The sequence below is a fragment of the Pseudoalteromonas sp. MIP2626 genome, from assembly GCF_013414205.1.
GTDB lineage: Bacteria > Pseudomonadota > Gammaproteobacteria > Enterobacterales > Alteromonadaceae > Pseudoalteromonas > Pseudoalteromonas nigrifaciens.
Genome location: NZ_JAATTW010000009.1, coordinates 1 through 57671 on the forward strand (window position 1 = coordinate 1; position 57671 = coordinate 57671).

At 40.0% G+C, this 57671-nt stretch carries 50 protein-coding genes (1 of these 50 running past the window's edge); 26 read left to right on the top strand and 24 right to left on the bottom strand.

Annotation, left to right across the window (positions count from 1 at the left end; translation table 11 throughout):
* Window positions 1-566: 566 nt before the first annotated feature.
* Together gppA and rhlB are read right to left on the bottom strand one after the other, a co-directional pair.
* Window positions 567-2060 carry a guanosine-5'-triphosphate,3'-diphosphate diphosphatase gene (gene gppA, locus HC000_RS06425; RefSeq protein ID WP_011326842.1) on the bottom strand — a complete coding sequence of 498 codons (1494 nt, stop codon included), beginning with the start codon at window positions 2058-2060 and terminating at the stop codon, window positions 567-569.
* Between the two features lie 45 nt (window positions 2061-2105).
* Window positions 2106-3383, bottom strand: coding sequence for an ATP-dependent RNA helicase RhlB (gene rhlB, locus HC000_RS06430; RefSeq protein WP_041454311.1), 1278 nt, complete (start codon window positions 3381-3383; stop codon window positions 2106-2108).
* Window positions 3384-3474: 91 nt separating this feature from the next.
* Here rhlB and trxA point away from each other — a divergent pair, with 91 nt between their 5' ends.
* Window positions 3475-3801 carry a thioredoxin TrxA gene (gene trxA, locus HC000_RS06435; protein ID WP_011326840.1) on the top strand — a complete coding sequence of 109 codons (327 nt, stop codon included), beginning with the start codon at window positions 3475-3477 and terminating at the stop codon, window positions 3799-3801.
* A 186-nt stretch (window positions 3802-3987) separates the two neighbouring features.
* The gene (gene rho, locus HC000_RS06440) at window positions 3988-5247 is read left to right on the top strand and encodes a transcription termination factor Rho (RefSeq protein WP_011326839.1); all 1260 of its coding nucleotides are present in this window, start codon (window positions 3988-3990) and stop codon (window positions 5245-5247) included.
* Between the two features lie 99 nt (window positions 5248-5346).
* Here rho and HC000_RS06445 read toward each other — a convergent pair whose 3' ends face one another.
* Window positions 5347-8172 carry a tetratricopeptide repeat protein gene (locus HC000_RS06445; protein ID WP_179807247.1) on the bottom strand — a complete coding sequence of 942 codons (2826 nt, stop codon included), beginning with the start codon at window positions 8170-8172 and terminating at the stop codon, window positions 5347-5349.
* A gap of 77 nt (window positions 8173-8249) precedes the next feature.
* Here HC000_RS06445 and HC000_RS06450 point away from each other — a divergent pair, with 77 nt between their 5' ends.
* On the top strand, window positions 8250-8834 hold the full coding sequence (locus HC000_RS06450) for a DNA-J related domain-containing protein (protein WP_089367556.1): 585 nt from the start codon (window positions 8250-8252) through the stop codon (window positions 8832-8834).
* A gap of 30 nt (window positions 8835-8864) precedes the next feature.
* Here HC000_RS06450 and dbpA read toward each other — a convergent pair whose 3' ends face one another.
* A complete protein-coding gene (dbpA, locus tag HC000_RS06455) occupies window positions 8865-10253 on the bottom strand; it encodes an ATP-dependent RNA helicase DbpA (protein ID WP_011326836.1) in 1389 nt (462 codons plus the stop codon).
* 183 nt (window positions 10254-10436) lie between these two features.
* Here dbpA and HC000_RS06460 point away from each other — a divergent pair, with 183 nt between their 5' ends.
* Window positions 10437-12512: a TonB-dependent receptor gene (locus HC000_RS06460; protein ID WP_179807248.1), complete on the top strand. Its 2076-nt coding sequence runs from the start codon at window positions 10437-10439 to the stop codon at window positions 12510-12512.
* 88 nt (window positions 12513-12600) lie between these two features.
* Here the strand turns inward: HC000_RS06460 and HC000_RS06465 are convergent, their stop codons facing one another.
* Window positions 12601-13506, bottom strand: coding sequence for a DUF808 domain-containing protein (locus tag HC000_RS06465; RefSeq protein ID WP_011326834.1), 906 nt, complete (start codon window positions 13504-13506; stop codon window positions 12601-12603).
* 140 nt (window positions 13507-13646) lie between these two features.
* Here HC000_RS06465 and HC000_RS06470 point away from each other — a divergent pair, with 140 nt between their 5' ends.
* The 4 genes from HC000_RS06470 to HC000_RS06485 all read left to right on the top strand — a co-directional run bounded on the left by HC000_RS06470 (window position 13647) and on the right by HC000_RS06485 (window position 16955).
* Window positions 13647-13928, top strand: coding sequence for an MliC family protein (locus tag HC000_RS06470; protein ID WP_179807249.1), 282 nt, complete (start codon window positions 13647-13649; stop codon window positions 13926-13928).
* A 160-nt stretch (window positions 13929-14088) separates the two neighbouring features.
* On the top strand, window positions 14089-15555 hold the full coding sequence (ubiD, locus tag HC000_RS06475) for a 4-hydroxy-3-polyprenylbenzoate decarboxylase (RefSeq protein ID WP_011326832.1): 1467 nt from the start codon (window positions 14089-14091) through the stop codon (window positions 15553-15555).
* A 100-nt stretch (window positions 15556-15655) separates the two neighbouring features.
* Window positions 15656-16369 carry an NAD(P)H-flavin reductase gene (gene fre / locus HC000_RS06480; protein ID WP_179807250.1) on the top strand — a complete coding sequence of 238 codons (714 nt, stop codon included), beginning with the start codon at window positions 15656-15658 and terminating at the stop codon, window positions 16367-16369.
* Between the two features lie 175 nt (window positions 16370-16544).
* Window positions 16545-16955, top strand: coding sequence for a CBS domain-containing protein (locus HC000_RS06485; protein WP_011326830.1), 411 nt, complete (start codon window positions 16545-16547; stop codon window positions 16953-16955).
* A 96-nt stretch (window positions 16956-17051) separates the two neighbouring features.
* Here HC000_RS06485 and add read toward each other — a convergent pair whose 3' ends face one another.
* The 8 genes from add to cyaY form a co-directional block, all read right to left on the bottom strand.
* A complete protein-coding gene (gene add, locus HC000_RS06490; protein WP_011326829.1) occupies window positions 17052-18053 on the bottom strand; it encodes an adenosine deaminase in 1002 nt (333 codons plus the stop codon).
* A 127-nt stretch (window positions 18054-18180) separates the two neighbouring features.
* Window positions 18181-20871, bottom strand: coding sequence for a CHASE domain-containing protein (locus HC000_RS06495; protein WP_179807251.1), 2691 nt, complete (start codon window positions 20869-20871; stop codon window positions 18181-18183).
* A 49-nt stretch (window positions 20872-20920) separates the two neighbouring features.
* A complete protein-coding gene (locus tag HC000_RS06500) occupies window positions 20921-22027 on the bottom strand; it encodes a heme biosynthesis HemY N-terminal domain-containing protein (RefSeq protein ID WP_011326827.1) in 1107 nt (368 codons plus the stop codon).
* Window positions 22024-23874, bottom strand: coding sequence for a uroporphyrinogen-III C-methyltransferase (locus HC000_RS06505; protein ID WP_179807252.1), 1851 nt, complete (start codon window positions 23872-23874; stop codon window positions 22024-22026). Before HC000_RS06505 ends, HC000_RS06500 begins: the two co-directional genes overlap by 4 nt.
* Window positions 23874-24812, bottom strand: a complete 939-nt coding sequence (gene hemC / locus HC000_RS06510; protein WP_011326825.1) for a hydroxymethylbilane synthase — start codon at window positions 24810-24812, stop codon at window positions 23874-23876. Before hemC ends, HC000_RS06505 begins: the two co-directional genes overlap by 1 nt.
* A 36-nt stretch (window positions 24813-24848) precedes the next feature.
* Window positions 24849-25754, bottom strand: a complete 906-nt coding sequence (locus HC000_RS06515) for a DUF2914 domain-containing protein (protein ID WP_011326824.1) — start codon at window positions 25752-25754, stop codon at window positions 24849-24851.
* Between the two features lie 22 nt (window positions 25755-25776).
* Window positions 25777-26433, bottom strand: coding sequence for an alpha/beta fold hydrolase (locus HC000_RS06520; protein WP_041454309.1), 657 nt, complete (start codon window positions 26431-26433; stop codon window positions 25777-25779).
* Complete coding sequence (cyaY, locus tag HC000_RS06525) at window positions 26430-26753, bottom strand: iron donor protein CyaY (RefSeq protein WP_011326822.1); 324 nt, start codon at window positions 26751-26753, stop codon at window positions 26430-26432. Before cyaY ends, HC000_RS06520 begins: the two co-directional genes overlap by 4 nt.
* 147 nt (window positions 26754-26900) lie before the next feature.
* Here cyaY and HC000_RS06530 point away from each other — a divergent pair, with 147 nt between their 5' ends.
* The 7 genes from HC000_RS06530 (at window position 26901) to HC000_RS06560 (ending at window position 31947) form a co-directional block, all read left to right on the top strand.
* Entirely contained in the window at window positions 26901-27095 is a 195-nt protein-coding gene (locus HC000_RS06530; protein ID WP_011326821.1) for a lipoprotein, read from the top strand.
* Complete coding sequence (gene lysA / locus HC000_RS06535; protein ID WP_179807253.1) at window positions 27096-28349, top strand: diaminopimelate decarboxylase; 1254 nt, start codon at window positions 27096-27098, stop codon at window positions 28347-28349.
* A gap of 63 nt (window positions 28350-28412) precedes the next feature.
* Window positions 28413-29243 carry a diaminopimelate epimerase gene (gene dapF, locus HC000_RS06540; RefSeq protein WP_011326819.1) on the top strand — a complete coding sequence of 277 codons (831 nt, stop codon included), beginning with the start codon at window positions 28413-28415 and terminating at the stop codon, window positions 29241-29243.
* On the top strand, window positions 29240-29851 hold the full coding sequence (locus tag HC000_RS06545) for a DUF484 family protein (protein WP_179807254.1): 612 nt from the start codon (window positions 29240-29242) through the stop codon (window positions 29849-29851). Before dapF ends, HC000_RS06545 begins: the two co-directional genes overlap by 4 nt.
* Complete coding sequence (locus HC000_RS06550; RefSeq protein WP_086997027.1) at window positions 29848-30795, top strand: tyrosine recombinase XerC; 948 nt, start codon at window positions 29848-29850, stop codon at window positions 30793-30795. The genes HC000_RS06545 and HC000_RS06550 overlap by 4 nt, the downstream gene beginning before the upstream one ends.
* A gap of 11 nt (window positions 30796-30806) precedes the next feature.
* Window positions 30807-31511 carry an HAD-IA family hydrolase gene (locus HC000_RS06555; protein ID WP_011326816.1) on the top strand — a complete coding sequence of 235 codons (705 nt, stop codon included), beginning with the start codon at window positions 30807-30809 and terminating at the stop codon, window positions 31509-31511.
* A 79-nt stretch (window positions 31512-31590) separates the two neighbouring features.
* Window positions 31591-31947 (top strand): HopJ type III effector protein, encoded by a 357-nt coding sequence (locus HC000_RS06560; RefSeq protein ID WP_179807255.1) that lies wholly within the window; start codon window positions 31591-31593, stop codon window positions 31945-31947.
* Window positions 31948-31961: 14 nt separating this feature from the next.
* Here the strand turns inward: HC000_RS06560 and HC000_RS06565 are convergent, their stop codons facing one another.
* Window positions 31962-32372, bottom strand: a complete 411-nt coding sequence (locus HC000_RS06565; protein WP_179807256.1) for a GNAT family N-acetyltransferase — start codon at window positions 32370-32372, stop codon at window positions 31962-31964.
* 179 nt (window positions 32373-32551) lie between these two features.
* Here HC000_RS06565 and HC000_RS06570 point away from each other — a divergent pair, with 179 nt between their 5' ends.
* Window positions 32552-33241 carry a pseudouridine synthase gene (locus HC000_RS06570; protein ID WP_011326812.1) on the top strand — a complete coding sequence of 230 codons (690 nt, stop codon included), beginning with the start codon at window positions 32552-32554 and terminating at the stop codon, window positions 33239-33241.
* Between the two features lie 36 nt (window positions 33242-33277).
* On the opposite strand, the gene HC000_RS06575 is transcribed toward HC000_RS06570, so the two are convergent.
* Window positions 33278-33661: an MAPEG family protein gene (locus HC000_RS06575; RefSeq protein WP_086997040.1), complete on the bottom strand. Its 384-nt coding sequence runs from the start codon at window positions 33659-33661 to the stop codon at window positions 33278-33280.
* 222 nt (window positions 33662-33883) lie between these two features.
* On the opposite strand from HC000_RS06575, the gene HC000_RS06580 reads away from it, so the two are divergent.
* Window positions 33884-34762 carry a DMT family transporter gene (locus HC000_RS06580; RefSeq protein WP_179807257.1) on the top strand — a complete coding sequence of 293 codons (879 nt, stop codon included), beginning with the start codon at window positions 33884-33886 and terminating at the stop codon, window positions 34760-34762.
* A 70-nt stretch (window positions 34763-34832) separates the two neighbouring features.
* On the opposite strand, the gene HC000_RS06585 is transcribed toward HC000_RS06580, so the two are convergent.
* The 4 genes from HC000_RS06585 to HC000_RS06600 form a co-directional block, all read right to left on the bottom strand.
* On the bottom strand, window positions 34833-35150 hold the full coding sequence (locus HC000_RS06585; RefSeq protein WP_041454308.1) for a multidrug efflux SMR transporter: 318 nt from the start codon (window positions 35148-35150) through the stop codon (window positions 34833-34835).
* Between the two features lie 126 nt (window positions 35151-35276).
* Window positions 35277-36848, bottom strand: coding sequence for a carbon-nitrogen hydrolase family protein (locus HC000_RS06590; protein ID WP_179807258.1), 1572 nt, complete (start codon window positions 36846-36848; stop codon window positions 35277-35279).
* An 88-nt stretch (window positions 36849-36936) separates the two neighbouring features.
* Complete coding sequence (locus tag HC000_RS06595; RefSeq protein WP_179807259.1) at window positions 36937-37788, bottom strand: MBL fold metallo-hydrolase; 852 nt, start codon at window positions 37786-37788, stop codon at window positions 36937-36939.
* A 149-nt stretch (window positions 37789-37937) separates the two neighbouring features.
* Complete coding sequence (locus HC000_RS06600; RefSeq protein ID WP_179807260.1) at window positions 37938-40271, bottom strand: penicillin acylase family protein; 2334 nt, start codon at window positions 40269-40271, stop codon at window positions 37938-37940.
* A gap of 156 nt (window positions 40272-40427) precedes the next feature.
* Between HC000_RS06600 and ycaO the strand changes: the two genes are divergently transcribed.
* The 7 genes from ycaO to folX all read left to right on the top strand — a co-directional run bounded on the left by ycaO (window position 40428) and on the right by folX (window position 49033).
* On the top strand, window positions 40428-42188 hold the full coding sequence (ycaO, locus tag HC000_RS06605) for a 30S ribosomal protein S12 methylthiotransferase accessory factor YcaO (protein ID WP_179807261.1): 1761 nt from the start codon (window positions 40428-40430) through the stop codon (window positions 42186-42188).
* 117 nt (window positions 42189-42305) lie between these two features.
* Window positions 42306-45668, top strand: a complete 3363-nt coding sequence (locus HC000_RS06610; protein ID WP_179807262.1) for an ATP-binding protein — start codon at window positions 42306-42308, stop codon at window positions 45666-45668.
* A gap of 41 nt (window positions 45669-45709) precedes the next feature.
* A complete protein-coding gene (locus HC000_RS06615; RefSeq protein WP_179807263.1) occupies window positions 45710-46339 on the top strand; it encodes a YceH family protein in 630 nt (209 codons plus the stop codon).
* 73 nt (window positions 46340-46412) lie between these two features.
* A complete protein-coding gene (gene nadE / locus HC000_RS06620) occupies window positions 46413-47249 on the top strand; it encodes an ammonia-dependent NAD(+) synthetase (protein ID WP_179807264.1) in 837 nt (278 codons plus the stop codon).
* A 123-nt stretch (window positions 47250-47372) separates the two neighbouring features.
* Window positions 47373-48092 carry a dihydromonapterin reductase gene (gene folM, locus HC000_RS06625; RefSeq protein WP_179807265.1) on the top strand — a complete coding sequence of 240 codons (720 nt, stop codon included), beginning with the start codon at window positions 47373-47375 and terminating at the stop codon, window positions 48090-48092.
* 26 nt (window positions 48093-48118) lie between these two features.
* Window positions 48119-48673: a GTP cyclohydrolase I FolE gene (gene folE / locus HC000_RS06630; RefSeq protein ID WP_179807266.1), complete on the top strand. Its 555-nt coding sequence runs from the start codon at window positions 48119-48121 to the stop codon at window positions 48671-48673.
* A 3-nt stretch (window positions 48674-48676) separates the two neighbouring features.
* A complete protein-coding gene (folX, locus tag HC000_RS06635; protein ID WP_011326799.1) occupies window positions 48677-49033 on the top strand; it encodes a dihydroneopterin triphosphate 2'-epimerase in 357 nt (118 codons plus the stop codon).
* A gap of 38 nt (window positions 49034-49071) precedes the next feature.
* Here folX and HC000_RS06640 read toward each other — a convergent pair whose 3' ends face one another.
* From HC000_RS06640 to HC000_RS06655, 4 genes are all read right to left on the bottom strand, one after another.
* Window positions 49072-49506, bottom strand: coding sequence for a YqaA family protein (locus tag HC000_RS06640; protein ID WP_086997061.1), 435 nt, complete (start codon window positions 49504-49506; stop codon window positions 49072-49074).
* Between the two features lie 83 nt (window positions 49507-49589).
* Window positions 49590-49955: a DUF4870 domain-containing protein gene (locus tag HC000_RS06645; RefSeq protein WP_011326797.1), complete on the bottom strand. Its 366-nt coding sequence runs from the start codon at window positions 49953-49955 to the stop codon at window positions 49590-49592.
* 155 nt (window positions 49956-50110) lie between these two features.
* The gene (locus HC000_RS06650) at window positions 50111-52285 is read right to left on the bottom strand and encodes a S9 family peptidase (protein WP_179807267.1); all 2175 of its coding nucleotides are present in this window, start codon (window positions 52283-52285) and stop codon (window positions 50111-50113) included.
* Window positions 52286-52363: 78 nt separating this feature from the next.
* Window positions 52364-55828, bottom strand: coding sequence for a S8 family serine peptidase (locus HC000_RS06655; protein ID WP_179807268.1), 3465 nt, complete (start codon window positions 55826-55828; stop codon window positions 52364-52366).
* A 232-nt stretch (window positions 55829-56060) separates the two neighbouring features.
* Between HC000_RS06655 and HC000_RS06660 the strand changes: the two genes are divergently transcribed.
* Window positions 56061-56531 carry a DUF2721 domain-containing protein gene (locus HC000_RS06660; RefSeq protein WP_011326794.1) on the top strand — a complete coding sequence of 157 codons (471 nt, stop codon included), beginning with the start codon at window positions 56061-56063 and terminating at the stop codon, window positions 56529-56531.
* Between the two features lie 94 nt (window positions 56532-56625).
* Entirely contained in the window at window positions 56626-57078 is a 453-nt protein-coding gene (locus HC000_RS06665; RefSeq protein WP_011326793.1) for a cytochrome c, read from the top strand.
* A 64-nt stretch (window positions 57079-57142) separates the two neighbouring features.
* Here the strand turns inward: HC000_RS06665 and HC000_RS06670 are convergent, their stop codons facing one another.
* A protein-coding gene (locus tag HC000_RS06670; protein WP_086997074.1) for a cytochrome b/b6 domain-containing protein crosses the window boundary here: on the bottom strand, window positions 57143-57671 show its 3' portion. The gene runs 131 nt beyond the window's last position; only the last 529 of its 660 coding nucleotides appear in the window; its start codon lies beyond the right edge, outside the window — the gene reads right to left on this strand; its stop codon occupies window positions 57143-57145.

A 57671-nucleotide genomic window follows, 5' to 3' on the forward strand; every position in this document is an offset into this window, starting at 1 on the left:
CGTTCAATCTGAGCCATGATCAAACTCTTCAATTAAAAAGTTTTATGTCTTTCGACAGCTCAATGAATTCTGAATTTTTTTTAATATCTTTCGATATTGAATTGACTGTGCCGAAGCAACTTATAAATAAGTTACTTCTGTTGGTCACTCAGTTTTCAATTGAGACTCTAATTTGTTTGCCTTACTTAGCGAACTAAGCTTGGCTGTTAGAACTCAATCTGTACGAGTGCCCACACAGATGATTGCTTTATATTGTTAAAGAACGTTGCGGCAATAAAGTAAAACTTTATTTCGCTAGGGCTGCGCATATTACGCTTTCCTATTTTTTTGTCAACACTTAAATGTAAACTTTATAAAAATCTAAATTTAAGTTTTACTCGACTCACTGATTGACTCTTGCCTCGCTAAGCGTTGCTGTCTGCCGTCTCAGTGGGGTCGCATTATAGGGCGCAGCCAGTTTTACGCAAGCGTTTTTTAAAGAAAACTTAAAATAAAACGCTGTTCGCTTGATATTTAAACCAAGTGGTTATTTTAAACACTAAAAAGGCCCTTATGGGCCTGTTTAGTTAATTTACTATGAGCTTCCAGCCAAGTTTCGCTTGCTGCTTAGATTCTTGTTGCAGCTCGCTTGCCATTAATGGATGGTTTTTCAACCAGTCATTTTCAAACTGCAGATTTAAGACATCGTCTTTAACAGTTATCGCAAACTCAGGGAGTACATCATCTTGGCGACGCATACATAAAATGACAGCTATACGTATTAGTCTTACTAAATACTGCGCAAGTACACTATTTGCACCAAGAGAATCAAAATAGCCTTTTTGAAGATCAGAGCGATGCCCTTTAGCTACCGCAACAATGACTTTATGCTCTGACTGCGAAAAACCTGGCATTTCAGTATTTTTTAAAATATAAGCACTGTGTTTGTGATACTGCTTATACTCTATCAATAAACCAATTTCATGAAGCTGTGCAACTGCCGTTAATAAAGGCAACCCATTAAGTGCTTTTATTGGCCAGCTTTCATTTACTTCTGATGCTAAGTTTAATACGAGACTGGCGACGCGGCTAGCTTGCTTTTGATCAACATGGTAACGATCGATAAAGCCATCGATTGTACGTTTACGAATATCGCTATTATGCAGCTCTGGTAGCATGCTGTATAAAACACCCTCACGCAGTGCTCCACCTGCTAATCCCATTTTTTCGATCTCGAGCGATTCAAATAATGCAATTAAAATGGCAAGCCCTGATACAAAGACTAAACGGCGATCTTCACTTAGCCCTGGTAGGTCTAATGCGGCAATCGTTTTATAAGCGATTGATTGCTTTTTGATAGTGTAGAGTTTTTCAAGGGTTAATAGCTCATCTAGGTTTTGCGCTATCATGATTTCTTGAATTGCTTGTACTGTACCCGAAGCACCTGAGGCTATTTGCCAGCCTTTAACTTTATACTCTGATGCAATTTCATCAATGACAGTACGTGCGGCTTTTATTGCGGTGTTAAAGTTTGCATTGCTTAATTTGCAATCTTTAAAATAGCGCTCTAGGTAGGTAACACACCCGATGTTCAGGCTTTTGTAAAGTAATGCATCAAAGTTCTTACCAATAATCACTTCAGTGCTAGCACCACCAATATCGATAACAAGCTGACTACCGGTACAAGATGAGGTATGAGCAACGCCTTTATATATAGTGCGCGCTTCTAGTTCGCCGCTAATGACATTAACTTTATGACCGAGGATTTTTTCTGCTTGCGCTTTAAATACATCAGCATTACTAGCTAAACGTAATGTGGCGGTGGCAACTATAGTGATATTTTGTTTAGGGATGTCTTGTAAGCGCTCAGCAAATAACGCTAGGCACTCCCATCCTCTATGCATTGCTTCTGAGCTTAATACATTGTCTATATCAAGCCCTGCAGCTAACCTTACTTTGCGTTTAACACGACCTATGGTTTGCAGGCCGCCAGCTATTGATTTAGCAATAAGCATATGAAAGCTATTTGAACCTAAATCAATAACTGCATATACATTTTTTTGCGGTTTAAGTTGCCCCACCGTTCAAAAACCTCTAATTACTATTACAGTTAAACTAACGGTCGTTTATGACCGTCCTTTTTGATAACTATTATTTGGGCGACGTCCGCTGTTGTTACTGCGATTACGTGGGCCTGTAGAAAAGTTACGCTTTCTATGAATAGTAGGTTTAGTTAAATCATCCAGTAATGCTGTTTTATCGTAATGTGATAAAGGAATACTGTGATCTATATACTCTTCAATTTCATGCAAGTTATAAGCATATTGTTCGCATGCAAAACTAATAGCGTGACCAGACGCGCCAGCGCGGGCTGTACGGCCAATACGGTGTACGTAATCTTCGCAATCATCTGGTAAATCAAAATTAAATACATGGCTTACTTCAGGAATATGTAGACCACGTGCTGCAACATCTGTTGCCACTAAAAAGTCTAAGTCGCCTTTACTAAACTCAGCTAAAATTGATTGACGTTTTTTCTGATTTACGTCACCGGTAAGCATGCCAACCCGATGTCCATCGGCTTTTAACCAGGCATATACGGTTTCACAACTATGCTTAGTGTTAGCAAAGATAATGGCTTTTTCAGGCCACTCTTCTTCAATTAACGTCAGCAGCAGCTTAATTTTATCTTCTTGTGAAGGATGAAATAGCTCTTCTTGAATGCGTTTACCGGTTTTTACGTCTGGTTCAATTTGTACGTGCTCAGGATTGGTCATATGTTCAAACGCAAGTTCTTGTACACGATACGATAGCGTTGCAGAGAATAATAAATTTAAACGCTTTGATGTATCTGGCATACGGTGGAACATATAACGAATATCTTTGATAAAGCCCAAATCAAACATACGATCTGCTTCGTCAAGCACGACTACCTCAATTTCATTAAGGGTGTAACAGCCTTGCTTATACAGATCAATTAAACGACCTGTAGTACCAATTAAAATATCAACGCCTTTTTCTAGTTGTGCACGTTGTTTTTCGTAATCTTCGCCACCATATACTAAACCTAAGTTAAGATTACAGTGCGGCGCTAAAATTTTTGCATCTTTGTGTATCTGAATCGCCAGCTCCCTTGTAGGGGCCATGATCAGGGCTCTTGGATGTTTACTAGGGGCTTTGCTAGATTGTAATAACCGATGGCACGTGGCAGTTAAAAACGCCAACGTTTTGCCTGTACCTGTTTGTGCTTGGCCTGCGATATCGCGACCCTCACAAATAAAAGGTAGGCATTTAGCTTGAATGGGTGTGCAATATTCAAACCCACTTTCGGTTAAACCGGCAACCACTTCCGGTGCAATAGCAAAGTCTGAAAACTTTTTATCGGTCAAATGTGTCTTAGTCATAGCGTTTAAGCATAACGTTTAAACTTGCAATAAGAAACAAGAGTGTTTAAATACGCACTAAATATTTCGCCTAACTAAACCGGAGAGCGCAATGAGCGAGAAAATAATCCAAATTACTGACGATAGCTTTGAAGCTGACGTATTACAATCAGACAAGCCTGTACTAGTAGACTTTTGGGCTGAGTGGTGCGGACCTTGTAAAATGATCGCCCCTATCCTTAGTGAAGTTGCTGAGGAATTTGATGGTCGCGTTACCATAGCTAAACTTAATATCGATCAAAATGCGGGTACACCGCCTAAATTTGGTATTCGTGGTATCCCTACATTACTTCTTTTTAAAGATGGCCAAGTTGCTGCAACTAAAGTTGGCGCACTTTCAAAAACTCAATTAATCGAGTTTTTAGAAAACAATCTTTAAATTTAAACAATAAAAAAAGGGCTTAATGCCCTTTTTTTATTATTTTTTTGTATAAACACTGGACGCTGTGTCAATGAGCTGCTAGTTTATAAAGCCAACTAATCCTTAGTTATATTCAACAAACCTCACTCAACGATCAAACAAAGCGATTTTGAGTATGACAACTGTAATAAAGAACCCACCAATATGCATTTACGCGAACTAAAAGACAAATCTATAAAAGAGCTTGTAGACTTAGCTGAGTCCATGGGGCTCGAAAACGTAGCCCGCTTAAGAAAGCAAGATATCATTTTTGCTATTTTAAAATCACACGCCAAAGGCGGAGAGAATATCTTCGGTGGCGGTGTATTAGAAATTTTGCAAGATGGTTTTGGCTTTTTAAGATCATCAGAAGCCTCTTACTTAGCTGGCCCAGATGACATTTATGTTTCACCTAGCCAGATTCGCCGTTTTAGTATGCGTACTGGCGATTCAATCTCAGGCCTTATTCGTCCACCTAAAGACGGTGAGCGTTACTTTGCTTTACTTAAAGTAAATGAAGTTAACTTTGATAAACCTGAAAACTCTCGCACTAAAATTCTTTTTGAAAACCTAACACCACTGCATGCAAACGAACGTTTTCGTATGGAACGCGGTAACGGTAGTAAAGAAGATATTACAGCCCGAGTACTTGATTTAGCCTCTCCTATTGGTCGTGGTCAACGTGGTTTATTAGTAGCACCGCCAAAAGCGGGTAAAACCATGCTACTACAAAATATTGCGCAATCGATTACTCACAATCACCCAGATGCAACATTAATGGTATTACTAATTGATGAGCGTCCGGAAGAAGTAACCGAAATGCAGCGTCTTGTAAAAGGCGAAGTAATTGCATCAACATTTGATGAACCTGCTTCTCGCCACGTACAAGTAGCCGAAATGGTTATCGAAAAAGCAAAACGTTTAGTAGAGCATAAAAAAGATGTTGTTATCTTACTTGACTCAATCACACGTTTAGCCCGTGCTTACAACACCGTTATTCCATCATCTGGTAAAGTACTTACCGGTGGTGTTGATGCAAACGCACTCCATAAACCGAAACGTTTTTTTGGTGCTGCACGTAATGTTGAAGAAGGCGGCAGCTTAACAATTATTGCTACTGCGCTTATTGATACCGGCTCTAAAATGGATGAAGTTATCTACGAAGAGTTTAAAGGTACTGGTAACATGGAACTACATCTTAACCGTAAAATTGCGGAACGACGTGTATTCCCAGCTATCGACTTTAACCGTTCAGGCACTCGTCGTGAAGAGTTACTCACAAAACCAGATGAGCTACAAAAGCTGTGGATTTTGCGTAAAATTGTTCATGACATGTCAGAAATTGACGCAATGGAATTTTTAATTGATAAATTATCGATGAGCAAAACCAACGATGAGTTTTTTGATTCGATGAAACGCCAGTAATTCCATATAAGTTTTAAAGCTTATAAAAAAACGCCTAACAATTGAATATCAATTATTAGGCGTTTTTATTTGCCTGCAAAAAAGTAGCGCTGTACCGCTTTAACCATGCTCTTTGTAGTGCAAAAATAAGGCTTGTAGTTTATCAACTAACACTGCAATATTTTGTACTTCTTCTGGGCTTTTACACGCATCATCTAACGCTTTTGCAGCGTCTGCAATATCGCACAACTTAAACATTTGTGCTGCCCCTAAAATACGATGGCTATCTTTTTGTAACGCAACAAAGTCGCCACTATTAAAGTGTTGGCTAATTAACTCACTTTCTATTGATAAGCTTTGTTTGAAACTAGTCACTAAGTCACTCATATCTATATTTACGCTTGTGCTGTTTTGCTCATTTTTTATTGATGCGAGATGCTCAGCTATAGTGCTATAAAACTTCTCTTTATCAATTGGTTTAGCTAAGTAATCAGTAAAACCAAGTGCTAAATACTGCTCGATCTCATGGCTCATTGCATTGGCCGTTAAGGCAAATATTGGCTGCTCATAACCGCACTGCCTGAGCAACTCAAAAGCAGTAATGCCATCCATAATAGGCATTTGAATGTCCAACAGCACAAAATCAGGATACTCTTTTAAACATTGCTCTACAGCTTGCTCGCCATTTTCAACTGCAATAACGTCAAGCCCCATGGCGCGTAAATAACGGCTTATTAATCTGCGATTATCGTCATGATCCTCAGCAAGTAACACTTTAGCGCTTAGCGCTTTATAGTCACCATTTATATTGTCTTTAGCTGTAACTGCACATTCGCTTTTATCTACTGGTACGCACGGTACAAAGAATGAGAATTGACTGCCTTTTTTAAATTCGCTTTGCACACTAATATATCCTCCCATCATGGCAGCTAGTTGTTGTGACAAACTAAGTCCCAAACCAGTACCACCAAAACGACGGCTAATACTATTATCTGCTTGGCTAAAACATTCAAAAATAAGCTTTAGCTGCGCTGTATTCATACCTATTCCGGTATCTTTTACCGTGAGCACTAGCCCTTGATCGGTATTATTGGCCACAATCGTAACTTGGCCACTGTGAGTAAATTTAATTGCATTAGCACACAGGTTTATTAATATTTGCTTTACTCGAGTTAAATCAAGCCTGGTATACAGTTCATCACCGAGTTGGTTGTCAAATACCAAAGATAAGTTTTTAGCTTTTGCTTGTACGCTAAACATCCCATGTATGTCATTCAGCACTTGTACAATATCAAAACAAGAAATAGACAGCTCCAATCGATTTGCTTCTATTTTACTTAAATCGAGCACATCATTAATTAAACTTTTTAAATGATCGCTTTGACGCTGAATAACTTTGAGCTCATCTTGTAACTGCTCAGGATCATACAAACCATTAATTAAGTCGTCGGTTTGGCTTAAAATAGCGGTGAGTGGGGTGCGAATTTCATGACTTATATTTGCTAAAAACTGACTTTTAACATCGTTTGCTTCGCGCAACTCTTGCGCCACTGTTTGTAATTCTAACGTGCGTTGCTCTACTTGCTCTGTTAATTGTAATTTTGCATTACTTTCTATTCTGCGACGATAAATTGCAATAACTGTAATTAAAATAAGAATTGCCACAATGCTAAGCAAAATAGTTAACTGTGAACGTTTTGCAATTTTTAATTCTTGTAAGCTACGTTCTTGCTTAAGCTGATTAATTTCTTGATTTAACTGATTTGACTGGAACTGAGACTGAAATGCGCTTAGCGCCTTCATAACTTCTTCGCTGGTCATGCTACGTTGATAGTCTTCAAATTGTTGATATAACTGAATCGCTCGCCTGTAATCGCCGGCCCCCGCACTTAATAATGCCTCTAAACCTAAGCCATCTTTCACGCGTAATTGATCTTTATATTGATTGGCCAGTATTATTGATTGTTCTAAGTTTTGTTTAGCGGTATCTATATCACCCATCACTAATTGCACTTTCGCTAAAACTTGTAACGAAGCTAACAGTAATGATTGATTATCAATTTGCTGAGCATATTTTTGAGCGGCCTTAGCATGATACAAAGCTGCATCCAGTTCATCTAATTTTAAGTTTATATTTGCTAAGTTAGTATGCTGAACTGACAATTGATAAGCATCTTTTATACTTTTATAATAGCGTAAAGCTAATTGGTAATAATGTAGTGCTAATTGATTCTGACCAGACTCAGTATAGGCAACTCCCATGTTGCCATGAACACGAGCTATACCTTCTTCATCGCCTAGCTGCTGAAACACATCTAGCACTTCACGGTAGATTTCTCGTGCCGAATCATAACGAGATAAACGAATGTATATTCCGGCAATATTATGAAGTATATCAGCCTTGTCTTTTGCGCTTCCTTCTTTTTCATAAAGGGCTTTTGCTTGTTGATAATAATCTAAAGCAAGGTCTAAGCTATGCATATTAAAATATGCCAAACCAATATTACTTAATAAATTAGCTTGTTTTAATGGGCTCTTTAAGTGGACAGCTAAGTTTAAAGCGCGGTTATAATTAATAATGGCTTGTTGCAATAAACCTTGAAAATATTGTACTACACCTTGCATTTTAACTGCTCTAAAGTGTAACTCTGGCAATTTTTCAAATGTACTTTCTTGCTCTAGTAGCTGATAGTAATGTAATGCTTGAGTATAATTAGTTTGCTCAAATGCAAGCTCAGCTAGACTAGAATAAATAACAACTACTTGTTGGTTTGAAAGTTGTGTAGTAAGTAACTCGGTTGCTAACAGTTGTTTTTCTGACCATTCATTGGTCAGTTTAAATTGTTCAAAAAGTATTGTTTGTTGCTGTGCATTACCTTTTTGAGAAAAAATGCCCAGTACAATAATAAAGCAAATAAATAATAGGCGCTTAAATTGATCCAGCATAATTTTCCTTGGAATTTGGTTAGCAGCAAAAGCTATGATAATTTACCCAAGATACACTAATAACTAGATTGTAAACAATGCTTAACCCACTGATAGATGAGATTTTTGAGTTACTTTTGCAAAAGAAAGTATGGATGGTACATACTTTAGCAGCAGAATTACAACAACGTAAAATGATTAACACGCTTGATGTTGCCCCTGATCGTGATTTATTCAAACGTAACTTTTTAATTATGAACGCGCTTTATCAGCTACAGCAGCAAATTATGCCTAAGCAGCAACTCCTTATTAGTGGTTTACAAATACAACTTATTACCACAGCCAGTAACACCCTCATAAAAAATACCGATCCGCTACGAGACTACTACCTTGATTGGCAAAACTTTGAAACCTCTAGCGCCGAAATCGATACTCTTTTAACCCAGTTTTGGCAGCGTTTTACCAAACACAGTAAATCTGCACAAATAATAGATCTAGACACTCATAAACAGCTATTAATAAAGTGGCAACTATCTCAGCAAAGCACGCTAAAAGAAGTACAAAAGCGTTGGCGGCAACTGGCGTTACAGTGTCACCCTGATAAAGCGGTTGGTAATGCAGAAAAATTTAAACAGTTAAAGTGTGAATATGAGCAGCTTAGGGCAAGCTGCTCAGTAGATTAGTAATTATTGAATTAGTTATTCAATACACTATTAGCACGTAAGGCGACGAGCGCGTATTTTACGGCCTTTAATATTGCCTTCGGTTAATTTACGCAGTGCCGGTTTTGAAGAATTACGCTCTACGGCAACAAACGCAACGTTGTCGAGTACGTTTATTTTACCAACTTGACGCCCCGCAATACCGTCTTTACCGGTAAGTGCACCTAAAATATCACCTGCGCGTACTTTTTGCTTTTTACCAGAATCAAGCATTAAGGTTACCATTTCTGGTTTGTATGGTGGTTTTTCTAATAAGCTAAACGATGGCATTGGCTCTGGGATCACATCGCGCTCATAATGGTCACCAATTTGTGCAATTTTAAATGCTTCTGCCTCACCATAAATAGAGCATGCAATACCCTTTTTACCCGCTCGACCGGTACGACCAATACGATGCACATGTGTTTGTGTGTCGTGAGCTAAGTGATAGTTAATCACCATATCCATATCGTCAATGTCTAAACCACGCGCGGCCACATCGGTTGCCACTAGTATTGATGCACTTTTATTAGAAAAATGAATTAACGTACGCTCACGATCACGCTGCTCTAAATCACCATGTAAAGATACCGCACTAAAGCCTTCATCAACTAAATCATCACACAATTGCTGTGTTTCTACTTTAGTATTACAAAACACGACACAGCTTTGCGGGGTAAATTTAAGCAGCAATAATTTAAGTGTTGGGTAACGTTGTTTATTGTTATCCATTTTATAGAAGTATTGCTTAATAGTGCTTTTAGCTTGCTCTTCTTCTACCTTAACCATTACTGGATTGCTAAGCACACGCTTTGCAACAGCTTCTATTGCACGTGGAAACGTAGCGCTAAATAGTAATGTTTGGCGGTTAGTAGGAATACGCTCAATAATTGCATCTAAGGTATCTTGAAAACCCATATCTAGCATTTGGTCGGCTTCATCTAGTACGAGCGTTTCTACATCATCTAAACGCAAAGTACCTTTACGAATATGATCGTCAACTCGCCCCGGTGTACCAACAATAATATGTGCGCCATGTTCAAGTGAGCCAATTTGTGGACCAATTGATACACCACCACATAAAGTAAGTATTTTAATATTATGGATGCCACGCGCTAATTTGCGCATTTCTACAGCTACTTGCTCTGCCAACTCACGTGTTGGGCACAATACTAAAGATTGAATGCGAAAACGTTTTACGTTTAATTTAGCCAATACGCCTAAGCTAAACGCCGCAGTTTTACCTGACCCCGTTTTTGCTTGAGCAATAATGTCTTTTCCAGCCAGTACTGGCGGTAAACTTTGCGCCTGAACAGGTGTCATGTGGGTGTAGCCGAGTGTTGATAAGTTATCAACTAACCCAGAAGGTAAAGCCAAAGATGAAAAAGCAGTTGTGGTCACAGTAAATCCCAATACAAAAAAATAACATGGGGAAAAGCCCCACTCAATATGCTGCTAATAATAGCAGAATTCCTAATTGGCAACCATTAAGCATTATAAAAAACACACTAAAAGGCATTGCAAATGATACTGGTTTTCATTAAGATTAACTCAGCATTAATACTATCAACCCGGAAACAACTAATGAAACTAAGCCCACTTTTTATCGCACTGCTAGCAAGTACTACTGCGAGTGTTTATGCAAACGCAACAGATATAGAACATATAGAAGTAAAAGGAAGTTATTTTAATGACTATAAAGTAGACAATGCTAATGGCGCAATGAGAACGTCAGCTTCGTTACTTGATACCGCACAGTCGGTTACCGTTATTACCGACACCATAGTAAATGAACAACTCGCAACTACGTTAGGTGAAGTACTTACTAACGATGCCAGCTTAACGCCAGGTTCAAAGCAACGTAACCGTGAAGTATTTAATTTACGTGGGTTTGAACTGAGTTCATCTACAGGTTACTTGCGTGACGGCCATCAGCACTGGTCGCACTACCAACAACCTATCGAAATATTACAACAAGTTGAAGTTATTAAAGGCCCATCAAGTATTTTATATGGCCAATCGGGTCCTGGTGGCTTGGTTAATATGGTCACTAAAAAACCCACGTCACAAACATTATTTAAAGCCAGTGCCGATGTTGATCAACATGGTTCAACTCGCTTTATGCTGGATGCGGGCGGTGCACTTACTGAGTCGGAAGATTTACGTGCTCGCGGTATTTTAGTAAAGCAAGATGTTGATTATTGGCGTGAATACCAAAATGGTGAAAACCGTGAACGCGATCGCTTTTTAGGTGCATTAATTGTTGATTACGATATTAGCGATAACGCCTTAGTACGCGTACATTACGACCGCACAGATGACGAAGCCGGTTTAGATACGGGTGCCTGGATTGATAGTAATGCCAATGTAATTGGCGACGATAAAACAATTCGCGATATGTCTTGGGCGTTTACCGATATAACGGTAGAAAACCTAGGTGTTGACCTAGAAGTGTTTTTAACCGAAAACTGGCAAGTAAAACTTGGTTACAACGAGCAAACATTTGAGCGTCAACGCTTTGAGTCAGCACCTCGTAAACCAAGTAACTTTATCGAAGGTGATAGCTACACCTCAAAACCTTACGATCGCTTCGATGATTGGCAGTTTAAAACCGCCTTTGTTGACTTTATTGGTGAATTTGAAACCTTTGGTATTCAGCACCAATTTTTAATTGGCGCAAATTCGCTTGATTATTATTATGGCCAATTAAAAACTAATGCCGAATCATTTGACTTTAGCGCCGGGCAAAACGAACCATTTCGCCCAGCTATAAGCTATAAAACAGATGACACTGTTAGCTCATCTGCTTATGACTATTACGGTATTTACATGCAAGATCTCATTTCGTTCTCACCAGAATGGCAGTTATCTTTAGGCGGTCGTTACGACAAGCAAAGTAAAGAAAATAGTAATAATGAATCGTTTGTTCCTAAAGTGGGTGTGCTATATCACCCTAATGCCTCGGCCACTATTTACGCTAGTTACTCTGAAGGTTTTGAGCCGCAAAACGAAACGCTAGTAAATACAAACGATGTTAATAATGGCATGAAGCTCGATGCGATTACCTCTGAGCAAAAAGAAATTGGTATTAAATGGCAGCTGTTTGACGATCGATTAATGCTCAGTGGCGCATTATTTGATATTAGCAAAACAGGTACTTTAGTGAGCGAAGATCTTGTAAACCCTGTTGATAATATAACCAGCATCACTACTCAAGCTGGCGAGCAGCGCCATAAAGGCTTTGAATTAGCGGCGCAAGGTGCAGCAACTGATCGCTTATTTGTAATGGCATCAACTATGTACTTAGATGCCAACTACGAGCGCGACGCAACATTGCAAGGTAAGCGCCCTACCGATGCCCCTAAATGGTCTGCATCACTTTGGACGCGTTATGAATTAAACGACGTAATTGCATTAAACGCAGGTGCATTTTACGAAGGCGAACGCTTTGCCGACAATGCCAATACCGTTACTAAAGATGCCTACACCCGCGTAGATGTGGGTGCAACGTATAAAATAAACTTAAACAATACCGACGTTAACTTACGCCTAAATATTGAAAACTTATTTGATACAAACTACCTAGCAGGCGGTGGTTTAAATAATGTAACCATAGGTGAAGGCGCGAGCGTACGCTTAGCAGCACAATTTAGCTTTTAATTAATACAGCCCATACACATTTAACTGTATGGGCTTATTTAACTATACGGTTGTTAAACAGGCAATAATTGTAAGCTGTGAATTAGCGCTATTTTTTGAATATTTTTAAATAAGCTAAATGCCCAAGCACAACAACTAAGCCTGCTATAACACCTAATAAGCCATCAAATATAAGTGGTGCCAGCACTTCACCTGTAGTACCTACAATTGTTTGCCCATAATTGGTTACCGCTATTTGAATATGATGCAAAGCTTTAATGCCATGCACTAAAATGCCGCCGCCCACTAAAAACATTGCAACTGTACCCGCAAATGCTAAAAACTGCATAAGCCGTGGTGCTGCCGCTAACAACCCTTTGCCTAGTATTTCTTTAAATTTATTAGCCGATAGCTTAGATTGATTAAGTAAATATAGACCTGCATCATCAAGCTTCACAATTCCTGCAACTAAGCCATAAACGCCAATAGTCATAATTATGGCAATAACACACAATACCAATGCCTGATTTATTAATGTAGCAGCTGCAACTGTGCCAAGCGTAATTACTATGATCTCAGCAGAAAGTATAAAGTCGGTTCTAATCGCACCTTTAACTTTTTGCTTCTCGTATTCTACTAGGTCTAATTTGTCGCCCTCACTTTCGCTTTTATCATCATGAGGCAAAAACTTGGCAAATACTTTTTCTGCGCCCTCAAAACATAAAAATAATCCACCTAACATTAATAAAGGCGTAATTAACCAAGGTAACCACACACTTATTAATAACGCCGCAGGTACTAATATTGCTTTATTTAAAAACGATCCTTTTGCTACCGCCCACACCACAGGTAGCTCACGCTCTGCAGCTACACCGGTAACTTGTTGAGCATTAAGCGCTAAGTCATCACCTAATACACCCGCTGTTTTTTTTGTAGCAACTTTACTCATAGTTGCAATGTCATCTAGTAGCACAGTAATGTCGTCTAATAAGGTTAAAAGATTAGTACCTGCCATATAAATACCTAGCTTAAAAATAATATTATTAACATAACTTAAAGCCGCATTTTCACCAACGGTTAATTTTGCTTTGCTATGCTGATTAAAATTAATACGCAAATATCGATAATTACTTGCTGTTTGCACTGGAGATATAAATGAAAGCGCTGCTGATAATCGCATTAAGTGTATTAGGCTTATCTGCTTGTAATGAGCCCACAATTAACACTCGTTATCTATGTAATCAAAAAGAAGCCACGCTTAGCGTTATCAATGAGCAAACAGCAGCACTAACACTTAATAATAATACTTATCAACTTAGCCGAGAAAAAAGCGCCTCAGGTAATAAATACATAAATAAAAATGTGTTGTTTTGGAGTAAAGATAGCGAAGCCATGCTTATTATTGAAGGGACAAAATACCACTGCCTACAACAGTAGGTAGTACAATAAAACTAATAAAATTAAACCGTGATAAAGCAAGTTTAGTGATACAAAGTAACTGTATTTTTCCAAGTGCTAATAGCTAAGTAACTGAGCATGCAATTTTACGTTACTTGGGTATAATACTTTTAACTTTATTGCTTAATAGCGGCCCACAATGAAATACAAAGATCTTCGTGATTTTATCGATTTACTTGAAAAAAGAGGTGAGCTTAAACGCATCACTCAAGAAATCGACCCGTATCTTGAAATGACCGAAATAGCCGACCGTACATTACGTGCTAAAGGCCCTGCGTTATTATTTGAAAACCCTAAAGGTTACGATATTCCGGTATTGGCTAACTTATTTGGCACACCCAAGCGTGTTGCCATGGGTATGGGCCAAGAAGATGTAAGCGAATTACGTGAAGTTGGCAAGCTTTTGGCTTTTTTAAAAGAACCAGAGCCACCAAAAGGCATTAAAGAAGCGCTAGGGCAAATACCTGTTTATAAACAAGTGCTTAATATGCCAGCAAAAGAAGTAAAAAAAGCCCCCTGCCAAGAAGTTATTTTACAAGGTGATGAGGTCGATTTAACTAAGCTGCCTATTCAACATTGCTGGCCAGGTGATGCTGCACCGTTAATTACTTGGGGCCTTACCGTTACTAAAGGGCCTTATAAAAAGCGCCAAAATTTAGGAATATACCGCCAACAACTGTTAGGCAAAAATAAAATTATTATGCGCTGGTTGTCTCACCGTGGCGGCGCGCTTGATTTTCAAGAATGGTGTAAAGAAAATCCAGGCCAACCGTACCCGGTATCTGTGGCATTGGGCGCCGATCCGGCGACTATATTAGGTGCAGTAACCCCTGTACCCGACACATTAAGCGAGTACGCTTTTGCAGGCTTACTGCGCGGCAGTAAAACTGAAGTAGTTAAATCAATATCAAACGATTTACAAGTACCCGCAAGCGCCGAAATAGTACTTGAAGGCTACATAATGCCAGGTGAAATGGCACCTGAAGGTCCGTATGGCGATCACACTGGATATTATAACGAAGTTGATGACTTTCCGGTGATGACAGTAACCCATATGACCCACCGTAAAAACCCTATTTACCACAGTACCTTTACCGGCCGCCCGCCTGATGAGCCTGCTATTTTAGGGGTGGCATTAAACGAAGTATTTGTACCTATTTTACAAAAACAATTCCCTGAAATTGTTGATTTTTACTTGCCACCAGAAGGCTGCTCGTACCGCATGGCTATTGTTACCATGAAAAAACAATATCCTGGTCATGCAAAACGCGTAATGATGGGAGTGTGGTCTTACTTACGTCAATTTATGTATACCAAGTTTGTTATTGTGTGCGATGACGATATTAACGCCCGAGATTGGGAAGATGTTATTTGGGCAATTACTACGCGTATGGACCCCGCTCGCGACACCACTTTAATAGAAAACACACCAATTGATTATTTAGATTTTGCGTCACCGGTTTCTGGCCTTGGCTCTAAAATGGGTATGGATGCAACGAACAAATGGCCTGGCGAAACAAACCGTGAATGGGGCGAGCCGATTGAGATGGATAAAGCCACCAAAGATCGCGTAGACGACATTTGGCAGAGCCTCAACATTCTCTAATATCCTAGACCAATAGGCTATAAAACAACCCTGCAGATATGCTAGAATCAACACATTCTATTGCGTATCTGCTATGAAAAGCGCTGCTAAAAGGTAAAAAATGCAAACATTAAAAGCTGAAGTTGTTGCTATCAGCCCACTTACAGAATTTGTTCATAAAGTAATTTTAAAACCACAACAACCGGTTTCGTTTGAAGCAGGCCAATACATGCATCTTGTATTGAGCGAAAATGACAAGCGTGCATTTTCGATTGCCAGCCGCCCTTCACAATGCGATCAAATAGAGTTACATATTGGCGCTTCGGGAACCGATACATATGCAATGCAGTCGCTTGAACATTTACGCAATGCACTTAACGAAAAGCAGCTAATAGAGATAGAAGCAGGCTTAGGTATATCGCAACTTCGTTTACAGTGTGAACGTCCAATTATTTTACTTGCTGGCGGTACTGGGTTTTCATATGCAAAATCAATGGCTGATCACCTAGCTGAAATTAGCTGCGACCGCCCGGTATTATTATACTGGGGCGTAAGAGAAGAATCCGCACTTTATGCACACCGCGAAATGCAAGTGTGGGCCGATAGCCACAAAAACTTTCAGTTTATTCCGGTAGTAGAAAACCCATCGGCTGATTGGCAAGGACATACCGGTTATGTACACAAAGCCGTAATGCAAGATATAGTATCGCTAGCGCCTTACGATATTTACATGGCTGGACGTTTTGACATGATAGGCATAGTTCGTGACGATTTTATTGCTCATGGTGCTATTCGCGAAAACATGTACGCAGATGCGTTTGCATTTATTAAATAATTGCACTTAACGCTCTCATTTCAAATATTAAGGCATCTAAATAGGTGCCTTAATTGTTTTTATAACAATAAATAATTAATAGTTAAAATCTATCAACATCATCAACATAAACAATTTCCTAAAAGTCGATCTATAAACCATACTTTGTATAGAACATTCAGCGGGAGAGACCCATATGCTAAATACAAAAGTAAAAGACTTTATGCAACACAAGTTGCCAAACATTACCCCAGATACCGAAATGACCACTGCCATTGCAGAGCTGCAAAAATTTAAATTACTTGGTGCCCCAGTATTCGATAGCAATAAATTTTTAGTTGGCTTTATCTCTGAGCAAGAGCTGCTTAAACCACTCATGCAAAGCAGTTATTTTTGTGATGGGGTGGTGAAAGTATCGCAACTAATGCAAACAGAAGTCGTGACTGTAAATGGCGACACCAACATTATTGAACTTGCTGAGCAAATGAGACCCGGTAAACCGAAAAATTACCCTGTGGTTGACGGCGAAAAAGTAATAGGAATGATCAGCAGAGCCGATATTCTCAAAGCCCTTTACGATAACTACCTAGCTTGTCAAACACACTAAAAACACTAATTTATAAATACTTCACCTGAACTCTGGTTACTTAGATACAAAAATGCCGCTATTAATAGCGGCATTTTTTATACTAATAATATTAAATTAGCGCGTACTTGCCATTGTTAGCAGTGCTTTTTTATCGCTGTAACTTAAGTAGGCTATTTCAAGCGCATTAGCTTGCGCTTTTTCTATATCGGCTTGTGATAAACCAGCTTGTGGCGCTGCCACTAAGTATTCGTGTTCAATTTCAATACCTTCAACCGCTGGATCATCGGTATTAATACAAGCCAAAATACCATGATCTAAAAACTGTTTTAGCGGATGCTGAGCTAAATCATTTACGGTACTGGTTTGTATATTACTAGTTAAGCACGACTCAATACCAATACGCTTATCGCGCAGATAGTTCATTAATTCAATATCTTCAATTGCTTTAACGCCATGGCCTATACGGCTCGCACCTAGCTCGTTAATTGCTTGCCAAATACTTGGTGCACCTAGTGCTTCACCGGCATGAATTGTTGCTGCTAAGTATGCGTCGTGTACTTGCTTAAAATGCTCTACAAATAACTCACCCGGAAAACCAATTTCATCACCGGCTAAATCTACAGCCACTAAATCGTCTTTAAAAGCGAGTAAGGCATCAAGCTCTTGTTGGCAAACTTTTACGCCATAAGTGCGTGATAAAATACCAATTAAATTAGCTTTTACATTAGCGCCTTTGGTTGCCGACTTAATGCCATCTATTACCGCCTCAACCACACCTTGAGGGTGTAAACCTTGGCTTTGTGCCATGTAGTAGGGGCTAAAGCGCAGCTCAACATAATCAAGCCCTTGGGCTTGTGCATCTTCAATATTTTCAATCGCTATACGTCTACAAGCATCGTAGTCACCTAATACAGTTACACCCCAATCTAATTTTTGTAAAAATGCCATCAGGTTTGGCTCAGGATCAATGACTTGTACATGAGGGATAAGTGCTGCAACGTTATCAGCAGGCAAAGTTATATTAAACTGACGACCAAGTTCTAATATGGTTTGCGCTCGTACATTACCATCTAAATGGCGATGAATATCTAGCAAAGGTAGTTTTCTATTGATCATAGTAGCAACTCAGTTAGGTTAAAATTGCGCGCATAATACGCAGCTATAGTAATAATTCAAGTCTAGTTTATTTAAAATATACTTTTGAGGCCATATGTCTGCTTTTTATGCAAAAAAGCAGATGATTTTATTTTTCTATCGCCGCTAAATAATGCCAAAGAGCTTTAAACAAAATATTCGCATCTATTGGTTTCGTTATATAGCTATTCATTCCACAGGCAAGCGCTTTTTTAACATCGTCATCATGGGCATTAGCCGATAAACCTATAATAGGCAAATCTAATAAGCCTAGCTCATTACGTATTACCTTGGTTGCTTGTAAGCCGTCCATTTTGGGCATTTGAATGTCCATAAGGACAATGTCGTAACTTTTTTCAGTTAACATTTCAATTGCGGCAAAGCCATCATTAGCAATATCAGCAACACACCCTTTGGTTTTTAAAATGGCAGTGGCTACATGTTGGTTTAACGGGTTATCCTCAACTAAAAGTACTGCGCTGTTCGCAAATGATACGTTTTCTATATCCACGTCACTAAAGCTTTGCTCACTTTTCTCTACTTTAGGTAAAGGGGAGTTAAGCGGTAAACTAAAGGTAAATGTTGAACCTTGCCCTGCAGTGCTTTTTAAATCTATAGCGCCACCCATAAGCTCAACTAGCTTTTTACAAATACTGAGGCCCAACCCTGTACCGCCATATTGGCGTGACGTAGAGTTATCTGCTTGAGCAAAAGGCCTAAATAATTTCTTTTGTGCCTCTTTACTAATACCAATACCTGTATCGCTTACACTTAAATAGGTCATGGTTTTCGATTGCCAAATTTTCAGTGTAATACTCCCTTGAGCAGTAAATTTAACCGCATTATTGAGTAAATTTAGTAGCACTTGCTTTAAACGAATAGCATCGGTGTTAATCATCAAGTTTGTATTTTTATCGTAATCTAGCTTTATTTCTAACGACTTAACACTTACTTCAAATTGTATTAAGTTAATTATCTCTTCAGCCAAGCGCCCTATATCAACGGGTTCTTGCATTAAATCAAGTTTACCTGCCTCCATTTTAGAAAAATCGAGTAAGTCATTTAATACTCTAAGTAACACCCCTAACGCACCATCAGCTTGCTCTATGTAAGTACGGGCTTGTTGCCAATCATTTTGTTGTAACGCAAAGTAGTGTAAGCCTTTAATACCATTAATTGGCGTGCGCACTTCGTGGCTCATATTCGCTAAAAACTGGCTTTTTATTTGACTCGCTTCATCAGCTTTTTGCTTTTCTTGGCGTAATGTGCGCGTTTGCCTAGCAACTTGCTCACGTATTTGAACATTTGTGCCTGTAACAGAAATTAAAAATGCTACCAGTAACCAAACAAACAGCATCCCCACTATTTGTGCCAACCAATATATTAACCAGGAGGTTGTAACTAAGGGCTCGTGCAACTCAACCTGCCACATACGGTTACCAATGAGTAGCTGGTAGGACTTTAACAAGTCCATTGACTCGTTGTTGGCAATATAAATAGCGTGGGTATTATTGGTATTGTTAATATCTAAAAAGCTTGCTGTAACTAAGTTTTCATGATCAAAAAGCAACGACTGCGATAGTTTTTTTAAGCTCACTACCGCAACGGCAAAACCTTTAAAGTCATCTTCAGTCTCTATACTTCCAAATACAGGATGCAAAAATAACACCCCTAACTCAGCCTGGTTTTGCACCAACTTAACCGGTTGGCTAATGACCATTTCGTTAAGCGTTTTTGACTTATTTAATGCCTCTTGCATAAAGTCGTTTGATGCTAAATCAAAGCCAATAGCATCTTCATTGCCTTTTAATGGGTATGCGTACCTAATTGGATAATATACATCTCGCTCAGCAACGGCTTGCCATTGGTTGGTTGGTGATTTTTCTTTTACAAAAAAATGTTCAACATCGGCTAGTTGCGTCATTTTTTGATATTCTAACAGCGCACTTTTAGGAACATACGGTACCCATTCAAACGCCAATATTTCTTCGCTGTAGCTTAACTGTTTTGCCGTAAATTGCCGAAACTCTTTAAAGTTCACATCTTCACTGCTCGAAAAAAAAGTAGCCAGTAAAGCCAAGTGTGCAGAGATTTCATCTAATTTATGAGTAATTGAGTCTTGTACAGCTAATGTTTTTATCTCTTGTTTTTGAATGTTTTTTTCTTTTTTAACACTGGCAGCACCATAAAAGCTAACACTAATAAGAATGTAAATAAGTAAAGAAGGCAGGATAACTTGTAGCCGGTATCGCATCACTGAGTAATTAAATGCAGCCAGCATCAATGGCGTAAAAATGAGCACCCCAATACTGTCGCCAATCCACCACGCAATAAAACTATCTAGCGCGGCATGTTGAGCAATTATATTATTAAAAACAAGTAAGCTGGTGCCGACACTAGCACCAATAATACAACATACAGGGCCGGCTATAATTAAGCTTTGTACACTATGTTTTAGTGACGATAAATCGAGGGGGGCTTTAATAACTTTAATTATTATTTGCGCGCCAAGCCATGCTTGAAAAACAACAGCGATAGCAATTGCAGCGGCTTGGAAAAAAACTTGCCAGTTTAATATATCAACAACATTATCAAGGTGAATTAAGCTAGTAAGTAATGCACCAACAAAAATACCTAAAAAAGACTTACGGCCCCATAACAAAAAGCTTGCTACAGCTATGCCCGCAGGGGGCCAAGAAGCCACAGCGAAACCATCTATAGCAAGCAATAAATTACTAAAATAGCCTGTAATAAAGTAAGCGCAAGCTAAGCAAAAAGACAATTTAAACAAACCTTTCATCGCCTTTTGCTCCTTGCAATATTAAATGGTGTTTATTAAATGTAACTCATTATTTATAAAGTACCAATGCTTTATCTAGTTGTGCACTTTTTTCATAACTTAACTTTGCTTGCTGCATATATTGTTTTTTATTTTCATTATTTAGTGCTTTATCAAACACCCTTGCCGCTAGGTCGTAATCACCTTGCGCATTAGCAAGACAAGCCAAAGCGAGCAGTAATGAGTTATTTTGCTCATCTTTTTTAAGTCGATCTTGAATACTCGTTTGTAATTTACGGGCATTTGCCGTTGTTGCTTTACTTAATATGTTAGCTAATTGTGCATGTTGTTCTTCATGCTTAACCATTTTTATTAAGTCATTTTCAATTACGCTTAACTGCCCTGCAGCAGCCATTTGCGTTAAATAAGCGCTGTAGGCGTAGCTATGTAGCTTTTTAGGTAACTGCTTATATTTAGCTGTTACTTCATCAACAGGAAATGAGGCAAAATAGGCATTAAAAACGCGATGCCACTGCTCATTTGTTAGTACTTTTTTGCGTAAAAGACGCGGTAAAAATGCTTCTAAAGCACTAAAATGTTGTTGCTGCACTAGCACTTCGGTGTAAATTTTTAGCTCAAGTGCTGTCGCTTTTTTCGATTCTGCAATAACCCGTAGTTGCGACTCTATAGCGCTACTATTACCACTAGCTAGCCATAGTTTTGCTACTTTTAGTTGCTGCTCTGGGTTTATATCAAATAAGTACTCAAGGGCTTTGTCGGTTTGATTATTAGCTAGTGCCGCCTTAGCAAGCAGTGCTAAACGTATATCTTGATACTGATCGGGTACCTTGCTAGATAGCGCCTGCTCTATTTGTGCATAGTCGTCATTAATTACACTCCATAGCGCCTGCTCAATTGCAGCTTGCTTGCGCCCTTGGCTACGAGCAAAAAAACTATGCTTAGTATTGCGATAAATAGAGAATAAATAACGCACGAGTTTATAGGTTAAATAACTAACGACTAATACTGCGATTGTTAGCACGGCAAACGAAACTATTGTGCCTTCAATTGTGGTGTTGTTAAACGAAATTAGTACATAGCCTTTTTCGTCCAATAAAAAAGGGGCTGCTGCTAACACCACAACAAGTGCAATAATTAAAATGATCAACCCTATCATTTTGCCCACTCCTTAACTTGCTGCGTGCTTTGTAAGTTTACTTTAGGGTTAAAGTTTAGCTGCTCTTTTTCTAGATTAGACAGCGACTTTAAAACCATTTTTGTAACATCATCATCTTGTTTAAAGTATTCAGCCACTAAACGTTTTGCTTCGCTTAGTGCTGCAAAGTAAACACTGGCGTGCTTGCTCAATAATGCATCTTGCGCTTGCGTTATATAAAGCTTAACTCTTTGATTTACCAGGTGTCGCTGTTGTTCACTTAATAATGGCTCTATAGCAACGCCTTCACGATGACGAATAGTAATAAAACCATCTAAAAATTGATCCCAACTATTTTTTAAGTTTTGCTGCCAATCGCTAAGATCTTCACTTAATACCTTGTCATCAATTTTTGCTACTTCTTCAGGCAGGTTCACCGCATTAAATACCAATTCATCAATATTTTTCAGCACACTACTAAGCTGTAAATAAATAGCTTCAACGGCAATTGGTTTTATGGCATCTAAGGTTTGTATGTCTTGTGTAATGGCTTGGCGCACTGTAATTGTACCGGGGTGATCGCTAAGTAAAGCATCTAAACGTTTTAATACAGCGCTAGTTCCTTGATAGTCGTTTTCGGCCCACAACTTAAACTCAGCCATGCGCTGCAAGCTGGTAACTTCTTGTGGATTTAAAGACGAGCCTTGCTGCTGCGCTTGTTGTAAGGCAGCCTTTAGTTCTTGCTGGTTTTTTGTAGTACTTTCGCGCATTGCAGCTGTTACTTTTTGCTCAGACGTTAATAGTGTCTGTTGCAAATTAGCTTGAGCTAACTTAAGTGCTTGTAGCTCTTGTTGTAGTAATTTATTTTGCTCATTTAACTGATTAACAGCTAAGCTTTGCGTCTTGCTCGCGTTGAGCTTTTGATAAAACTCAAAGCCAACTCCAGAGGCAACAATTAATGAAATAATAAGAGCTAAGCTCCCAACTTTACTTACTCGTTGCTTAGTGTTGCCAGCCTTATCAGTTGCTTTAAGCGTATCGCTTTTAGCCGTAGCTTTGCCATTGTTGGCTGTTGCATTAGTCGTTTTTTGCGCTGCTTTATCTACCGTTGACGGTACTGACTGTTCGCTCATTTTGCTACCTTGCTGATTAATGCAGGTAAACATAGCGTTATCGCTAGCTCCTGCTGCAATATGTATATTAGCCGAACTTACCTGATGCTGCTGTAAATAAGCGCCTATACGCTCACTAGCTACATAAAATCGGCACTGTTGTAACCATTGTCTTTGGGGTGCAGCAAGGTTTTTAAAAATAGCATCAACCGCCGCATTACTTGTTATGACTATACCGTGTACATTCTGGCTTTGCCAGTGGTCTATCCAGTTGTTAGGCTCAGGGTCTATGGGAGTACGCTGATACACTACGCAGTTATTTAAAAAGGCACCACGCTGCTTTAGTGTTTTAGCTATATCAGGACGCCCCCCTATTCCTTTAACCAATACAATATTACAGCTATCAACATCGGCAAGCGATTTAAGCGCTAATAACCCCTCTGAGTCGTGCTGTTTAGGAACAGCCGCTCGCACGCCAAACACCTCATAAATAGTGTCGGCTGTTTGTTGGCCAACCCCATAAAATTGCGCTTTTATATTAATATCTGGCTTTAATTCACTCAGCGCCAAAACCGCATCTTGCGACACAAAAATAATTTTATCGGCATTAGTTAATGGGCTGAGCTCAATACTATCGGGGGTTAAATACTCTATTTTTAATACGGGAAATAAAGACGCTTGATAACCCGCTTGCTCAAGTTGTTGTGCAAGGGCTGCGCCTTTTCCTTGGGGACGAGTTATCAAGATATTTAACATTACGCGTCTCTATATACTTCAGCTAATATTCTGTCTGCACCTTGAGCCAATAACATTTTAGCCAGCTCAACCCCTAGTTTTTCTGCGTCATTAACGTGGCCGCTAACTTCATCACGTAAAATTTCGCTACCATCTATTGCGCCTACTAAACCACGTAAGTGCACTTGATCGCCGTTAACTAGCGCATAAGCACCAATTGGCACCTGACACCCACCTTCTAAATGGCGGTTCATTGCGCGCTCGGCATTTACCCGAATACGTGTTTCGCTGTGCTCCAGTGGAGCAAGTAATGCTTTTATTGCTTCGTCATCAGTACGACACTCAATACCTACAGCACCTTGTCCATTGGCAGGCAATGACACTTCTGGCTCAATATAAGCACGAATGCGGTCTTTCATTTCTAAACGGATCAAGCCTGCTGCTGCTAAAATAATTGCGTCGTATTGGCCTGAATCTAATTTTGCTAAGCGTGTATTTACGTTACCGCGAAGGTCATGAATTTTTAGATCTGGACGTGATGCGCGTATTTGACACTGACGACGTAAGCTTGAAGTGCCCACAATTGCACCTTGTGGCAGCTCGTCAATATTGGCAAAGTTATTTGATACAAAAGCATCACGTGGATCTTCGCGCTCACAAATAGTGTGTAGTGTTAACCCTTCTGGAAACTCTACAGGCATATCTTTCATCGAGTGCACGGCCATATCGGCCAACCCTTCTAGCATGGCTTGTTCAAGCTCTTTAACAAATAAACCTTTACCACCAATTTTAGCTAAAGGGGTATCTAAAATAATATCGCCTTGGGTCGACATAGGCACTAATTCTACTAAAATACCTGGGTGATAATGCTCTAATTGCGCCTTTACAAATTCAGCTTGCCAAAGTGCCAATGCACTTTTACGAGTAGCAATACGCACTATATTTGTTGTTTGGGTCATAAAAAATACTCACTTAATAATTGCAATTTAGCTGGCTCAATCAGCTAATATTCTAAATTCTTTTTGAGCAATTAATTGGCCTTGCTCATCAATTACATCAACCCGCCATTGGCCTATTTGCGAGTCCATTATATTCTTGGTCGAATACGTACGATAACGAGAGGATGTTATATCTAACTCAATTTCAGCCACAATATCATCCTCAAAAAACCATACATGCTTTACCTGTTGGCCTTGTAAGTTTTTTAGCTCACTAAAAAACGATAACGTCTCGTCAAATTGACTTAAACGAATATCTGCAGCAAATACATTTACCGGCTCTCGCTTGCTTACTTTACGTGTAAGCACTGCTCGGCTTATTTTATCGGTATCTATTTGCGCGCCAAGTGCCACACTCGCTAGCTGCGCTAAAGGGGCAAAGCCCTGCGTGCTAGAGAGTGCAGTATCACTAATAGCGGCAACATCAGTATCAACTAATAAATCGGTAGTAGGTACTTGCTCAATATTAACCGGCTCTGGTGAGTTGTTTTTAATCTCAGCTTGCGGGATTACGGGTAACTCTGCCGCTGCTACTTTATCAGGCTCTGCTACTTTTTGCTCTGCAACTAAATTAATAGGCGCAACTAACAACTCACTTTCACTGTTTTGTGACGCAACTGTTGCCGAGGTATTTAGCTCTACTTGCGTTGTTTGTAATGAAGTAACAGCACGCTGGCTTATATCGTTACTTTGCGCCAACACTCTATCCTCTGGCTCATTGGGGTGTTCATCCTGCTCGGCACTAACGGCACTGGTTAAGCCATATATAACGGCAGCAGAGGTCATGAGTAGCAGCATAGAAATACTCACAATACGACGCCAATTCCACTCGTAGGTTAGTGTAGTTACACTTTCTTGTGGTTCGCGTTTAACATTTGCTTTAATAACTATTTTTTGACTCATTTTAACCTCAGCGGCTCCATTATTAGCTTAAGCGAGCAATTAACCAATGGCGAATAGCTTGCAGTTCTTCTGCGCAAACCTGGTGAGCCATAGGGTACTCTTGCCAGCTTACATCCATGCTAAGTGCTGTTAATACTTCGAACGCACTTTTACCTGCACTAGGCGGTACTACATTATCTTGACTACCATGCGCCATAAAAATATTTAAATCTGTGTGTAGTGCTTCATCTGCCAGCTTTTCTGGTACACACATATAGGTTGAAAGCGCCATTACACCCGCCAGCTTTTGCTCAAAACGTGGGGCTAAATGCAAGGCTACAACGCCACCTTGGGAAAAACCCGCTAAAATAATTTTATCAGCAGCAATACCATTGGCTATTTCTTGGTTAATAAGTTGCTCTACTTTAGCGGCAGAATCTCTTACACCTTGCTCATCGGCACGTTTATCTAATTCTATTGATTTAATATCATACCAAGAACGCATTTCCATGCCACCATTTATGGTGACCGGTTGCACAGGCGCGTGCGGAAAAATAAATCGCAGCCCTAGTTCATTTGGTAATTGTAACTGTGGTGCTACGGGTGCAAAACCTTCCCCCGAATCACCTAAACCGTGCAACCAAATAACGGTTGCTTTATGCTCACCTTGAGCCGGATATTCTACAAACTCTAAACTCATAACGATGATTGCCATTTAACGTCTTGGCCAGCTTGGCGAGTTGATGCCTCGTTAATAAACTGCCAAAACTCTGCGCCAGAGCGATTATCTATCCACTTATCACCACGTAATTCAAAATGATGTCCGTTAAATTTAGTCGCAACCCATACTTGGTGTAAAGGTGCTTGCTTGTTAATCACAATTTTACTGTTGTCAGGAAAAATTAGTTCTAAAATACCTTGTGCCGACTCATAATCTAAATCTGCTTCACAATCATCAACTTGTTCTTCAATTGTGAACATAAGTGCTTCGGCTAATTGGTGATATTCATGATCAGTCATGGTTAATTTCCTTTGCAGGCGAGCCGCCTAATAGTGGATGCGTTTTTGTACAGCTAGTGTAACAGGAATAAAATCATCCGCGAATAGCTGCATTTTTTAGATATTCTGTTACTCTGCGATTATAAAGCCAGCAACACTATTAATCTAATGAAAGCGATACATACTTCACAATTTAAGCAACTATTAATAAGCACTGTACTGCTAAGCGCATTAGCTGGCTGTGGTCAAAGCGGTCCGCTCTATTTGCCAGAGCAAAAAGCAGAACAAAATAAACCTCAAGACGTAGCTAATCCAGCAACTCAAACTGAGCAAACTAATACACCTAAAAAGCAGGAGCAATAAATGGATTTTTTTAATTATAAAAACAATCAATTATTTGCTGAAGACGTAAGCATTGCAAGTATTGCTCAGCAATATGGTACGCCATGCTACGTTTATTCGCGAGCCACCTTTGAGCGCCATTATTTAGCCTTTGCTAATGCTACTAAAGATCATAAATCCCTGGTGTGCTACGCCGTTAAAGCCAACTCTAATATTGCGGTACTCAATATATTAGCGCGTTTAGGGTCGGGCTTCGACATTGTATCTAAGGGTGAACTGGCGCGAGTAATTAAAGCCGGTGGCGACGCCTCCAAAGTGGTGTTTTCGGGTGTGGCTAAAACAGCAGACGAAATAGCCTATGCATTAAAGCTCGGAATTAAATGCTTTAATGTTGAGTCGATCTCGGAGCTAGAACGTATTTCAGAAGTGGCCTGTGAGCTAAATTTAGCAGCGCCTATTTCTATTCGCGTTAACCCCGATATAGATGCAAAAACGCATCCGTATATTTCTACCGGCTTAAAAGAAAACAAGTTTGGTATAGATATTCAAACAGCTGTGAGCGTGTATCAGCATGCCGCTTCACTGCCTGGATTAAACATTATTGGCGTTGATTGCCACATTGGCTCGCAACTCACCGAAACCAGACCTTTTCTTGAAGCACTTGATAAGCTACTAACGCTAATAGATGAATTAAAAGCGTGTAACATCGAGCTTACCCATTTAGATATAGGCGGTGGTTTAGGGGTAATTTATAATGACGAGCAACCTCCGCACCCTAGCGAATATGCAGCGCAAGTTACTGAGCGCCTAGTTAATTATCGCCACCTTGAGCTTATATTTGAACCCGGTCGCGCCATTGCTGCTAACGCAGGAGTTTTAGTTACTCAAGTTGAATTTATTAAACAAAACCAAGATAAGTACTTTGCTATTGTTGATGCAGGCATGAACGACATGCTGCGCCCAGCGCTTTATCAAGCATGGCAAAAAATCATTCCGGTATCGGTACGCGACGACGAAACCCCTACTCATAACTTTGATATTGTTGGCCCTGTTTGCGAAACTGGTGACTTTTTAGGTAAAGACCGCGAGTTAGCACTTAAACAAGGCGACTTACTGGTACAAAGAAGTGCCGGTGCTTATGGCTTTACTATGAGTTCAAATTATAACTCTCGTCCGCGTGTTGCAGAAATAATGGTAGATGGCAGTCAACACCATCTTATTCGCGAACGCGAAACCATAGAGAGCCTGTATCAAGGTGAGAATATTTTACCTTAAACGTTTTTGTAAGTCCCTGCTCTGTGGCATGATTAGCGCAGAGCAAAACCGAATTAGAGCGCTATGTTAGTTAATTTTTCCAAAATGCACGGCTTAGGCAACGACTTTGTTGTGATTGATAATATTACACAAAACGTTTTTTTGTCGCGAGATCAAATAATAAAACTGGCCGATCGCCATTTTGGCATTGGCTTTGACCAACTGCTAATGGTTGAAGCACCATACTCCCCTGATCTCGATTTTCATTACCGTATTTTTAATGCCGATGGCACCGAAGTAGAGCAATGCGGCAATGGCGCACGTTGCTTTGCCCGCTTTGTACGTATGAAAGGCCTTACCAATAAACACAAAATTACTGTGTCTACTAAGTCGGGTAATTTAACCCTATACATAGAAAAAGACGGCCAAGTAACTGTAAATATGGGCCATCCTAATTTTGAGCCAAGTAAAATCCCACTCAAAGCAACCAAGCGCGAACTGACCTATATTATTCGTACCGAAGAGCATACTGTTTTTAGTGGCGCGGTTTCTATGGGTAACCCACATTGTGTATTAGAAGTTGACGATATTACTACCGCACAAGTTGATATTTTGGGTCCGTTACTTGAAAACCATGAGCGTTTTCCGCAGCGAGCTAATATTGGTTTTATGCAAGTTATTTCCAAAGAGCATATTAAATTACGAGTGTGGGAGCGCGGTGTAAACGAAACATTAGCATGTGGTACAGGCGCTTGTGCAGCAATGGTTATTGGGTTTATTCAAAATAAGTTAATCAGCACAGTACAAGTAGACTTACCCGGTGGCAGTTTACAAATTCGCTGGAACGGTGAAGGCCACCCAGTACGTATGACCGGCCCAGCAGAGCATGTGTTTGATGGACAAGTGGCACTATGAGTGAGCTAAACGCGCAGCAAGTGGTAGATTATTTACAACTCCACCCTGATTTTTTAATTCAGCACCCTGAGCTACTTGCTCAGCTTGAGCTGCAACAACAAGCCCAAGGTGCAACATCTTTGGTGCATATTCAGCAGCGGCAATTGCGCGAGCACAATACGTTGTTAAAAAATCAAATTGCCAGCATGAGCAAATACGCTGCACAAAATGAGCAAGTGTATCGCTTATTTAGCCTATGCCATCAACAGCTTTGCAGTAATAACGACTTCGATGCGCTTGCCAGTAACTTACAAGATATTATTTGTAGCAATCCAGATATTAGCGACTGTCGGTTAGTAAAGTACGACACTAAATATGCTCAACTTGTTGAGCATCGCCTGAGCAATTCAGGGCACTATTTAGGGCGTATTAATCAGCAAGAACGAGATTTGTTATTTAGCGATACGGCGCAATCAACGGCTATTTATTTAATTGGTGATATTAACAAGCCAATTGCTATTTTGGCTTTTGCCAGCAACAACGCCAACCACTTTGAGCCCGCACAAGACACCCTTTTTGTACTAGACTTTGTAGTCGCTCTGCAGTCAAGGTTGCTGGAACTAGCATGAGTGACAACCCTGCGCCAAATATCAGCGACTTAAGCGATAACTGGCGCACGCCTATTACTTTATTTAGCGACTATTTAAAGTTTGAAAGGCAATACTCAGCGCACACTGTTAACCAATATGTCAGCCAACTTGGCTTTGCAGCGCTTTACTTTAGTAAGCTCTGCGACGACTGGTTTAGTGTACAGGGTGAGCATATTCGCCGTTACAGCATGGCACTGCGCTCAAAACAATTAAGTGGCCGCACTATTAGTTTAAAGCTCAGTTGTATTCGCAGTTTATATAAATTCTTAAAAGCTAAAAATATTGCTAAACAAGCGCATTACCATAACCCGGCGGTAGGCATAAAAGGGCCTAAGTTTGCTAAGCCTTTGCCTAAAAATCTCGATGTAGATCAAATGGCACGCTTGCTCGAAATACCCGACGACGAACCTCTGGCCATTAGAGACAAAGCCATGATGGAGCTTATGTACTCATCAGGTTTACGTATTAGCGAGTTAGTTGGTGCCAACCTACAAGATATAAGCGCCGCAAATGGTGAAATATTAGTACGCGGTAAAGGCAATAAAGAACGCTTAATTCCGGTAGGCAGTAAAGCGCTAAACGCGCTAAAAAAATGGCTCATAATACGCCCTCAATTTGCAACCCCTGACGAAGTGGCAGTATTTTTAAGTAGCAAAAAAAATCGCATTTCGGTACGCCAAGTACGTTTAAGAATGCAAGAATGGGGCATCAAGCAAGGCATTAGCTCGCAAGTGCATCCGCACAAATTGCGCCACTCGTTTGCTTCGCATATTTTAGAGTCATCTGGCGATTTACGCGCGGTACAAGAACTGCTCGGGCACAGTAGTTTGTCGGCCACTCAAGTGTATACTCATTTAGATTTTCAGCATTTAGCCAAGGTGTACGACAACACGCACCCAAGGGCAAAAAAGCGAACTGATTAGGAAACCATAATATGATCCGCTTTAATCGTGCCATTGCACCTGTGTCGGTATTAAGCTTCGACCTAGACGATACCCTTTACGACAATCGCCCAATCATAAAAGCCGCCGTACAAGCGCAAACTGATTATTTAAATACCCTGCCGGGTTATCAACATCAGGGCTTGCAGCAATGGCTGCATTGTCGTGATTGTGCACTGCAACAGCAGCCAAAATTAATTGAAGATGTAACGCAGTGGCGTTTGCAAACACTGGGCTTACTTCTTGCTAAGCAAGGCTTTAATGCCGACGACGCAAAACACTTTGCAAGTGCTGCGTACAAGGTATTTGCTCAAGCTCGCAGTAATATAACCGTGACCGATGACGTACTTAACTTACTCGATAAGCTCGCTACTCGCTTTACCCTTATAGCCATAACCAACGGCAATGCCGATGTGAGCCAGTTTAATTTAAATAATAAATTTAACTTGGTACTGCAAGCGGGTTTACACGGTAAAGCTAAACCGCACAATAACTTGTTTGATCAAGCAGCTACACATTTACAGGTGCCACACAAAGCTATTTTACACATTGGTGACAGCCTAGATAGCGACGTGCAAGGCGCTAATAATGCCGGCTGCCAATCTGTATGGTTAAATAACCAAGCTGCCAACTATACTTACAAAGGCCTTGCCGATATTGAAATAACTAACATTAATGCCTTATCACACTTAATTTAAGTGCACGTGTACTAGTTTAATATAAATCAGTAAACAGATAGGTTAGAGTTAAGTATAAAAATAATCCTAAGGACAGAAAGTGACTCTAAGTGACTACCTAGAAAAATTGGCAAATGAGCCAAAAAGCATCGAATTTACCGACACTATGGCAATTATCGATACACATTACCGCTTCACCCCTTGCGCATTTAATAATCATGGTTTACTTAGTGCTGCGAGCGAGAACAATGGTTCTTGCAAAGTTTTCGCTTTTGCAAAACTAAACCAACTTAGTAAACAAAATACGCTCGATTGCTTTGGTCAGTTTTATCATCAAGATGTGCTTAACAACCCCAAAGGTAGCGATCATATGAATATTCGCACCTTTATGCTTGCTCCTGAAGTGACCCCGTTTTTAGGCGTAACCTTTACAGGCGAGCCACTTAAAGCTATTTAATCACCCTGCAAGGGTTAAATAAGCGATTTTTCCATAAAATAGCGAGTACCCGTGCGCGGATAATTATTAAGTTGATACTTAACTTGGTAACCGTGCTTTTCATAAAAAGGCTTGGCTTGAAAATCAAGCGTATCGAGCTGCCCCCTCGTTGCCCCAAGCTCAACTGCAGCCGCTTCAAGTGCGACTAATAACTTAGTCGCCAAGCCATTGCCACGTACTAACTCGCTGCACCAAAGCCAATTTATCTGCAACCAATTGCCAAATACACAGCCACTAATCCCAGCGACCAATTCCTCTTGTGCGTCTAAAAACTGATAACCCATAGGCATACGCTCAGCATCAAAATGCGCGCTATTAAACGCCACTATTTTTTGACGAAGCGCCTGATTTAAGCAATCGTCATTATTTGCATATAATTGATACATTAACGCCTCTAATATTTATAAAATTAAAAATTATTAAACCAACAGCTGCTTATAAAAATGCATATTCTGTAGCGCCTAACACTAAATTTATAGCTATTTACCCACCTTCAGTAATGTTTACTTGGCAGCTTTGCTATAATCTGCTGCACACTTTTGCCAATGACTAACAGCAACCATTTATGAGCACCAAAATTCGACTCGCTAAATACATTGCCCATGCTGGTGTTTGCTCGCGTAAACAAGCCTCACGCTTAATTGACGAAGGTGCAGTGATAGTAAATAACCGCCCGGCTAATCATATTGACCATGTTGATGAGCAAGACCAAATAACAGTTAACGGGCAAATTATTAAAGGCACTGCTGAGTTAATTTATTTTGCTTATCATAAGCCTGTAGGTATTGACTGCAAGCTTGATCAGAATGACCCTGCTAGCCTTTATCACCACCTGCCTACTATTACGCGGGTTTACCCTATTGGCCGTCTTGATAAAGACTCCCGTGGCTTGCTTATATTAACCAACGATGGTGAGTTGTGTAACCAACTAATTCATCCCGACTTCCACCAGCCAAAACGTTACTTAGTTAGCGTTAATAAAAGCATTGATGCCGAGTTTTGTACAAAAATGGCCGCAGGTGTACCGGTAGATAAGCAAATAACCTTGCCCTGTAGCGTTGAAAAAATAGCAGACAAACAATTTAGTATTATTTTAAAGCAAGGGCTTAATAGGCAAATTAGAAAAATGGCACACTATTGTGGTTACAAGGTAATTGACTTGTATCGCGAGCAAATTAGCGAGCTAACCCTGCAAACGCTAAACCTTGCCCAAGGGCAATATATTGCAATTAATAAAAGCGATATTATAAAGTAAGCGCCTTTTAAAACGCTTTGGGGTTTTAAAATAAATTTAAAAGCTCACTGCAATCATTGCAATAGCTGTACTTATACCAACAAACCACATAATTGAGCGCATAATATCTAGGTTAAGGTAGTAAAAAGCACAAAATAAAACACGCGCTACAATGTGGCTCATCGCCAAGGTTTCGGTTACCGCATTAACATTATTAGTGCCTAATACCACCGCAAGTGCAACGGCAAATACTGCTAACGACTCAAAACAGTTTTGGTGTGCAGCTAAAGCGCGCGCTCCTAAACCGGTTAATTGAGTTTGTTGTTGGCGCGGATGCTTGTTGTCGTAGCCGCCCAATTTATTAAGTTCGATTACTGCGGGTATTCTTGCTAAATAAGGCATTACAACGGCCAATAAAGCACAAGCGATTAAAATAGTCATAGTACGGTTCTTTGTTATTGTTAATTATTTAAAATAACACACCCACTATAAAAAAGCCGCCAGATAAGCACCTGACGGCTAAACAGTAACATCAAGCCAACTATAAACTAATTTTACGGCAGTTAAACTGCGGCATATTGTCGCAGCTGAGCCTAAAGCACTATCGCTTTACTTTGTATACCTTGTTAACTTATCGCCCTCTATTATTTTTGTATTGTTATTATGACTTGGGTATTTTTCACTTTTTTAGCCGCTTTTATGCAGGCGTGGCGCAATGCACTACAAAGTAAGTTAAGTAGTAATGTGAGCGTAGCTGGCGTTACTCTATCGCGTTTTATTGTTGCAGGCCCTATTGCTGCTGTGTATTTGTATGGTTTATATCAATACCAAGATACCGCTATGCCTAGTTTTAATAATGCTTTTTGGGGCTTTATTATTGGCGCAAGTATTATGCAAATTCTTGCTACTGGCTTAATGGTTAAATTATTTAAAATGAATAATTACGCTGTGGGCGCTGGGCTTGCAAAAAGTGAGGCTTTGGTTGCCGCTATTTTAGGAGTATTATTTTTTGGCTCGGCGTTAACCTTATTGGGTTGGTTGGGGGTATTTTTAGGGGCTATTGCCGTACTGCTAATGAGCGGTATAACCAGCATTAAACGCTTCGATGCCAAAACAGCTTTATTAGGGCTTGCGTGCGGTACTTGCTTTGCGCTTACTTCATTATGGGTACGTGAGGGCAGTTTAAATTCAGGGCTATTATTTCCTCACTCTGCTGCTTGGGTACTGCTTTTTGTTATTAGCTTACAAACTCTAATATTGCTGGGTTATTTATTATTAAAAGAGCCACACACCCTCAGTAAACTTTGGCAATATAAAGGCACAACTGTTGCGATTAGTATTTTTAGCTGTGTGGGCTCTATTGGCTGGTTTAGCGCCATGAGCTTGCAGCATGTTGCCTATGTAAAAACGCTTGGCCAAATAGAGGTGTTTTTTACCATACTCATTGCCGTACTGTGGCTAAAACAACCGCTTAAAAAACAAGACAGCGCCGGGTTATTACTCATTGCTGTTGCCGCTATTTTAGTCATGTTGCCCAATTAATTACTGGCAAAAAAAAAGCGCAGGATTAAAAGCCTGCGCTTTTTTGATTAAACCGCGTTGAGTTTACTTTTTAATGACTTATTTTAAGTGTGATCACACCGCAAATAATCATTAATACACCGGCAATACGGCCAAAAGTGGCGGCATCACCATAAAACAAAATGCCCACAATAAATGTGCCAGCAGCGCCAATGCCTGTCCATACCGCATAAGATGTACCCATAGGAATATCACGTTGAGCTAGCCACAACATAAAACCACTAACCACCATAAATGCAACCGCAATGCCAATACCTAACCAGCGGCTGTCACTTTGTTGCGAAATTTTTAAGCCTATTGGCCAGCCAATTTCAAGCAAGCCCGCAATTATTAAATACATCCAAGCCACTTAAAGCACTCACTCTATTAAAAATTTGCGGTATTTTAGCGAGCTAATTTATTCATTAACAGCAATAAACAAGATTAATGATAATTAACCAGCTCACACTTTAATAAGCTACCTATTTTGTAGTGATTAAAAGCTACTTTTTTGCTTATCCGCACTAACCTTTTTATCGTCGCTCACTTTTTTTAGCATTATGTCGTATAAATCTTCACGTCGATCTTTTAAGTTACGTACTGTCCCTTCGCTGTGAAGAATTTTTAATTTATCCATATCAAGGTCACTAAATAACAACATTTCGGTATTAGTGGTTGCCTCATTGAGTGTTGCATCATGTGGGAATGAAAAGTCAGACGGTGTAAGTACTGCCGATTGTGCAAACTGTACATCTAGGCTTTCTACTTCTGGTAAGTTACCAACAGAGCCTGCTATAACCACATAACATTCGTTTTCAATAGCGCGTGCTTGAGCACAATGACGTACCCGTAAATAGCTATTTTTAGTATCAGTCCAAAAAGGTACAAATAAAATTTCTAAGCCTTCTTTGGCCATAATTCTAGATAGTTCTGGAAACTCAACATCGTAACAAATTTGAATACCAACACGCCCAGCATCAGTTTCAAATACCGCTATTTTGTCGCCGCCTTGAATAACCCAGTCATTTTGCTCATGCGGGGTAATATGAATTTTACGTTGCTCATCTATTTTACCGCTGCGGTGACATAAATAACTGACGTTATAAATTTTATCCCCGTCGGCTACTGGCATTGAGCCGGTAATAATATTGGCATTGTATTCAATTGCCATACGCGACATAGCATTTTTAAAGGTTTCTGTGTACTCGGCTAAATTGCGGATCGCTTCGGTTTGATTAACTTGCTCAGTTAACCCCATTAGCGGGGCATTAAAAAACTCAGGGAATAAAATAAAGTCACTTTGATAATCAGAAACCGTATCAACAAAATACTCGACCTGCTTGAGCATTTCCTCTACCGACTCCACCTTACGCATTTGCCACTGCACCGCACCTACACGCACAATCGACTTTACTATATTAATAACGGTGTCGGTTGGTTCGTACAATATGTTATTCCACTCCAGTAATGTGGCATAACCTACTGATTCTTGATCTTCGGGTAAATACTTTTTAAGTAAGCGTTTAACTTGAAAATCGTTTGCTAGCTGAAAACTTAAGATAGGATCGTACAGCTCTTTTTGATCTACTTTAGCTATATATTCCATTGGGGTCATTTCATTACTGTGATTGTAATAACGCGGAATACGACCACCCGCTAAAATAGCGCGTAAGTTGTATTGGCGGCACAATTCTTTTCGGGCATCGTACAGCCTACGCCCAAGGCGCATACCTCTGTGCGTTTCGCTAATCGCAACATCTAAGCCATACAGTGCATCGCCAGCGGTATCACTAAATACGCGGTCATGACCATCGGCTATGTCTTCATAGGTATGGGGGTTAGAAAAGCGGGCATAGTCTACTTGCACGCTTAATGCTAAGCCTACCAGCACACCATCACCCACAATGCCTATTTGCCCTTCTGGAAACTGGTCTATTAATCTAAAAATTGTATGGCTAGGCCATGCACCACCTAAATCTGGGTATGCTTGATCCATCAAGGTTTTAATTTGTGGGTATTGCTCTTTAGTTAAATTACAAATTTCGAGATGGGTTTTTTCTACCGTCATACACAACTCCTTGAGGAATGGGGAATAAAAAAGCCGAACATACGCCCAGCTTAATAAAATAGTTGATGTGCTATTACTTAATTCATTTTTATTGTTTTAAACTACGATAAAAAAGTGTAGTTACACGCTCTTTAGGTAACCAGCTAGCGTATTCAAGGCCAAGCTCTGCCAATGGGTCGGCGTTAAGTACTTGCTCTAAGCTTGCCTTGTTTTGCATTGCTTTAAGCATAACATCTTTGGCTTTTTGCACCAGCTTACGATACACCACCAGCCCTGAACGATCGCTTAGCGGACCATGTCCTGGGATCACTTTTGTATTATCGTCAATTTGTTTCACTACGTCATCTACAGCCGCTAAAATACCATCAACACTGCCACCACTGTCTACATCTACAAACGGTAAGCTGCCAAAGTTAAAGAAAATGTCGCCCATGTGTACAATGTTAGCCTTGTTAAAAAATATGACTGCGTCACCGTCACTATGTGCATGCTGATAATGCATTACATGAGCATGTTCGTTGTTAAAGTGCAGCTTTAAATCGTGGCTAAAACTAATCCGTGGTAAAAAATCTGACCCTTCACCATGCTCCGCTACTAAGCGCTTATGCACATTATCGTGAGCAATAACGTGGGCACCTGCTTTAGCAAAATTTTCGTTGCCTCCGGTGTGGTCGCCATGATGATGGGTGTTAATTACAAACTCAGTACTGCCGGGCTGTAAATCGCTAATCGTTTTTTTAATATCGCTTGAAAGCTTGGCAAATTGATCATCAATAATATAAATACCATCGTCGCCGACACTTACAGCAATATTGCCTCCTTGACCAAGTAACATATAAATATGCTCGCTCAGTTTTTGCGTTTTAACTACACTTTCATCGGCATAAGCCGCACTACTTAACAACAAGCCAGTGATTAATACGGGAAGTAATTTTTTCATTTTAGTGCTCACTTATATTTATAATTAATTATCGTCTATTTATGAAGAATAATTACACGACATAGGCCCTGCCTTACCTAAAAACCAAACATACGGCTGTAAATTTAATCTCGAAAGATAAACAAGCTCTAGCTTAGTTCACTAAACAGCTACTTGCCTTTTGGCGATATTATTATTTGATGTACTAGCGCTTGTGGTAATAATGGCGTGTTTTCTGCATTAATATATTGACTAAAACCGGCACGATAAAAGTTTGATAACGGGTGCCCAGACTGCCCGCCAGGTACGGTTAAAATGGCGTTTTCTAAATGTCCGGGCTGTACAATAAAGCGCTGTGAAGCACCAAAGCTACGCCCCTGCACTGCTGGCATGTAACTATCACCAAACCCTGGCGTTTTTGGCATATTTAAAAAGCGGGCAAGTATTGGTATTTGTTTAGCAAACGGATGCTCTATAACCAGCTCGTTTACTTTGCCCCACTGCCAGCCTTGAATGTTATTACCGTATTGCGTACTGAGTTTAGCAATAGTTTGACTAAATGCCCCCTGCAGCTGCTGCTCCCAAGTTGAAAATTGTGGATTGAGCCAACTGCTTGGTTGCGCGTTAATAAGCTGCCAAACTGCCGGTTCTAAGTCACGCCTTACGTAGCTCAACGTGCCATTTTTCTCACTTAAGCTTTGCTGCAACGTACTAAAGGTAATATTAATCACTTCATCACGATAATGCTTTACCAAGGTATAACCTACTGAGCTTGCACACGCGCACTGCTGCCAGTTTTCAACAGCGCTAATATACGCGGCGTTATTACCTTCATCGGCTTTGAGTTGCTTGAGCAATAAAGCGTGCCAAGGAATTAAAAATCGTGCTTGGTTATCAAGCTGTAATTGATAAAAATCATCTTCAACAAATTTTTGTTTTTCAAACAAGCGGTCGCGCACTTGTGTTGCACGCGCGCCAAGTGAATAGCCGCCGTTACCAAAGCGCTCGTTATCCTGAGCACTTACCACCCGTGAGTTTGCAGTCCATATTCGTCCACTTACTGGGTTTTTAACCACGGGGCGCTGCGCTTCATTTTGCAACCAAAGCGGCGAGTAATCAGTACTTTTCACACTAAGCTCGCTGGGTGTTTTACGCCCAGGAATTCCCCCCATTAACTTCCATGCGGCACTGCCTTGGCTATCAACTACAATTAAATTTTGTACCGGAATACCTACATCGCTGGCTATAGCTAGGGCATCATCAACTTCAGTTGCCTGTTCGAGCTGTAATAATTGCATGTTAACCGCATAACTTTGATGCGCCGCCCAGCTCAGTGCATAAGCTTGCCCGTTAATATATTTTACCGTGCCATATTCGCTCAGGGTAAGTGTGTAAGTTTCGGCTTCATTATTAGGTAATGCAATTTGCTCATCTACTTGCCACGTTTTATTGTTACTTGTAAGCGCAACCCAATCCGCGGTATCAATATAACCATTGGTAAACCCCCATGCGATATGATTATTAGTGCCTACTACAATAGCTGGCGCCCCCGGTAACGATACGCCCGTAACTTGGGTTTTTACATTGTTATGTACATAATTTAGTTGCGCTTTGTACCAAATAACAGGCACTGCCATTGCTAAGTGCATGTCATCGGAGAGCATAGCAGATCCGGTTGTAGTTAATGCGCCGGTAACTGCCCAGTTATTACTGCCGCGCTCTTGGCTTGCTGCAAAAGAATTAAATGCATACATTGCTGGTGTTGATGATTGCACAGTGGATGATTGCTGCGTTTGTTGCTTGAGTATTGGTAGTTTAGGTATGCCTGCGCTGTAAGGCGCTAGCTGGCTGCCATCAAGCGCAGCTTGGTATTGACTAGGTTGCGTTAAAAATTTGAGCATATGTTTGCCGTATTGCTGCTCAATTTGAATTAATGCTTGGTCGCGCTCAAAGGTGGCACTTTGTAAATCAAGATACATACTAAAAATTATTAATAGGCTGTCTTCGCTTTGCCATGGCCTTTGCTGTGCACCAGTGAGCAAATATTCAAAGCTTGAGTAACCTATTTGCAATAACCCTTCGTTAACCCCTTGAGCGTAGCTTTTAAGTAATTGCTTATCCGACTCAGGAAGATTTTTTAAAATAACTTGGCTGCGTTTACGCAATTGATGAAAACGCATTTTTTTATCTAGTGCTAGCGCCGCCTTACCAAAAATTTCGCTCAACTCACCAGCGGCATTACGCCTCAGTAAGTCCATTTGAAAAAATCGGTCTTGCCCATGCGCATACCCCAAACCATAAGCGGCATCGTTGTGGCTTTGTGCTTTGATAACAGCTTGACCAAGTACGTCGCGCGAAATAATGACCGACTCATTAATCGCTTCGCTATGACCTTTGCCGTCAAGCGCTGGTAAACTCAAACTAAGTACACCATAAACAACCGCAGTACCGGCCAGCCCTAAAACCACTACTAACAGCAGCAAGCGCTTGATTACTTTAAACATCCAGCTATCCTTTAAGAATTCTAATAAAGTATTATTAACATATATTTACTATCCTTCTATTAAAAAGTCATATTCTGCGGCGCAAAGGATGAAATAAACCTCAAAATCCACGATAATAGCTAATCCACATATTGTGCAGCCCTAGTTGAGATGAGTATGACTGATAAAACATTTATAAAAGGTAAAGACCGCGATTTAGAATCGTCGATCTCTACTATGCAAAATAAGCTAAAAGCCCTTAATATTAATATTGAGGAAGCGTTATGGCTTAACCCTGTAGCTAACTGTTATTCGGTACATATTCGTGACCAAGACTGTGGCGTAATGTTTACCAATGGTAAAGGCGCAAACGACAAAGCATCGTTAGCTTCAGCATTAGGCGAATACTTTGAACGCTTAAGCTGTAACTACTTTTTTGCTGACTTTTATTTAGGTGAAGAATTTGCCCATGCAGAGTTTACCCATTACCCAACCGAAAAATGGTTTACAGTAACAAACGATGAAGTGCCTGAAGGCATTATGGATGAAAGCTTATGGGACTACTTTGACCCAGAGCGCGAACTTAATGCATCGCACCTTTTCGATTTTAACTCTGGTAATGTTAAGCGTGGTATTTGTACTGTGCCATACACCCGCCAAAGCGATAACCAAGATGTGTATATTCCGGTTAACGTTATTGGTAATATTTTTGTATCTAACGGTATGAGCGCCGGCAATACTAAATTTGAAGCACGCGTACAAGGCTTATCCGAAGTATTTGAACGCGCTATAAAAAGCCGCATTATTACTGAGGGCTTGTGTCTGCCTATCGTGCCTGAAGAAGTAGTTAAGCTGTATCCTAAAATTCATGAAGCGTGTGAAGAGTTACGCAGCCATGGTTTTCATTTACGTATTGCCGATGCCTCTCTAGGCGGTAAATACCCAGTAATGAGCGTTACCCTTATTCACCCAGCCGATGGCTCTGTATTTGCTTCTTTTGGTGCTCACCCATCGTTTGAAGTGGCACTTGAGCGTACCGTAACAGAACTATTACAAGGTCGTCGTTTAGATCAACTTGATGTGTTCCAACCTGCTACTTTTGATAATGATGAAGTTGCCTCTCCTGAAAACACTGAACTGCACTTTATTGATTCTAGTGGCTTAATTTCTCATGACTTTTTCCGCGCAAAAGCCGACTTTGACTTTGTGCATTGGGACTTTAGCGGCACAACTGAGCAAGAATATAACTTTTGTACCGACTTAATTCATAGCATGGGGCATGATATTTACATCATGGATTACACCCACTTAAACGTATATGCATGTCGTATTTTAGTCCCTGGTATGTCAGACATTTACCCAGTTGATGAACTGATTTGGCGTAACAACAATGAAGGCGCTAAGTTCCGCGAAACATTTTTATCACTCGATCAGTACGACGTTGAGCAATGGATGGAAATTTATGACTCACTAGAGGAAGCGGGTCATAGCGATATCATTCGCGCCGCCGAGTTTATTGGTTTAGTAACCAACCCTGATACATCTTGGGATACACTGCGTATTGGTGAACTAAAAGCGCACCTTTGCCTAGCCGCAGGTAACGAAGAAGCCATTGATTGGGTTGACTGGATATTACATACCGGGCAAGTAAACGAAGATGCAATGCGTCACTTTCGCTGTTTAAAAGCTATTTTAGAAATAAAATACGATGACGAACGCGAATATGCAGACTATCAAGATGCATTAGGCTTAATGTTTGGTACTGCCAATGTAACGCTAGCAATTGAAATAGCCGAAGGTCGTAAATTATTTAACGGTTTAACCTTCCCAGGCTTATCGCTTACTGGCTTTACAAAGCATGCCGCATTACTTGATGGTTATCGCAAACTCCATGTAGCTAAACAGCAGCATTGGGCACGCGAGGTTAGCGACTCGTAATTTAGTTAAACTATTAATTATAAAAATAAAATGGCGCATAATCTGATGCGCCATTTTTATTTGTACAATAAATTAGCTATAGTGGGTACTGTCTAATATAAAAGCAAAATGTAGCTAATGTCGCCAATGAAAAGTAGTAACAACAGTAAAAACAATAACTTTAAGTTAGCCTTTTGGCTGTCGATTACGCTTATAGTCTTAGTTATCATTATGCTAGATCGTATTAATTATAATCGTGCAAAAGACGCCAATCAATTACATACCTTTTCAGAAGTGAGCACTTACAGGGCCCAACTCGAAGCAACTTTAGTGTCTAATATTCAGTTAATTCGTGGTTTGGGAGTCGCTATTACTACCGAAGCTAATTTAGACCAAGCACGTTTCTCACAAATTGCAGCCCCCTTATTTGAGACCTCAAACGAGCTACGAAATATTGGCGGTGCGCCCGACATGATAATTAAAATGATTTACCCGCTTGCCGGTAATGAACAAGCCTTAGGCCTTAATTTTTTAGATAATGAAACTCAACGTATCGATGCAATTAGAGCCAGAGACACAAATAAAATTGTAATGGCTGGCCCGCTAACTTTAATACAAGGGAGTTCTGCACTTGTTGCTCGCGTTCCTGTTTATAAAACAGATAAATCCTTTTGGGGGCTGCTTTCTGTCGTATTAGATCTTGAAAAGATATATCAAAACGCTGGTATTTACGAGCTTCAAGAGCAGTACAATGTTGCTATTCAAGGACGCCATGGCTTAGGTAAAAAAGGCGATTTTTTTTATGGCGATAAAAGTATAAAGCAACAAGACCCACTAGAGTTTACGCTTAACTTTCAAGGCGGAAGCTGGGAGCTTTATGTTGTACCTAAAAAGGGCTGGGCCCCGCCTAGCGCGACTATTTGGCCACTACGCTTAGCAAGCATAATTATATGCGGACTGATTATTTGGTCATTTTTGTTCTTTTTAAAAATGCTTAATCGGCAACAGCAAAATGAGAAAATGCTGGAAGTTATGAGTGATCTGGCACTCGTAGGCGCTTGGTCGTTTAATTTAGAAAACAAACAAGCATATTGGTCTGATATGACCAAAAAAATATTTAAATACGCCCCTGACGAACAACCACAATGGCCAAAGGATCTTGGCTACTTTAAGCCTGGGAAAAGCCGAGAAACGGCAGCTAAATTAATTGAACGAGCAATTAAATTTGGTGAGAGCTACGAAGCTGAACTTGAAGTTATTGATGCTAAAGGTAATATTATTTGGGTATTGGTGCACGGTGAAGCTGAGCATAAAAATGAACGCTGTATAAGAATATTTGGCTCATTACAAAATATTGATACCCGTAAAAAAATAGAATTAGAAAATAATAAAATATCGCTATTTAACGAAGCCTTAGCGTCTTTAACCGTTAACGATCAAATTTTAAACGGGCAATTAAGCCAATCTAAAGATGTGATTACTCAAGCAATTTGTCAGGCGCTCAACATCGATCAAGCCAGCATTTGGCTATTTAGCGACAATAAAACCCAGCTCAAGCCTATTGCCTTTCATAATATAAACACCACAACAAATAACAACAATGAACCATGGTTACAAAAAGATATTCCTGATTTTTTTGAGGCCATAGAGCGCAAAGCCATATTTAGTGCAGCAGATGCACAGCAATGCCCTATTTTAATGCCAATTAAAGAGCACTACCTAAAGCCACTAAAAATAAATGCCATGTTGTGTGCAGTTATTCCTGCCGGAAGTGGGATCATAGGTATGGTTTGCGCCGAGCAATGCAACAAAACCCGCGCTTGGGCGCACAACGAAGAAAGCTTTTTAATTGCTGTAGCAGCACTTATTGGCAGCCTTTACTCTAGCCAAAAACGTATAGAAACAGAGCAACAACTAGTAACAGCCAAAGAAACGGCAGAGCAAGCTGTAGCTGCTAAAAGTGAGTTTTTAGCGAGCATGAGTCATGAAATTCGCACTCCTATGAATGGGGTGTTAGGGATGCTCAATATCGTAAAAAACACCCAATTAGATCAACAACAAATGCACCACATAGAGCTTGCTCAGTCGTCGGCGCAATCATTACTGAATATTATTAACGATATTTTAGATTTTTCTAAAATAGAGGCTGGTAAATTAGATATTGAAAAGATTCAATTTAATTTACCACGTTTGTTAGGTGAGGTTGTTGAATCATTTGCGCTTAAAGCCGAGCAAAATAATACCATCTTAATTTTAGATGCAACCCTCATCACCGTCAGCGAAATAGTTAGCGACCCTAATAGGTTACGACAAATATTAAGTAACTTAATTAGTAACGCGGTTAAGTTTACATTTGACGGAAAAATAGTAGTCACCGCAAAAATTGATGAAACAACCGATGGTACATCTTTAGTTTGTTCCATTATTGATACCGGTATTGGCATAAAACCAGAAAAACACGCCACATTATTTGACTCATTTACTCAAGCAGATACCTCTACAACACGCCAGTATGGCGGCACAGGCTTAGGCCTCGCTATTGCAAAGCAGTTATGTGAACTGATGGGAGGTGAAGTAAGCGTAACCAGTATGCTACACGAAGGCAGTACTTTTTCGTTTTCAATAAAAGTACAACCTAAATTAAGTAAGCAGCAAGACCTACCTAGCCACTTAATTAAAAACAAACATATTTTAATTATTGATAGCTGCTTATTAAACTCAACTATAGCCAAAAAGCAGCTGATTATATGGCAAGCAAATGCAAATACCTTAACCGACTATACTGCTGTAAGTGCGTATTTTAAAGAGCAGGCAACTAAAACCCTCGATGCTATTTTAATCGACTATTATTTTTTTGAACAAGCGCCGCAATCGCAAATTACTGAGGTTAAAAATTACCTGGCTAAGCACAGTTGTAAGCTGATAATAATGGCACCTATGAGCTATTCCAAAGATGACTCTACGCTAAGTTTAAAAGTAGACTCAATGATTTTTAAGCCATTAACGCCCTCAGACCTATTTGATTCTCTTGCTAATGATAAATACATAGAACAACAGCAACAACAGGCACAACTACAAAATAAACTCACTGAAACGCCATTAGTGAATACAAATGAGCCACAAGTTTTATTAGTAGAAGACAATAAAATTAACCAAGTTGTTGCTGGGGCTTTATTAAAACAAGCCGGTATTTCATTTGATATTGCTGAGAATGGACGTGAGGCGATAAAGCAACTAAATGAGCAACCCGCTAATACTTACCAGTTAATTTTAATGGACTGCCAAATGCCTGAAATGGACGGCTACCAAGCAACTAAAGCGATTAGAAATGGCGACTCGGGTAAGCATTATCAAAACATAACTATTATTGCTTTAACTGCCAATGCAATGCAGGGAGACAAAGAAAAGTGCTTAGCAGCGGGTATGAATGATTACTTAAGTAAGCCACTCGATTTTAGTGCACTGCACCCTAAACTTCAGCAATGGCTTGGCACTCAATAAAAGTGTAAGCTAATCATATAGTTTATTAGTTGAGATGAGTTATGCAATTATCAGCAAATCAACAGCGTATTATTGGCTGTTTACTAGAAAAGCAAAGTACAACTCCCGAACACTACCCTTTGTCGTTAAATGCGCTAACTAATGCGTGTAATCAAAAATCAAATCGTGCACCGGTTTTAAACTTAACCGACAGCGAAGTGCAAATTGCACTCGATGAATTAATAAATGCCCGACTGGTTACCATTGATGAAGGGCTTTCTGGACGAGTAAATAAATACGACCACCGTTTTTGTAACACCGAGTTTAGTAGCTTAAAATTTAGTGCGCAGCAGCGCGCAATTATTTGCTTGTTACTGTTACGGGGTGCACAAACTCCCGGAGAATTAAAAACGCGATGCGCACGATTAGCAAATTTTAATAGTGTAGATGACGTTGAGCTTGTACTTAATAAACTAATTGAAAGTGACATAGTAACCAAACTTGCGCGCGAGCCTGGTAAACGTGACTGTCGTTATATGCATTTGCTTGGCGAGCAGCCAATAAGTGAAATAACACGCCCTGCAGAGCAAGCGACTGATGAATTAAAAAGTGAAGAACTCAATGAGTTACTCGCCGAAGTCGATGAGTTAAAAGCCGAGTTACAAAAAATTAAAGCTCACTTAGGGCTTTAATTTATTAGCCCTAAATCACATAATACAAGCGCTCTGCTGAGCGAAATAATTATTTAACCCTAAGGAGTTGGCCATGCGCGCCGAGATTATGGCTGCAATGAAAGTGCAGCCAGTTATTGATGTAAATGCTGAAATTAGCCGTCGTGTTAACTTTATTAAAGCCCGCTTAATAGCCGCCCATGCAACGTCTTTGGTATTAGGTATTAGTGGCGGAGTCGACTCTTCAGTGTGCGGTCGTTTATGCCAACTTGCTGTTGATGAGCTTAACCAAGAGCAAAGCACTACTGATTATAAATTTGTTGCTGTACGCTTACCTTACGGTGTGCAAGCCGACGAAAATGAAGCGCAACTAGCGGTTGATTTTATTCAACCTAGCAGCCGCATGACCGTCAATATTAAGCCCGCAACTGATGCGCTACACGAACAAACAATGGCGGCTATTGTTGGTAACGGTGAATCACTTCCTGAGCAAGAAAAAATTGATTTTATTAAGGGTAATGTTAAAGCCCGTCAACGCATGATTGCACAATACGAAATTGCTGCATTTTGCCAAGGTTTAGTAGTTGGCACCGATCACAGTGCCGAGAATATTACCGGCTTTTATACCAAGTTTGGTGATGGCGCTTGTGATCTTGCACCGCTTTTTGGCTTATCAAAACGCCAAGTGCGCGCTTTAGGGAGTACATTAGGTGCTTCGTCTGTATTAGTTAATAAAGCACCTACCGCAGATTTAGAAAGTGATCGCCCAGGACTTACCGACGAAGAAGCGTTAGGTTTAAGTTATGAGCAAATTGATGACTTTTTAGAAGGTAAACCGGTTACGCAACAGGTTGAACAAACACTTAGCGCTATTTATCAGCGTACGCAACATAAGCGTCAACCAGTGCCAACTATATACGATGAGCTTTAATACAGTAATTATCGTACGATACCTTAGTAATTTGACTGATCGACCGCTTAAAGTATTACGTAAGATTTTAATTAAATTGGTATTAATGCTGATCCCCTGCCAAAAGAGAGTTTTGTAGTATATATGACACCACCGATTTTAATTACAGGTGCTGGGCAACGCATTGGCCTTGCTTTAGCTAAACATTTTATTGCACAAGGGCAGCCGATAATTATTACTTATCGTACTCGTCACGCTGCGGTTGATTTACTGGAGCAGCAAGGTGCTGTATGCATTTATGCAGACTTTAGTACTGATGATGGTATTAGCACTTTTATTAAAGCACTTAAAGAGCATACCAGCTCACTACGCGCTATTTTGCATAATGCTTCAAGTTGGGACTGCGAAGCTAATAACACCAACTTTGCGCAACTGTTTGACAATATGATGCGAATTCATGCAAAAACACCTTATTTAATTAATTTACTGTGTGCAGAGTTATTACTAAATTATCAAACAGATATGAATACTCCCGCAGATATTATTCATCTTACCGATTACGTAGTAGAAACAGGTAGCCCAAAACATGTCGCTTATGCCGCAAGTAAAGCAGCGCTTGATAACTTAACTAAGTCGTTCAGTGCCAAGTACGCACCTAATATTAAAGTAAATTCGGTTGCACCATCGTTAATTATTTTTAATGAGCATGATGATGAACAATATCGTGCTAAAACGCTGAAAAAGTCATTAATGGGTATCGAGCCAGGATGCCAAGAAATAATCAATAGTATTGATTTACTATTACATAGCCACTACATCACAGGCCGCGCTATACCTGTAGATGGTGGTCGGCATTTAAAGTAAACCAAACTAAATTAACTGAGAAATTTATGCATAACGAACTAAAAAAAAGCTATGAAAATATTATTACCGCTGTAGGGGAAGATCCTAACAGAGAAGGCTTACTCGACACGCCAAAACGTGCTGCTAAAGCAATGGAATACTTAACTCAAGGGTATCGTCAAACATTAGAAGAAATTACTAATAACGCCGTATTTACCTCTGATGCAGACGACATGGTATTAGTACAAGACATAGAGCTTTATTCTATGTGTGAGCATCACTTGTTACCTTTTACTGGCCGTTGTCATATTGCTTATATTCCCAATGGTAAAGTATTAGGCTTGTCTAAGTTTGCCCGTATTGTTGACATGTTTGCCCGTCGTTTTCAAATTCAAGAACAACTAACTCATCAAATTGCTAAAGCCGTTGAAGAAGTAACGGGTGCAACCGGGGTTGGCGTAATTGTTGAAGCTAAACATATGTGTATGATGATGCGCGGCGTAGAAAAGCAAAACTCAAGTATGCGTACCTCTGTAATGCTAGGTAACTTTAGAGCCGATCCAAAAACACGTAATGAGTTTTTGCAGCTAATAAAAGGCTAACTTATGGCTAATGCAATTATTAACGTAACCAATTTACGACTGCGTACTTTTATTGGCTTTAATCAAGAAGAGCGCGAGAAAAAGCAGGATGTAGTGATTAACTTAGAAATTCATTACCCTGCACACGACGCCTGTAAAACCGATGAAGTAGATCAAGCACTAAACTACAAAGTAATTACCAAAGAAGTAATCACTTTAGTAGAACAAGGCGACTTTTTATTACTCGAAAAACTGGTTGCTGAAATTCTTGCTGTTTGTCATTCACACCCAAGTGTTCATTATGCTAAGGCTCGCGTAGATAAACCGCATGCATTACGCTTTGCCGATTCTGTGTCTTTGACGTTAGATTGGGCGAAATAATACGTGTGGAGCAATTTATTTAGAATAAATAGGAAAGCTTAAATAAGTTTTTCGACACCTAAGGTAAGGGCGATAACGGCTAAGTAGCGTGCCCCCTTACCTAGTGTTACCAACAATAAAAACGTACTAAAACGCACTTTAAATATTCCCCCTATTACGGTAAGCGGATCGCCAACTATAGGCAACCAGGCAAATAATAAACTATATACACCGTATTTATTAAACTGCTTTTGTGCTTTTTCAAGCCCCTGATCTGACACTGGAAACCAGCTTTTATCTTTAAAGCGCAGTACTTGAGTACCCAACCAGTAATTAACGCAGCTCCCTAGTACATTGCCCAAAGTGGCAGCTAGCCATAACAACAATAAATTTACTTTACCTTGGGTCATCATAGCTACCATTACCACCTCTGACGAGCTGGGCAATAAAGTAGCCGATATAAAAGCGCTAAAAAACAGCGTGAGATAAAGCATAGTATCCTTAACAATAGGGAGTAAATAAAAAATAAACCCAGCAAAAGCTGGGTTTAAAATACGCTATTAACAAACCGACATTGCTATTTTATCAAATTTAAACTCAACGGGTAGTCAAACTCTTTACCATCATTGGCTTTAACCGCAGCAATAATCACCATTACAAACGAAAATATAGCGACTATTGGCAGTAAAATTACACCAATAACAACAAACATTAAAAGAAAACACACAAAGTAAGCAATCATCATAGTGATTTGAAAGTTGAGTGCTTTTTTGCCATGAACATCAACAATCGGCATGTCATCTTTTTTTATTAACCACACAATTAACGGCCCAATTACAGAGCCTAATGGCACAATAAATCCAGATAAGGCACTTAAATGACAAAGCATTGCCCATGTGCGGTCATCTTTTTTGACGGGTTCAAGCTGTTGCTCATCATGCATAACGCGATCCTTATATTTACTATTTTTGCGTGAGTGTAAGTGTGTATCTCATAACTATAACTCAGTTTATAAACTTATTTAGCTAACTTAGTAATAAATTAAGGCATCACTTTTAAATGATGCCTTTAGCTTATTACTCAATGGTTGTACTTTGTTTACTCTTTAATACCCATTAAATCGAGCATAAATGCATAGTTTAGCGCGGTATCTTCTAAGCGCTTAAAGCGCCCTGATGCACCGCCATGTCCTGCTTCCATATCAATTTTAAACAGTAACTTATTGTCATCTGTTTTATAATCACGCAGCTTAGCAACCCACTTTGCTGGCTCAAAATACTGTACTTGCGAGTCGTGCAGACCCGTAGTTACTAGCATATTAGGATACGCTTGCTTAGACACTTGATCGTACGGCGAGTAAGATAGCATGTACTCATAGTATTTTTTTTCATTTGGGTTTCCCCACTCACCATATTCGTTAGTTGTTAGTGGAATACTTTCATCAAGCATGGTTGTAACCACATCCACAAAAGGTACTGCGGCAACCATACCTTTGTAAAGTTCAGGAGCTTGGTTTGCTACAGCGCCCATCAATAAGCCACCAGCGCTACCGCCTTGGGCAAATATTTTGTCTTTAGCACCATAACCTTGTGCTACCAATGATTTAGTCACATCTATAAAGTCATTAAACGTATTCTTTTTAGTAAGTAACTTACCATCGTCATACCAGGGGCGACCTAACATTTGCGAGCCACGAACATGTGCAATTGCAAACACAAAACCACGATCAAGCAAACTTAAACGCGCGCTTGAAAAAGTTGGATCCATAGTGGCGCCATACGAGCCATAACCATATTGTAGCAATGGATTCGTCGCATCTTTTTTAAATTTATCTTTACGGTAAACTAAGCTTACGGGTACTTTTACACCATCGCGGGCGTTAATAAATATTCGTTCAGATGCGTAATTATCAACATTAAAATTGCCTAGTACGGCCTGTTGTTTTAAAAGCGTTTTATCCGTCGTTTTTAGATTTATATCGTAAGATGAACCCGGCGTGGTCATACTCGTGTAGTAAACACGTAACTTATCGCTGTTTATATCGTTATTCCCATAAGCACTAATAGTGTAAGCACTGTCGTTAAAAGATAATAACTGCTCTTGATTGGTGCTTAAATTGCGCACTATTTGTCGCGATTGTCCCATTTCGCGCTGTTGGTAAACCAAATAGTCATTAAATAACTCTATCCCCTCTAGCTTTATATCATCACGTGCTGGGATCAGCGTTTGCCAGTTTGCTTGATCATGCGCTTTATTAATAGCGACTTTCATTAGCTGAAAATTAACCGCATTTAAATTAGTGACAATATAATAACTCTCACCTAATTTAGAAATACTATACTCAAGATTCGCTTGGCGTTTAATTAAGCGTTGAGGCATTGCTTTAACGTTATTTGCGCTAAGCACCGACATACCTGATGCAGTGCTACTACTGTGCCAAATATAAATTTCAGTACCGTCTTTGCTTTTACTTAACCCGGTGTAATAGCTTGAGTCTGTTTCTTCGTAAACTAGTTCGTCATTGGCCTGCGGCGTACCTAAAGTATGGCGATAAACCTGGTAGCCTAACAAAGTCTGTAAGTCTTTTTTAATGTAATACAATGTTTTGTTATCGTTTGCCCAAACAAGATTGCCACTTGTGCCTTCAAGCGTATCTTGGAGTAGCCTCCCGGTGCTTAAATCTTTAATTTTAACGGTATAAATACGTCTACTGAGAGTGTCTTCGCCGTAAGCCATTAAGTTACCGTTTGGACTCACATCTAAACCACTTACAGCATAATAGTCATGAGCCTTAGCAAGTTCATTTACATCTAAAATAACCTGTTGGTTAGTTCCTGAAAAGTCACTGCTACGCACATAAGTAGTGTACTCGTTATTGCCACGAGTTTGCGACGAGTAATAATAATCACCTTTTTTTACCGGGACTGAATCGTCATCTTTTTGAATACGCCCTTTAAGCTCGGCAAAAAGTTTAGCTTGCTGCGCTTGGGTATGAGCGAGCATGGTATTTGTGTAGCTATTTTCAGCCTCAAGGTAACTAATAACATCGGCTGCTTTGCGTTCATCGTCACGCAGCCAATAGTAATTATCAATGCGGGTATCGCCATGAATGGTCATGGCGTGCGGTACTTTTTTAGCTATAGGTGCAACAACTTGAGGTAACTGCTCTGCTGTAGTACTAATAACGTTTGCTTGGACTGCTTCGGGCGCCTGATTGCAACCACTTAAAATAGCTAAAGATGATATAGCTAGAACACAAGGGATATGTCTCATAAGATAAAGCCTTTACTTTAGTGAAGCTAAATAAAAAGGGAGCCGAAGCTCCCTCTAAGTAACAATTAAGTTATAAGCTTACTTTTGCTTACGACGACGCATAAATGCAAGCGGCGCAGTAAGTAATAACCAAGCTAATGAACCCGAAGATTTTTTCTCTGGCTCTGGTGTTACAACAACCGGTGGTGGTCCTACTTTAGTAATACTAACCGTAACCATTGCAGGCTCTGATACATTACCACGTGTATCAATTGCCACTACTTGTATCTGGGCTGAAGAATCACCTGTCAGTAAAGCTGTGTTAGTAACAACAACTTGACCATCGGCATCAACACCCAAACCTTGGTGAGTATTTGACTGAACGAAGTACTCTGAAATAGCTAAATCAAATTCAGACTCTGTAACTGTTAAAGTACCTACTACGGTACCGTTTGCTGCATCTTCAGAAACAGTAAACTCACCACCAACAAGCGCTGGCGCTGAAACATCTGGAACCTCTAAATCAGCAGCTGCCATCACTTTAACAACATCTAAGCCTGAAGCCTGTGTTAGCGCAAATGGACCACTTGCTGTAACAACTGCTTTTTCACCTGGTTTAAGTGTTGTAACTGCTTCACCTGTTTCAAGCGAGGTAAACGCTACTTGAGGTTGCATACCAAATACAGTTGAACCTGTAACACTATCAGTTTCTGTAAATACACCACTTTGATATGCAGCATAACCTACAGATGCTTTAAAGTTCATCTGCTCGCCTAGTAATGCCCCATCTATATTTAGTAGTTCAGAACAACCAGAGAAGGTAATGGTGTCCTCTCCCGCAGAGTGATAAAGCGGAGTGCCCCACGCCCATGAATCATTACCCGCGCCATCTGTCTCACCAATTAGCGTACGGCTACGCCCAGGGAACGCTGTATCGCGGCCACGGTCGTTTAAGTTTGTCATAAACTGATCTGCTACACCGTCATTATCGGTATCAATTTCTAATCTGTAACCCGCTTGGAAGGTATGCGTTAGTGGGTCACGTAGTTGAATCGATGAGGTAACAAATATGCCTGAGTCACAAAACTCTGCATTAAACGCCGAGAAAGTAGTTGCTAGAATATTAAACTCAGCTTCTGCAAATGTTTTCTCAACACCCACAGCAACAATGCTTTCGGCTTGTGGCATAATTTCAGTTAAGCCACTATTTGTAACAACAAGAGCCATTTCGCTATCGACGATTTGCGATGAAACGCTTAGCTCTGTAGCTGCTTTAGGCATTGCATGATAAACAAGGTGTAAATCATGGTCAGTATCTGTGCTGGCATCATCAAACACCAAAGCACCATCAAACTCTACTGAGGTTAATGCTGCACTTCTTGCTGCAACTTCCTCTGCGCTAAATGGGTTATTTAGATTCCACTCTGGTAACTTAGCTGGATCAACGGTTAATACTACGTCGAAATTAATAGCTTGTCCTGCAGGAACAGTAATTGATGCAGGGAAATCCCAGCTAATAGCCGCAGTGTCTATATCGCTCTGGTAACGCGCCTCTGTACGTAAGTTATAAGTTTTAGCGTCAGCTGAGAAGTTCTTAACTGTTACCGTTTTAGTTAACGATGCAGTTTCTGTCATGCTTTCTAAGCCAAAAGAAAGTGCTGCTTGCTTGGTATTAAACTTAGCGTTATTTACCCATGCAGCAACCGGTAAATTAACCGCTTTAGCTACATCAACTAAACCAGCGCCAATCATACTAATAGGTGCTAATTCTGAAGCAGGGTTTATTGCTAACGGCTCGTTTGTTACATTTAAATTAGCCGCATTCATTATTGTTGCTTTAATCTCAAAGGCATTACGATCTGGATGCGCTTCACGAATCATCGCAACAGCACCAGCAGTAATTGGACCTGAAAAAGATGTACCTGAAACTGGGTTAGTAGCAGTTTGAGTACCTGCTGCTGCAACATCAATACTAGTACCTGGTGCAGTAATTTCTGGTTTTAATAAACCATCCATTGAAGGACCACGAGATGAGAACGTAGCTACAGCGCCAGATGTAGTTTTAATGTCAATGCTAATATCAAATGTTGCCGGCTCACCTGCAGTTAATTGAGCTTTTAAAGCCGCACCTGCAGCAAAATTAATGCCTACGTTTTTAATTGTTACAGCTGCATCAAAACCACCCATAGGAGCTGGTGTGCCGTCATCAGTATTGTTTGCAATCATCACAAACTCAGCACCATTTGTTTGTGCGTTTAATACTTTGTCGGTAAATGCACAAGCACCACGGTCTATTAATACAGCTTTACCGGTAAAATCAACATCGGCAGCAAAGGCAACACAACCATTTTGGTTTGCGTCTGGATAAACTAACTCAATGTCTGCGCCTGTTATTGTATAAGCTTCTTGAGGACCAAAGCTTGATGGCTGAATATTACCTTCAACGCCAGCAATAGTACCTGTAGCAACACCTATTTCTGTTGTAGGGTGAGTCATTGCACCAACAGATAAGGCATTAGGTGTGGTACTTGGGCCACCGATACGGAATGGATTATCGCCATCGTTACCCGCAGAAATAACCATATTAACGCCTAATTCAACAGCACGCTGAATTAAGTATTGTGTACCGCCGCCAGTATATGTGTCGCCAAACTCGCCACCAAGCGACATATTCATTACATCTACACGGTCAGAAATATCACCATCGCCATTAGGATCCATTGCAGCTTCTAATGCTGCAGCCTGCGCGGCACTTGGACAACCGCCACCACATACAGAGTAAACATAAAGCTCAACGTCTGGCGCAATACCATTTACTGAGTTTGAAGATGAAGTACCGTGGTTTGTTGGAGCCCCTGTTGCTGGAGAGTTAGTAGGATCGTTCTCTATCGGATCAGCGTCTTCATTAATAAAGTCATAACCACCTTTAACAACACCTTGAGGCCAAGCCACTGTAGTAGGATCTGCTTGCGCTGCTAAATATGCTTCAATTGTACCTGCTCCACCAAATGCTTGGTGAGTGTAATCAATACCCGTATCTAATACCGCAACACGCTGACCTTTACCGCTTGCAATACCGTCTACAATAAGTGGTTTTGCGTTAATATAGTCAGAGCTTGCTGCAACATGCAGTTCACTATCAAACATAGGTAATACTTTTGCTACTCGTGAATCTTTAGCAATTTTAGCAAGTGCTTCAGCCGAAGCTTGAACGATTAACGTAGGTGCTAATATTTTGGTTTTACCAATTATTTTTGCATCAAAATCTAAGCTATTTAACTCAAGAGTCATAGTGTCTTGAAGTTGTTCTATATTAGCTGTAATTTCACGATTATTTGATTGCTGGTAAGTACCTGCAACATAGGCATCTACTGATGTTGTAGCGCGTAATACAATCATATGTGCCGATGGTTCTTTTTTATCTGCAACTTGTTCTTTTACTGCTTCAGCTTTTTGATAAGTAATATTAGCCGTAGGTAAGTTGCTTGCACTTGCAAGTGTTGCAATAAATGCGCTTGAGACAGCAGTGGCAATTGCTGTTTTCTTTATTATATTTTTAGACATCATTTCCCCTAGGATAGGTTATGTATTATTGTATTATTGTATTTACTATATTCAACCATTGGCTTAAATATAAAACTTAAACCCATACGTGAGCAACAGCTTAATTACATTTAAGTTACAAGTAACACGTTAAAACAGAGAAAAAACTAGCAACAAACTGATTCTAAAGGGAAAAGAAAGAAATTAAGTTTGTGAACAATTGTAAACAACCAACACTTATTTTGAGATGTAAATGGATAACGAAGTAATTAATATTTTAAGCATGGCCAAAGTGATTCAAACCGCGGTTGCTCCCGTCTTTTTAATTACAGGTATTGCTGCCACTTTAGGGGTTTTATCAAACCGTTTAGCGCGTATAACAGATAGAGCTCGTTTGCTTGAACGTAGACTAAAAGTAAGCACTGATGATGACTTTAATCTGTCGTTAACCACCGAGCTAAGAGCGCTGCTAAAGCGCTCTCGTTGTATACACCTTGCATTTAGCTTGAGTGTATTAAGCGCACTGTTAGTATGTGCTGTTGTAATGTTATTATTTTTATCACATATTCAATCTGTTAACTTAGGTGTAACGATAGGTAGCTGTTTTGTAGCTGCTATGGCTTTGCTTATATTTGCTTTTATGTCGCTACTTTGCGAAGTGTTTTTAGCCACTCGCAGTATGCGCCGTGGCATGATATTCGCCGACGTCGATATTAACGATTAAGCCTCAAACAAACCAAACTATCGCTTTCACTTGAATAAAAGTGGCAGCTAAGATACAAAGATAGAATTAGAAACTTTTACTAGGGATAAGTTTAATGAAATTGAAGCAAGTATTTATCGGGGCATTATTATCAACATGCGCACTTAGCGTATCAGCAAATTCTGCATTTAAAGAGCCAAGCGACGCTATTGAATATCGTCAAGCTGCATTTTCTATGCTCTCAGTACAAATTAGTGACATGGGCGCTATGCTTAAAGGCAAAATTCCTTTTGATGCAGATAAATTTAAAGCACGTGCAAATAACGCAGCTGCACTGGCAAAAATGCCATGGGAAGCGTTTTACGAAGGTACTGATAAGGGTGATACTGCTGCACTTGCCGCTGTTTGGGCTGAAAACGACACTTTTATGAAAAAAGCAACTGCATTTCAGCAATACGCAGATGAACTTGCTGTAGCTGCACAGTCTGGCGATAAAGCTGTTATTGGTAAAGCGTTTGGCGCATGGGCCAAAGGCTGTAAAGATTGCCACACGCAATTTAAAGACTAAGTTTTTAAATAATAAAGGCGCCTATTTAATTCATAATCGGATTTAAATAGGCGCCTTTTTATTTTTAACCCAAGTTAAGTAAATAACTAAGTGGCTCACTGCCCCAAGTTGTCATAAGCACTACAAGCAATATTAAAAATACGACCCAAGCTAACCAAGGTGCTTTTGTAAGTATTGCTGGCTTTTCATTTGGCTGTTGTTTCGTTCCGGTGATCATCGCTTTCACTAAAGGCTTGCCTTTAATCTTATAAATTACAATTGCTAAAACATGCAAACCTATCGCATAAAGTAAAATATCAAAGTTTAAACTATGTAACCAATTAGCAAAATCAACTGTACTGCTCGACACGTACTGCGCTAAAGGCCCATCAGTTAAAATACCATCACTACTCATTAAGCCACTAACAAGCTGAGTAATAATAAGTATAAAAAACAACAACACCATATAACTACCTGGCGCAGAATGCCCAAGCGGAGTTTTATTAGTTTTAAGTGAGGTTATTACCGCTTGCGGGGAGTGTATTAACGCGCTTAACTTAGCTGTTTTACTGCCTATAATCCCCCATATTAATCGCGTTAAAATAAGTGCTAAG

Excerpts from the sequence above, each read along its gene's own strand:
- rhlB (WP_041454311.1), bottom strand. The coding sequence starts at position 3,383 with ATGACTAAGACACATTTGACCGATAAAAAGTTTTCAGACTTTGCTATT.
- trxA (WP_011326840.1), top strand. The coding sequence starts at position 3,475 with ATGAGCGAGAAAATAATCCAAATTACTGACGATAGCTTTGAAGCTGAC.
- rho (WP_011326839.1), top strand. The coding sequence starts at position 3,988 with ATGCATTTACGCGAACTAAAAGACAAATCTATAAAAGAGCTTGTAGAC.
- HC000_RS06445 (WP_179807247.1), bottom strand. The coding sequence starts at position 8,172 with ATGCTGGATCAATTTAAGCGCCTATTATTTATTTGCTTTATTATTGTA.
- HC000_RS06450 (WP_089367556.1), top strand. The coding sequence starts at position 8,250 with ATGCTTAACCCACTGATAGATGAGATTTTTGAGTTACTTTTGCAAAAG.
- HC000_RS06460 (WP_179807248.1), top strand. The coding sequence starts at position 10,437 with ATGAAACTAAGCCCACTTTTTATCGCACTGCTAGCAAGTACTACTGCG.
- HC000_RS06465 (WP_011326834.1), bottom strand. The coding sequence starts at position 13,506 with ATGGCAGGTACTAATCTTTTAACCTTATTAGACGACATTACTGTGCTA.
- HC000_RS06470 (WP_179807249.1), top strand. The coding sequence starts at position 13,647 with ATGAAAGCGCTGCTGATAATCGCATTAAGTGTATTAGGCTTATCTGCT.
- ubiD (WP_011326832.1), top strand. The coding sequence starts at position 14,089 with ATGAAATACAAAGATCTTCGTGATTTTATCGATTTACTTGAAAAAAGA.
- fre (WP_179807250.1), top strand. The coding sequence starts at position 15,656 with ATGCAAACATTAAAAGCTGAAGTTGTTGCTATCAGCCCACTTACAGAA.
- HC000_RS06485 (WP_011326830.1), top strand. The coding sequence starts at position 16,545 with ATGCTAAATACAAAAGTAAAAGACTTTATGCAACACAAGTTGCCAAAC.
- add (WP_011326829.1), bottom strand. The coding sequence starts at position 18,053 with ATGATCAATAGAAAACTACCTTTGCTAGATATTCATCGCCATTTAGAT.
- HC000_RS06495 (WP_179807251.1), bottom strand. The coding sequence starts at position 20,871 with ATGAAAGGTTTGTTTAAATTGTCTTTTTGCTTAGCTTGCGCTTACTTT.
- HC000_RS06500 (WP_011326827.1), bottom strand. The coding sequence starts at position 22,027 with ATGATAGGGTTGATCATTTTAATTATTGCACTTGTTGTGGTGTTAGCA.
- HC000_RS06505 (WP_179807252.1), bottom strand. The coding sequence starts at position 23,874 with ATGTTAAATATCTTGATAACTCGTCCCCAAGGAAAAGGCGCAGCCCTT.
- hemC (WP_011326825.1), bottom strand. The coding sequence starts at position 24,812 with ATGACCCAAACAACAAATATAGTGCGTATTGCTACTCGTAAAAGTGCA.
- HC000_RS06515 (WP_011326824.1), bottom strand. The coding sequence starts at position 25,754 with ATGAGTCAAAAAATAGTTATTAAAGCAAATGTTAAACGCGAACCACAA.
- HC000_RS06520 (WP_041454309.1), bottom strand. The coding sequence starts at position 26,433 with ATGAGTTTAGAGTTTGTAGAATATCCGGCTCAAGGTGAGCATAAAGCA.
- cyaY (WP_011326822.1), bottom strand. The coding sequence starts at position 26,753 with ATGACTGATCATGAATATCACCAATTAGCCGAAGCACTTATGTTCACA.
- HC000_RS06530 (WP_011326821.1), top strand. The coding sequence starts at position 26,901 with ATGAAAGCGATACATACTTCACAATTTAAGCAACTATTAATAAGCACT.
- lysA (WP_179807253.1), top strand. The coding sequence starts at position 27,096 with ATGGATTTTTTTAATTATAAAAACAATCAATTATTTGCTGAAGACGTA.
- dapF (WP_011326819.1), top strand. The coding sequence starts at position 28,413 with ATGTTAGTTAATTTTTCCAAAATGCACGGCTTAGGCAACGACTTTGTT.
- HC000_RS06545 (WP_179807254.1), top strand. The coding sequence starts at position 29,240 with ATGAGTGAGCTAAACGCGCAGCAAGTGGTAGATTATTTACAACTCCAC.
- HC000_RS06550 (WP_086997027.1), top strand. The coding sequence starts at position 29,848 with ATGAGTGACAACCCTGCGCCAAATATCAGCGACTTAAGCGATAACTGG.
- HC000_RS06555 (WP_011326816.1), top strand. The coding sequence starts at position 30,807 with ATGATCCGCTTTAATCGTGCCATTGCACCTGTGTCGGTATTAAGCTTC.
- HC000_RS06565 (WP_179807256.1), bottom strand. The coding sequence starts at position 32,372 with ATGTATCAATTATATGCAAATAATGACGATTGCTTAAATCAGGCGCTT.
- HC000_RS06570 (WP_011326812.1), top strand. The coding sequence starts at position 32,552 with ATGAGCACCAAAATTCGACTCGCTAAATACATTGCCCATGCTGGTGTT.
- HC000_RS06575 (WP_086997040.1), bottom strand. The coding sequence starts at position 33,661 with ATGACTATTTTAATCGCTTGTGCTTTATTGGCCGTTGTAATGCCTTAT.
- HC000_RS06580 (WP_179807257.1), top strand. The coding sequence starts at position 33,884 with ATGACTTGGGTATTTTTCACTTTTTTAGCCGCTTTTATGCAGGCGTGG.
- HC000_RS06590 (WP_179807258.1), bottom strand. The coding sequence starts at position 36,848 with ATGACGGTAGAAAAAACCCATCTCGAAATTTGTAATTTAACTAAAGAG.
- HC000_RS06595 (WP_179807259.1), bottom strand. The coding sequence starts at position 37,788 with ATGAAAAAATTACTTCCCGTATTAATCACTGGCTTGTTGTTAAGTAGT.
- HC000_RS06600 (WP_179807260.1), bottom strand. The coding sequence starts at position 40,271 with ATGTTTAAAGTAATCAAGCGCTTGCTGCTGTTAGTAGTGGTTTTAGGG.
- ycaO (WP_179807261.1), top strand. The coding sequence starts at position 40,428 with ATGACTGATAAAACATTTATAAAAGGTAAAGACCGCGATTTAGAATCG.
- HC000_RS06610 (WP_179807262.1), top strand. The coding sequence starts at position 42,306 with ATGTCGCCAATGAAAAGTAGTAACAACAGTAAAAACAATAACTTTAAG.
- HC000_RS06615 (WP_179807263.1), top strand. The coding sequence starts at position 45,710 with ATGCAATTATCAGCAAATCAACAGCGTATTATTGGCTGTTTACTAGAA.
- nadE (WP_179807264.1), top strand. The coding sequence starts at position 46,413 with ATGCGCGCCGAGATTATGGCTGCAATGAAAGTGCAGCCAGTTATTGAT.
- folM (WP_179807265.1), top strand. The coding sequence starts at position 47,373 with ATGACACCACCGATTTTAATTACAGGTGCTGGGCAACGCATTGGCCTT.
- folE (WP_179807266.1), top strand. The coding sequence starts at position 48,119 with ATGCATAACGAACTAAAAAAAAGCTATGAAAATATTATTACCGCTGTA.
- folX (WP_011326799.1), top strand. The coding sequence starts at position 48,677 with ATGGCTAATGCAATTATTAACGTAACCAATTTACGACTGCGTACTTTT.
- HC000_RS06640 (WP_086997061.1), bottom strand. The coding sequence starts at position 49,506 with ATGCTTTATCTCACGCTGTTTTTTAGCGCTTTTATATCGGCTACTTTA.
- HC000_RS06645 (WP_011326797.1), bottom strand. The coding sequence starts at position 49,955 with ATGCATGATGAGCAACAGCTTGAACCCGTCAAAAAAGATGACCGCACA.
- HC000_RS06650 (WP_179807267.1), bottom strand. The coding sequence starts at position 52,285 with ATGAGACATATCCCTTGTGTTCTAGCTATATCATCTTTAGCTATTTTA.
- HC000_RS06655 (WP_179807268.1), bottom strand. The coding sequence starts at position 55,828 with ATGTCTAAAAATATAATAAAGAAAACAGCAATTGCCACTGCTGTCTCA.
- HC000_RS06660 (WP_011326794.1), top strand. The coding sequence starts at position 56,061 with ATGGATAACGAAGTAATTAATATTTTAAGCATGGCCAAAGTGATTCAA.
- HC000_RS06665 (WP_011326793.1), top strand. The coding sequence starts at position 56,626 with ATGAAATTGAAGCAAGTATTTATCGGGGCATTATTATCAACATGCGCA.